Origin of the sequence: Escherichia sp. E13S3 (genome assembly GCF_004212325.1) — a bacterium.
Classification (GTDB): domain Bacteria; phylum Pseudomonadota; class Gammaproteobacteria; order Enterobacterales; family Enterobacteriaceae; genus Escherichia.
In genome coordinates, this window is record NZ_RHJR01000009.1 from 230,043 (window position 1) to 280,607 (window position 50,565).

46 protein-coding genes and 1 pseudogene (1 of these 47 cut by a window edge) are annotated in these 50,565 nt (G+C 50.0%); 18 read left to right on the forward strand and 29 right to left on the reverse strand.

Annotated features, from left to right (window positions below; all coding sequences use genetic code 11):
• From mnmE to yieF, 8 genes and pseudogenes are all read left to right on the forward strand, one after another.
• Positions 1-546 carry the 3' end of a tRNA uridine-5-carboxymethylaminomethyl(34) synthesis GTPase MnmE gene (gene mnmE / locus D9597_RS11355; protein WP_130222507.1) on the forward strand. It extends 819 nt beyond the left edge of the window, so 546 of the gene's 1,365 nt are visible here — the last part of the coding sequence; its start codon lies off the left edge, out of view; its stop codon occupies positions 544-546.
• Positions 547-789: 243 nt separating this feature from the next.
• Positions 790-864, forward strand: a complete 75-nt coding sequence (gene tnaC / locus D9597_RS11360; RefSeq protein ID WP_127447239.1) for a tryptophanase leader peptide — start codon at positions 790-792, stop codon at positions 862-864.
• A 222-nt stretch (positions 865-1,086) separates the two neighbouring features.
• Positions 1,087-2,502, forward strand: coding sequence for a tryptophanase (gene tnaA, locus D9597_RS11365; protein ID WP_130206804.1), 1,416 nt, complete (start codon positions 1,087-1,089; stop codon positions 2,500-2,502).
• A 91-nt stretch (positions 2,503-2,593) separates the two neighbouring features.
• On the forward strand, positions 2,594-3,841 hold the full coding sequence (tnaB, locus tag D9597_RS11370) for a low affinity tryptophan permease TnaB (RefSeq protein ID WP_130215102.1): 1,248 nt from the start codon (positions 2,594-2,596) through the stop codon (positions 3,839-3,841).
• Positions 3,842-3,975: 134 nt separating this feature from the next.
• Positions 3,976-5,145 (forward strand): annotated as a pseudogene (locus D9597_RS11375) (MFS transporter); the annotation flags it as partial.
• Positions 5,126-6,085 (forward strand): HTH-type transcriptional regulator YidZ, encoded by a 960-nt coding sequence (gene yidZ / locus D9597_RS11380; RefSeq protein WP_130222509.1) that lies wholly within the window; start codon positions 5,126-5,128, stop codon positions 6,083-6,085. The pseudogene D9597_RS11375 and the gene yidZ, both read left to right, overlap by 20 nt.
• Positions 6,086-6,240: 155 nt before the next feature.
• Positions 6,241-6,990 carry a 4'-phosphopantetheinyl transferase superfamily protein gene (locus D9597_RS11385; protein WP_130222511.1) on the forward strand — a complete coding sequence of 250 codons (750 nt, stop codon included), beginning with the start codon at positions 6,241-6,243 and terminating at the stop codon, positions 6,988-6,990.
• 21 nt (positions 6,991-7,011) lie between these two features.
• Complete coding sequence (yieF, locus tag D9597_RS11390) at positions 7,012-7,578, forward strand: class I chromate reductase YieF (protein WP_130215096.1); 567 nt, start codon at positions 7,012-7,014, stop codon at positions 7,576-7,578.
• 53 nt (positions 7,579-7,631) lie between these two features.
• On the opposite strand, the gene adeP is transcribed toward yieF, so the two are convergent.
• Positions 7,632-8,969: an adenine permease AdeP gene (gene adeP, locus D9597_RS11395; protein ID WP_064525932.1), complete on the reverse strand. Its 1,338-nt coding sequence runs from the start codon at positions 8,967-8,969 to the stop codon at positions 7,632-7,634.
• A 166-nt stretch (positions 8,970-9,135) separates the two neighbouring features.
• On the opposite strand from adeP, the gene yieH reads away from it, so the two are divergent.
• Both yieH and cbrC read left to right on the forward strand, forming a co-directional pair.
• Positions 9,136-9,801 carry a 6-phosphogluconate phosphatase gene (gene yieH / locus D9597_RS11400; protein ID WP_130222513.1) on the forward strand — a complete coding sequence of 222 codons (666 nt, stop codon included), beginning with the start codon at positions 9,136-9,138 and terminating at the stop codon, positions 9,799-9,801.
• Between the two features lie 196 nt (positions 9,802-9,997).
• Positions 9,998-10,585 carry a PF03691 family colicin E2 tolerance protein CbrC gene (cbrC, locus tag D9597_RS11405; protein WP_130222515.1) on the forward strand — a complete coding sequence of 196 codons (588 nt, stop codon included), beginning with the start codon at positions 9,998-10,000 and terminating at the stop codon, positions 10,583-10,585.
• Positions 10,586-10,644: 59 nt separating this feature from the next.
• Here cbrC and phoU read toward each other — a convergent pair whose 3' ends face one another.
• The 24 genes from phoU to asnC form a co-directional block, all read right to left on the reverse strand.
• Positions 10,645-11,370 (reverse strand): phosphate signaling complex protein PhoU, encoded by a 726-nt coding sequence (gene phoU, locus D9597_RS11410; protein ID WP_130206818.1) that lies wholly within the window; start codon positions 11,368-11,370, stop codon positions 10,645-10,647.
• A 14-nt stretch (positions 11,371-11,384) separates the two neighbouring features.
• Complete coding sequence (pstB, locus tag D9597_RS11415; RefSeq protein WP_000063126.1) at positions 11,385-12,158, reverse strand: phosphate ABC transporter ATP-binding protein PstB; 774 nt, start codon at positions 12,156-12,158, stop codon at positions 11,385-11,387.
• Positions 12,159-12,248: 90 nt separating this feature from the next.
• Entirely contained in the window at positions 12,249-13,139 is an 891-nt protein-coding gene (gene pstA, locus D9597_RS11420; protein ID WP_001251991.1) for a phosphate ABC transporter permease PstA, read from the reverse strand.
• On the reverse strand, positions 13,139-14,098 hold the full coding sequence (gene pstC, locus D9597_RS11425) for a phosphate ABC transporter permease PstC (RefSeq protein WP_000741620.1): 960 nt from the start codon (positions 14,096-14,098) through the stop codon (positions 13,139-13,141). The genes pstA and pstC overlap by 1 nt, the downstream gene beginning before the upstream one ends.
• Positions 14,099-14,183: 85 nt before the next feature.
• Positions 14,184-15,224, reverse strand: coding sequence for a phosphate ABC transporter substrate-binding protein PstS (gene pstS, locus D9597_RS11430; protein ID WP_000867162.1), 1,041 nt, complete (start codon positions 15,222-15,224; stop codon positions 14,184-14,186).
• Positions 15,225-15,473: 249 nt separating this feature from the next.
• On the reverse strand, positions 15,474-16,541 hold the full coding sequence (locus tag D9597_RS11435; protein ID WP_130222517.1) for a fimbrial protein: 1,068 nt from the start codon (positions 16,539-16,541) through the stop codon (positions 15,474-15,476).
• Between the two features lie 10 nt (positions 16,542-16,551).
• Positions 16,552-19,074, reverse strand: coding sequence for a long polar fimbrial usher protein LpfC-O113 (lpfC-O113, locus tag D9597_RS11440; protein ID WP_130222519.1), 2,523 nt, complete (start codon positions 19,072-19,074; stop codon positions 16,552-16,554).
• A 24-nt stretch (positions 19,075-19,098) separates the two neighbouring features.
• Positions 19,099-19,830 carry a long polar fimbrial chaperone LpfB-O113 gene (gene lpfB-O113 / locus D9597_RS11445; protein ID WP_130222521.1) on the reverse strand — a complete coding sequence of 244 codons (732 nt, stop codon included), beginning with the start codon at positions 19,828-19,830 and terminating at the stop codon, positions 19,099-19,101.
• A 47-nt stretch (positions 19,831-19,877) separates the two neighbouring features.
• A complete protein-coding gene (gene lpfA-O113, locus D9597_RS11450) occupies positions 19,878-20,450 on the reverse strand; it encodes a long polar fimbria major subunit LpfA-O113 (RefSeq protein ID WP_130222523.1) in 573 nt (190 codons plus the stop codon).
• Between the two features lie 311 nt (positions 20,451-20,761).
• Entirely contained in the window at positions 20,762-22,591 is a 1,830-nt protein-coding gene (glmS, locus tag D9597_RS11455) for a glutamine--fructose-6-phosphate transaminase (isomerizing) (protein WP_130215082.1), read from the reverse strand.
• 162 nt (positions 22,592-22,753) lie between these two features.
• Positions 22,754-24,124 (reverse strand): bifunctional UDP-N-acetylglucosamine diphosphorylase/glucosamine-1-phosphate N-acetyltransferase GlmU, encoded by a 1,371-nt coding sequence (gene glmU, locus D9597_RS11460; RefSeq protein ID WP_130222525.1) that lies wholly within the window; start codon positions 24,122-24,124, stop codon positions 22,754-22,756.
• Positions 24,125-24,511: 387 nt separating this feature from the next.
• Positions 24,512-24,931, reverse strand: coding sequence for a F0F1 ATP synthase subunit epsilon (locus tag D9597_RS11465; RefSeq protein ID WP_001251965.1), 420 nt, complete (start codon positions 24,929-24,931; stop codon positions 24,512-24,514).
• A 20-nt stretch (positions 24,932-24,951) separates the two neighbouring features.
• Positions 24,952-26,334, reverse strand: a complete 1,383-nt coding sequence (atpD, locus tag D9597_RS11470) for a F0F1 ATP synthase subunit beta (protein ID WP_000190506.1) — start codon at positions 26,332-26,334, stop codon at positions 24,952-24,954.
• Between the two features lie 26 nt (positions 26,335-26,360).
• A complete protein-coding gene (gene atpG / locus D9597_RS11475; RefSeq protein ID WP_130215078.1) occupies positions 26,361-27,224 on the reverse strand; it encodes a F0F1 ATP synthase subunit gamma in 864 nt (287 codons plus the stop codon).
• A gap of 50 nt (positions 27,225-27,274) precedes the next feature.
• Positions 27,275-28,816 (reverse strand): F0F1 ATP synthase subunit alpha, encoded by a 1,542-nt coding sequence (gene atpA / locus D9597_RS11480; RefSeq protein WP_001176745.1) that lies wholly within the window; start codon positions 28,814-28,816, stop codon positions 27,275-27,277.
• 12 nt (positions 28,817-28,828) lie between these two features.
• Positions 28,829-29,362: a F0F1 ATP synthase subunit delta gene (gene atpH / locus D9597_RS11485; protein WP_001288587.1), complete on the reverse strand. Its 534-nt coding sequence runs from the start codon at positions 29,360-29,362 to the stop codon at positions 28,829-28,831.
• Between the two features lie 14 nt (positions 29,363-29,376).
• A complete protein-coding gene (gene atpF, locus D9597_RS11490) occupies positions 29,377-29,847 on the reverse strand; it encodes a F0F1 ATP synthase subunit B (RefSeq protein ID WP_001052219.1) in 471 nt (156 codons plus the stop codon).
• A 61-nt stretch (positions 29,848-29,908) separates the two neighbouring features.
• On the reverse strand, positions 29,909-30,148 hold the full coding sequence (gene atpE / locus D9597_RS11495; protein WP_000429386.1) for a F0F1 ATP synthase subunit C: 240 nt from the start codon (positions 30,146-30,148) through the stop codon (positions 29,909-29,911).
• A 46-nt stretch (positions 30,149-30,194) separates the two neighbouring features.
• Positions 30,195-31,010: a F0F1 ATP synthase subunit A gene (atpB, locus tag D9597_RS11500; protein ID WP_000135618.1), complete on the reverse strand. Its 816-nt coding sequence runs from the start codon at positions 31,008-31,010 to the stop codon at positions 30,195-30,197.
• An 8-nt stretch (positions 31,011-31,018) separates the two neighbouring features.
• Entirely contained in the window at positions 31,019-31,399 is a 381-nt protein-coding gene (gene atpI, locus D9597_RS11505; RefSeq protein ID WP_130206826.1) for a F0F1 ATP synthase subunit I, read from the reverse strand.
• 616 nt (positions 31,400-32,015) lie between these two features.
• Positions 32,016-32,639: a 16S rRNA (guanine(527)-N(7))-methyltransferase RsmG gene (rsmG, locus tag D9597_RS11510; protein WP_033804388.1), complete on the reverse strand. Its 624-nt coding sequence runs from the start codon at positions 32,637-32,639 to the stop codon at positions 32,016-32,018.
• A gap of 63 nt (positions 32,640-32,702) precedes the next feature.
• Positions 32,703-34,592 (reverse strand): tRNA uridine-5-carboxymethylaminomethyl(34) synthesis enzyme MnmG, encoded by a 1,890-nt coding sequence (gene mnmG / locus D9597_RS11515; protein ID WP_130206830.1) that lies wholly within the window; start codon positions 34,590-34,592, stop codon positions 32,703-32,705.
• Between the two features lie 378 nt (positions 34,593-34,970).
• Positions 34,971-35,414: an FMN-binding protein MioC gene (mioC, locus tag D9597_RS11520; RefSeq protein ID WP_130206832.1), complete on the reverse strand. Its 444-nt coding sequence runs from the start codon at positions 35,412-35,414 to the stop codon at positions 34,971-34,973.
• Between the two features lie 89 nt (positions 35,415-35,503).
• Positions 35,504-35,962, reverse strand: coding sequence for a transcriptional regulator AsnC (gene asnC / locus D9597_RS11525; protein WP_000432970.1), 459 nt, complete (start codon positions 35,960-35,962; stop codon positions 35,504-35,506).
• Positions 35,963-36,113: 151 nt separating this feature from the next.
• Here asnC and asnA point away from each other — a divergent pair, with 151 nt between their 5' ends.
• On the forward strand, positions 36,114-37,106 hold the full coding sequence (gene asnA / locus D9597_RS11530; RefSeq protein ID WP_130222527.1) for an aspartate--ammonia ligase: 993 nt from the start codon (positions 36,114-36,116) through the stop codon (positions 37,104-37,106).
• 4 nt (positions 37,107-37,110) lie between these two features.
• Here asnA and viaA read toward each other — a convergent pair whose 3' ends face one another.
• On the reverse strand, positions 37,111-38,562 hold the full coding sequence (gene viaA, locus D9597_RS11535) for an ATPase RavA stimulator ViaA (RefSeq protein WP_130215076.1): 1,452 nt from the start codon (positions 38,560-38,562) through the stop codon (positions 37,111-37,113).
• On the reverse strand, positions 38,556-40,052 hold the full coding sequence (ravA, locus tag D9597_RS11540; RefSeq protein ID WP_130222529.1) for an ATPase RavA: 1,497 nt from the start codon (positions 40,050-40,052) through the stop codon (positions 38,556-38,558). Before ravA ends, viaA begins: the two co-directional genes overlap by 7 nt.
• A gap of 222 nt (positions 40,053-40,274) precedes the next feature.
• Here ravA and kup point away from each other — a divergent pair, with 222 nt between their 5' ends.
• The 7 genes from kup (at position 40,275) to rbsR (ending at position 48,180) form a co-directional block, all read left to right on the forward strand.
• Positions 40,275-42,143, forward strand: a complete 1,869-nt coding sequence (gene kup / locus D9597_RS11545) for a low affinity potassium transporter Kup (protein WP_000102319.1) — start codon at positions 40,275-40,277, stop codon at positions 42,141-42,143.
• A 168-nt stretch (positions 42,144-42,311) separates the two neighbouring features.
• Positions 42,312-42,731 carry a D-ribose pyranase gene (gene rbsD, locus D9597_RS11550; protein WP_130206840.1) on the forward strand — a complete coding sequence of 140 codons (420 nt, stop codon included), beginning with the start codon at positions 42,312-42,314 and terminating at the stop codon, positions 42,729-42,731.
• A 7-nt stretch (positions 42,732-42,738) separates the two neighbouring features.
• Complete coding sequence (gene rbsA, locus D9597_RS11555; protein WP_130222531.1) at positions 42,739-44,244, forward strand: ribose ABC transporter ATP-binding protein RbsA; 1,506 nt, start codon at positions 42,739-42,741, stop codon at positions 44,242-44,244.
• 4 nt (positions 44,245-44,248) lie between these two features.
• Positions 44,249-45,214 carry a ribose ABC transporter permease gene (rbsC, locus tag D9597_RS11560; protein WP_130222533.1) on the forward strand — a complete coding sequence of 322 codons (966 nt, stop codon included), beginning with the start codon at positions 44,249-44,251 and terminating at the stop codon, positions 45,212-45,214.
• Positions 45,215-45,238: 24 nt separating this feature from the next.
• Positions 45,239-46,129 carry a ribose ABC transporter substrate-binding protein RbsB gene (gene rbsB, locus D9597_RS11565; protein WP_001056273.1) on the forward strand — a complete coding sequence of 297 codons (891 nt, stop codon included), beginning with the start codon at positions 45,239-45,241 and terminating at the stop codon, positions 46,127-46,129.
• 125 nt (positions 46,130-46,254) lie between these two features.
• The gene (gene rbsK / locus D9597_RS11570; RefSeq protein WP_130222550.1) at positions 46,255-47,184 is read left to right on the forward strand and encodes a ribokinase; all 930 of its coding nucleotides are present in this window, start codon (positions 46,255-46,257) and stop codon (positions 47,182-47,184) included.
• A gap of 3 nt (positions 47,185-47,187) precedes the next feature.
• Positions 47,188-48,180 carry a ribose operon transcriptional repressor RbsR gene (gene rbsR / locus D9597_RS11575; RefSeq protein WP_130215068.1) on the forward strand — a complete coding sequence of 331 codons (993 nt, stop codon included), beginning with the start codon at positions 47,188-47,190 and terminating at the stop codon, positions 48,178-48,180.
• Here the strand turns inward: rbsR and mdtD are convergent.
• Entirely contained in the window at positions 48,146-49,573 is a 1,428-nt protein-coding gene (gene mdtD / locus D9597_RS11580) for a multidrug transporter subunit MdtD (RefSeq protein WP_130222535.1), read from the reverse strand. The genes rbsR and mdtD overlap by 35 nt on opposite strands.
• Positions 49,574-49,598: 25 nt before the next feature.
• Positions 49,599-50,291, reverse strand: coding sequence for a FadR/GntR family transcriptional regulator (locus D9597_RS11585; RefSeq protein ID WP_130222537.1), 693 nt, complete (start codon positions 50,289-50,291; stop codon positions 49,599-49,601).
• Between the last annotated feature and the right edge of the window lie 274 nt (positions 50,292-50,565).

The following is a 50,565-nucleotide window of genomic DNA, read 5'->3' on the forward strand; positions in this document are numbered from 1 at the left end:
CTACGTGAAGCCAGTGACGAAGTGGAACGTATTGGTATCGAGCGCGCGTGGCAGGAAATTGAACAGGCCGACCGCGTGCTGTTTATGGTCGATGGCACCACGACAGACGCTGTTGATCCGGCAGAGATCTGGCCGGAATTTATCGCCCGTCTGCCTGCGAAACTACCGATCACCGTGGTGCGCAATAAAGCCGATATCACCGGCGAAACGCTGGGAATGAGCGAAGTGAACGGTCATGCGTTGATTCGTCTCTCTGCAAGAACTGGCGAAGGCGTGGACGTGCTGCGTAACCATCTCAAACAGAGCATGGGCTTTGACACCAACATGGAAGGCGGCTTCCTGGCGCGCCGTCGTCACCTACAGGCGCTGGAACAGGCGGCGGAGCATTTGCAGCAAGGTAAAGCACAGCTGTTGGGCGCATGGGCGGGCGAATTGCTGGCGGAAGAGCTACGCCTGGCGCAGCAGAACTTGAGCGAGATTACCGGGGAGTTTACCTCTGACGACCTACTGGGGCGGATTTTCTCCAGCTTCTGTATCGGTAAGTAACCGCACTTACGAAGCCGCATCTGGTAATCAGGATGCGGCTTTGTTTTCCTGTTTGCATACTTTTTATTAATCAATTCATCTTATAAACATTAAAATTTTAATGCAGCGTATTTTTCTGAAAAAAAACATTTAATAATGCATCTCGAACGATTGTGATTCGATTCACATTTAATAAACTTAGGAATAGATATAAAAATCTTAATGTAATAGTGTAGCAACATGTCTTTCGAGGATAAGTGCATTATGAATATCTTACATATATGTGTGACCTCAAAGTGGTTCAATATTGACAACAGGATTGTCGATCACCGCCCTTAATTTGCCCTTCTGTAGCCATCACCAGAGTCAAACCAATTAGATTCAATGTGATCTATTAGTTTGCCATGCCTTAATTTTACCTTTTAGACAAGCCATTATTGCTTTATCTATTTGCTCGTCTAAATAAATGTACTCGTATACATAATTATGGTGAATTAATGGTTATTGCAGACGCAATATTCACAGGGATCACTGTAATTAAAATAAATGAAGGATTATGCAATGGAAAACTTTAAACATCTCCCTGAACCGTTCCGCATTCGTGTTATTGAGCCAGTAAAACGTACGACTCGCGCTTACCGTGAAGAAGCGATTATTAAATCTGGTATGAACCCGTTCCTGCTGGATAGCGAAGATGTGTTTATCGATTTACTGACCGACAGCGGCACCGGGGCGGTAACCCAAAGTATGCAGGCAGCGATGATGCGCGGCGACGAAGCCTACAGTGGCAGCCGCAGCTACTATGCGTTAGCCGAGTCAGTAAAAAATATCTTTGGTTATCAATACACTATTCCGACTCACCAGGGCCGTGGCGCAGAGCAAATCTATATTCCAGTACTGATTAAAAAACGCGAGCAGGAAAAAGGTCTGGATCGCAGCAAAATGGTGGCGTTCTCTAACTATTTCTTCGATACCACGCAGGGCCATAGCCAGATTAACGGCTGTACCGTGCGTAACGTCTATATCAAAGAAGCCTTCGATACTGGCGTACGTTACGACTTTAAAGGCAACTTTGACCTCGAAGGTTTAGAACGCGGTATTGAAGAAGTTGGCCCGAATAACGTGCCGTATATCGTTGCGACCATTACCAGCAACTCCGCAGGTGGCCAGCCGGTTTCACTGGCAAATATGAAAGCGATGTACAGCATTGCGAAGAAATACGATATTCCGGTAGTGATGGACTCCGCGCGCTTTGCCGAAAACGCCTATTTCATCAAACAGCGTGAAGCGGAATATAAAGACTGGACTATCGAGCAGATCACTCGCGAAACCTATAAATATGCCGATATGCTGGCGATGTCCGCCAAGAAAGATGCGATGGTGCCGATGGGCGGCCTGCTGTGCGTGAAAGACGACAGCTTCTTCGATGTCTACACCGAATGCAGAACGCTGTGCGTAGTGCAGGAAGGCTTCCCGACTTATGGTGGTCTGGAAGGCGGTGCGATGGAGCGTCTGGCGGTGGGTCTGTATGACGGCATGAACCATGACTGGCTGGCTTATCGTATTGCGCAGGTGCAGTATCTGGTCGATGGTCTGGAAGAGATTGGCGTAGTATGCCAGCAGGCGGGCGGTCATGCGGCGTTCGTTGATGCCGGTAAACTGTTGCCACATATCCCGGCAGATCAATTCCCGGCACAGGCACTGGCTTGCGAATTGTATAAAGTTGCCGGTATCCGTGCGGTAGAAATTGGTTCCTTCCTGTTAGGTCGCGATCCGAAAACCGGTAAACAACTGCCTTGCCCGGCAGAACTGCTGCGTTTAACCATTCCACGCGCAACATATACCCAAACACATATGGACTTCATTATTGAAGCCTTCAAACATGTGAAAGAGAACGCGACAAATATTAAAGGATTAACCTTTACCTACGAACCAAAAGTATTGCGTCACTTCACCGCAAAACTGAAAGAAGTTTAATTAACACTACAGAGTGGCTATAAGGATGTTAGCCACTCTATTTCCCCTACATCCTCAATAACAAAAATAGCCTTCCTCTAAAGGTGGCATCATGACTGATCAATCAGAAAAAAAGCACTCTGCATTTTGGGGTGTTATGGTTATAGCCGGTACAGTAATTGGCGGTGGGATGTTTGCTTTACCAGTTGACCTTGCCGGTGCCTGGTTTTTTTGGGGCGCTTTTATTCTTATTATCGCCTGGTTTTCAATGTTACATTCAGGCCTATTATTATTAGAAGCGAACTTAAATTACCCCGTCGGCTCCAGTTTTAACACCATCACCAAAGATTTAATTGGCAACACCTGGAACATTATTAGCGGTATTACCGTTGCCTTCGTTCTCTATATTCTCACTTATGCTTATATCTCTGCTAACGGCGCAATCATTAGCGAAACGATATCGATGAATTTGGGCTATCACGCTAATCCACGCATTGTCGGGATCTGTACGGCCATTTTCGTTGCCAGCGTATTGTGGATAAGCTCTTTAGCCGCCAGTCGTATTACCTCGTTGTTCCTCGGGCTGAAGATTATCTCCTTTGTGATCGTGTTTGGTTCTTTCTTCTTCCAGGTCGATTATTCCATTCTGCGCGATTCCACCAGCACGACTGCGGGGACGTCTTACTTCCCGTATATCTTTATGGCTTTGCCGGTGTGTCTGGCGTCATTTGGTTTCCACGGCAATATTCCCAGTCTGATTATTTGCTATGGCAAAAAGAAAGATAAACTAATCAAAAGCGTAGTTTTCGGCTCGCTGCTGGCACTGGTGATTTATCTCTTCTGGCTTTATTGCACGATGGGGAATATCTCGCGAGAAAGTTTTAAAGCGATTATCTCCTCGGGCGGCAACGTTGATTCACTGGTAAAAACGTTCCTCGGCACCAAACAGCATGGCATTATCGAATTTTGCCTGCTGGTGTTCTCCAACTTAGCTGTCGCCAGTTCGTTCTTTGGCGTCACGCTTGGGCTGTTCGATTACCTGGCGGATCTGTTTAAGATTGATAACTCCCACGGCGGACGTTTCAAAACCGTGCTGTTAACCTTCCTGCCACCCGCTTTGTTGTATCTCGTCTTCCCGAATGGCTTTATTTACGGGATTGGCGGTGCCGGACTGTGCGCCACCATCTGGGCGGTCATTATCCCCGCGGTACTGGCAATCAAAGCCCGCAAGAAGTTTCCCAATCAGATATTCACGGTCTGGGGCGGCAATCTTATTCCGGCGATTGTCATTCTCTTTGGTATCACCGTGATTTTGTGCTGGTTCGGCAACGTCTTTAACGTGTTACCTAAATTTGGCTAATCCCTTAAAGAAGCCAGCGGTCATTCGCTGGCTTCTTGCCTGAAAGGAAATCTCTTTTGTCCAAATGGCAACTCGCCTGATTCTCCTTCACCACGTATGCTTTGCGTCACCTTCCCGTCAGGACGCTTTATCCCATGTCCCGCTTTTTAATTTGTAGTTTTGCTCTGGTTTTACTCTATCCCGCAGGTATTGATATGTACCTGGTCGGCTTACCGCGCATCGCCGCCGATCTCAATGCCAGCGAAGCGCAGTTGCATATTGCGTTCTCCGTTTACCTTGCGGGGATGGCGGCAGCAATGTTATTTGCCGGTAAAGTGGCCGACCGTTCAGGGAGAAAACCTGTCGCCATCCCCGGCGCGGCGCTATTTATTATCGCCTCTGTGCTCTGTTCACTGGCTGAAACCAGCGCGTTATTTCTTGCAGGACGCTTTCTGCAAGGACTCGGCGCGGGCTGTTGTTACGTGGTGGCATTCGCGATTTTACGCGACACGCTGGACGATCGACGTCGGGCAAAAGTGCTGTCATTACTCAACGGCATTACCTGCATCATTCCGGTGTTAGCGCCAGTGCTTGGCCATCTGATTATGCTTAAGTTCCCGTGGCAGAGCCTGTTCTGGGTAATGGCGCTGATGGGTGTCGCGGTACTCATGTTGTCATTGTTTATTTTAAAAGAAACCCGCCCTGCGGCACCTGCCGTTTCGGGCAAAACACGAGAAAATACCGAGTCTTTGCTTAACCGCTTTTTCCTCAGCCGAGTGCTTATCACCACCCTCAGCGTCTCAGTCATACTTACCTTCGTGAATACGTCGCCAGTATTGATGATGGAAATCATGGGCTTTGCGCGCGGAGAATATGCCACCATTATGGCGTTGACCGCAGGTGTTAGCATGACCGTATCATTCTCCACGCCATTTGCGTTGGGGATTTTTAAGCCACGTACGTTGATGATCACCTCGCAGGTGTTATTTCTGGCGGCGGGAATCATTCTTGCGTTTTCGCCTTCCCATGCAGTTTCGCTGTTTGGCATCACGTTGATTTGCGCTGGTTTTTCAGTGGGATTCGGCGTGGCAATGAGTCAGGCGTTAGGGCCGTTTTCATTACGCGCGGGCGTAGCCAGTTCGACATTAGGCATTGCACAGGTTTGCGGTTCATCACTGTGGATTTGGCTAGCGGCGGTAGTCGGCGTAGGCGCATGGAATATGCTGATCGGGATTCTGATTGCCTGTAGCATAGTGAGCCTGTTGCTGATTATGCTCGTCGCGCCTGGACGCCCCGTTACCGCTCATGAAGAAATCCATCACCACACTTGCTCTGAATTTGCTGCTCTGCCTGCAATTGCTGATGCAGGAGCGCAGCGTGACCAAAGCGGCGAAGCGGATGAACGTGACGCCTTCGGCGGTGAGCAAATCTCTGGCAAAGCTTCGGATATGGTTTGATGACCTGCTCTTTGTGAACTCACCGCTGGGCCTGACGCCAACGCCGCTGATGGTCAGCATGGAGCAAAATCTGGCGGAGTGGATGCAAATGAGCAATCTGCTGCTGGATAAACCGCACCACCAAACGCCACGTGGTCTGAAGTTTGAGCTGGCAGCAGAATCGCCGCTGATGATGATTATGTTTAATACGCTGTCGAAACATATTTACCAGCGTTACCCACAGGCGACGATTAAACTGCGCAACTGGGATTATGACTCGTTGGATGCAATTATTCGTGGCGAAGTGGATATCGGTTTTACCGGACGAGAAAGCCACCCTCGCTCGCGAGAACAGCTTAGTCTTCTGCCGTTGTCTATTGATTATGACGTATTATTTACAGACTTACCGTGCGTCTGGTTGCGCAAAGATCATCCGGCGCTGCGTGAAGAATGGGATCTGGATACTTTTTTACGTTATCCACATATCAGCATTTGCTGGGAACAGAGCGATACCTGGGCGCTGGACAATGTGTTGCAGGAATCAGGACGCGAACGCACGATTGCCATGAGTCTGCCGGAATTCGAGCAGTCACTGTTTATGGCGGCGCAGCCCGACAATTTGCTACTGGCGACCGCACCGCGCTACTGTCAGTACTACAACCAACTCCACCAGCTTCCACTGGTTGCACTCCCTCTCCCGTTTGACGAAATCCAGCAAAAAAAGCTGGAAGTGCCGTTTACTCTGCTGTGGCACAAACGGAACAGCCATAACCCGAAGATCGTCTGGTTACGGGAAACCATTAAAAATCTTTACGCCTCGATGACATAATTAAATCGTATAAAACGCGACCATATTTCGCGATAAAATGTAAAAAACATGTAATAAATTTGTCTGAATCGAACTTTTCGCCGCTTTAGTCTGTCCATAATTTCAGTAAATGATTACTCTGTATTCATAATGGACCATTAAGCATGGAGCGAAAAATGGCGACTCACTTTGCCCGAGGGATTTTAACGGAAGGACACCTGATATCTGTTCGTCTACCCTCCCAGTGTCATCAAGAAGCCCTAAATCTTCCCCCTCATCGTCAAAGTCGTTTCCTGGCGTCCAGAGGTTTACTCGCAGAACTGATGTTCTTGCTGTACGGCATTAGTGAATTGCCGGAAATCGTCACCCAGGCTAAAGGAAAGCCGGTTTTCCACGATAGAAATTTACCATCATTTTCAATAGCCTATGCCGGAAACATGGTCGGAGTGGCGTTAACAACTGAAGGTGAATGTGGCCTCGATATGGAACTACAGCGCGCGACTCGTGGGTTTCATAGCCCTCACGCGCCCGATAACCATGCTTTTTCCAGCAATGAATCACTATGGATCAGTAAGCAAAACGATCCTAACGAAGCGCGAGCGCAGCTCATCACGCTGCGCCGAAGCGTGCTAAAACTTACCGGTGATGTTTTGAATGACGACCCGCGAAATCTGCAGTTGATGCCCATTGCGGGACGCCTGAAATGTGCCCATGTAAATCATATAGAAGCGATATGCGACGCAGAGGAAGTGCTGGTATGGTCCGTGGCGGTCAGCCCAGCGATTGAAAAGCTCAATGTCTGGGAGTTTGATGGCAAGCAAGGCTGGAAAAGCCTGCCGGATATTCACAGCCGCGCCAATAATCCTACCAGCCGGATGATGCGTTTTGCCCAGCTCTCTACCGTGAAGTCATTTTTGCCAAATTGATAGACAACCACAGGAGTCATCATGTCTGAAAAATTGAAGGTGGTTACGTTATTGGGAAGCCTGCGCAAAGGTTCATTTAATGGCATGGTTGCACGTACCCTGCCGAAAATTGCCCCAGCGGGTATGGAAGTTAACGCGTTGCCATCTATTGCTGACATTCCCTTATATGACGCAGACGTACAGCAGGAAGACGGTTTTCCAGCAACGGTTGAAGCTCTGGCGGAACAGATTCGTCAGGCGGATGGTGTGGTGATCGTGACGCCGGAATATAACTACTCGGTGCCGGGTGGACTGAAAAATGCCATCGACTGGCTTTCCCGCCTGCCCGATCAGCCATTGGCCGGTAAACCGGTGTTGATTCAGACCAGCTCAATGGGCGTAATTGGCGGCGCACGCTGTCAGTATCATCTGCGCCAGATTCTGGTCTTCCTGGATGCAATGGTAATGAACAAACCAGAGTTTATGGGCGGCGTGATTCAGAACAAAGTCGATCCACAGACTGGAGAAGTGATTGATCCGGGAACGCTGGACCACCTGACCGGGCAGTTGACCGCATTTGGCGAGTTTATTCAACGCGTTAAGATCTAAATAAAAAACCCGCCAGCAATCATGCATGGCGGGTTTTTAACGCGCTATCGATTTTAGTGGGCGTCGATAAAGACAATTTTCAGCACAAACAGCAGCGCCACGATAATCACGCACGGGCTAAGGTCGCGCAGACGGCCTGTACCGATTTTCATCACGCAGTAGGAGATAAAGCCCAGCGCAATACCTTCGGTAATCGAGAAGCTAAACGGCATCATCACGGCAGTAATAAACGCCGGAACGGATTCGGTGAGATCCTGCCATTTCACACGCGCAAGACTTGAGGTCATCAGTACGCCAACGTAAATGAGCGCGCCAGCCGCGGCGTAGCCAGGTACCATCCCCGCCAGCGGCGACAGGAAGATAACCAGCAGGAACAGCAAACCAACAACCACTGCCGTCAGACCAGTACGCCCACCAACGGAAACACCGGAGGAGGACTCAATATACGCCGTAACAGAAGAAGTACCGATAAACGAACCGGTCACGGAAGAGATACTGTCGACATACAGCGCCTGCTTCATGCGCGGGAATTTACCTTTCTCATCCGCCAGACCTGCTTTATCAGTCACGCCAATCAGCGTACCGGAGGAGTCAAACAGGTTAACCAGCATGAAAGAGAAAATCACGCCAGCCAGTCCGAGGTTGAATGAACCAGCTAAATCCACATGCCCCACCACGGTCATCACGCTCGGCGGCGCGGAGACAATGCCGTTGTAGTGCACATCACCCAACATCCAGCCCAGCAGCGTTGTCACCACGATAGAAACCAGCACCGCTGCGTGAATGTTACGTGAAGCCAGAATGGCGATGATGAAGAAGCCGAGGATACCCAGCAGCACACTGTGAGAAGTCAGATTACCGATACTCACCAGCGTTTCCGGATTAGCGACAATCACACCTGCGTTTTTCAGCCCCATCATGCCGATGAACAGGCCGATACCGCTGGTGATCCCCACACGCAGACTCACCGGAATGTTGGCAATCATCCAGTAGCGAACGCGGAAGATTGTCAGTAACAGCAGACCAATAGCGCCCCAGAAGATTGCGCCCATCCCGACCTGCCACGGCAAGCCCATCGCCTGCACAACGACAAAGGCGAAGAATGCGTTCAGGCCCATAGCTGGTGCTAGCGCAACTGGAAGATTAGCAAACAGCCCCATAAGAATACTGCCGAACGCAGCAATCAGACAGGTGGTGACGAAGACGGCGCTGGTGTCCATGCCAGCAACGCCGAGAATTTGCGGGTTAACAAAAACGATATAAACCATCGTCAGGAAGGTGGTAAAACCGGCGATCACTTCGGTCCGTGCCGTCGTGCCATGTTCGCGCAGTTTAAACACGCGTTCCAGCATCCCCTGGCCAGAAGCCTGGGTTGTGTGTTGTTGACTCATTATCTATTTCCGAACAAGGAGGGAAAATACGTCGCTATCGTATACCAAAATGAGACAATATGGACGGCTGAAGATAACTTTTTTTCATTGTATTTGCTTATACGGCAACGATTGCGTCATGCGAATATGCCTGACGAAAACGTTAAACTAACGATAAAGGAAAGACATGTCCCAGATAGAAGCGGTATTTTTCGACTGCGACGGTACGCTGGTCGACAGTGAGGTTATTTGCTCTCGAGCCTATGTCACGATGTTCAGGGAATTTGGCATTAACGTTGACCTTGAAGAAATTTTTACCCGCTTTAAAGGCGTAAAACTCTACGAAATCATCGACATCATTAGCAAAGAACAGGGCGTAGAAATGGTCCGTGCCGATGCCGAACACGTTTACCGTGCGGAAGTGGCGCGCCTGTTTGATAGCGAGCTTGAGGTGATTGCAGGAGCGAACGAATTGCTGGCTTGTGTGAAAGTGCCGATGTGCGTCGTCTCTAACGGCCCGGTCAGCAAGATGCAGCATTCGCTTGGTAAGCTCAACATGCTGCACTATTTCCCGGAAAAACTGTTCAGCGGTTACGACATTCAGCGTTGGAAGCCCGACCCGGCATTAATGTTCCATGCGGCAAAAGCGATGAATGTGAACGTTGAAAACTGCATTCTGGTCGATGACTCCAGCGCCGGTGCGCAGTCAGGAATCGATGCCGGTATGGAAGTGTTTTACTTCTGCGCTGCCCCGCACAATAAGCCGATCGTTCATCCGAAAGTCACCACCTTTACCGAGTTGGCGCAGTTACCTGCGCTCTGGAAGGCACGAGGCTGGAATATTACGGCATAACGCTTCAAACTCCCTTCACTTACCCCGCCCGGCAAGGCGCTCAAAGGTAAGCAAAGGGAGTTTGATATGTCAGTTCAACGTCGGGTAATGCATCACGCGTCTACCAGGATTCGGTATTTAATATCCTGAAACAGACTCTTTACGCTAAGCGGGATGCTTTATCTTTAAGCTACTCAAAAGCAGACAGGATGTTTCTATGACTCAAAATATCAGGCCGTTACCCCTATTCAAATATCATCCAAAACCACTGGAAACAGGCGCATTTAAGCAGGATAAAACCGTAGAGTGCGATTGCTGTGAACAACCGACGTCAGTTTATTACTCTGGTCCTTTTTATTGTGTTGATGAAGTTGAATATCTCTGTCCGTGGTGCATTGCGGACGGTTCTGCGGCAGAAAAGTTTGCAGGTAGTTTTCAGGATGATACAAACATTGAAGGCGTTGAATTTGAGTATGATGAAGAGGACGAATTTGCCGGTGTTAAGAACACATATCCTGACGAAATGCTGAAAGAGTTGGTTGAACGCACGCCAGGTTATCATGGATGGCAGCAGGAATTCTGGCTCGCACATTGTGGCGATTTCTGTGCTTTTATCGGCTATGTGGGCTGGAATGAGATAAAAGATCGCCTCGATGAATTTGCCAATCTTGAAGAAGATTGTGAAAATTTCGGTATTAAAAATTCTGATCTAGCTAAATGTTTGCAAAACGGCGGTGATTGTCAGGGTTATCTGTTCCGCTGTCTCCACTGCGGTAAGCTGAGACTGTGGGGCGATTTTTCGTAATGCTACTCTGCCCGGTAAGTTTTACCGGGCAGAGAGCCAGGTGCAGCGCACGCTTAGCGTTACGCTTTCGAATCTTTCTCTGCCAGCAATTTATCCAGCTCATCGCCGCCGACGTGACGGAAATCCTGCCCTTTCACGTAGTAGAAGATGTATTCACAGATATTCTGGCAGCGGTCACCTATACGTTCGATTGAACGTGCGCAAAACAGCGCGGTAAGTACGCTCGGAATGGTGCGCGAATCTTCCATCATGTAAGTCATCAGCTGGCGCACGATACCTTCGTACTCCTGATCGACTTTTTTATCTTCACGATAAATACGCACCGCTTCGTCAATATCCATGCGCGCAAACGCGTCCAGCACATCATGCAGCATCTGGATAGTGTGACGCCCCAGTGATTCCAGGCTTACCAGCAACGGCTGATGCTGCTGGGAGAATTTCTCCAGTGCAGTGCGACAGATTTTATCCGCCACGTCGCCAATACGCTCCAGCTCGGAAATGGTTTTACTGATAACCATAACCAGACGCAGGTCGCTCGCCGTCGGCTGACGTTTGGCAATAATGCGCACGCAGGCTTCATCGATTGCCACTTCCATCATGTTGACGTTCTTGTCGCCTTCGATCACGCGTTTTGCCAGATCGCTGTCCTGGTTGTGCATCGCGGTGATTGCATCAGAAAGCTGCTGCTCCACCATGCCGCCCATGGTCATCACCTGCGTGCGGATGCTTTCCAGTTCGGCGTTGAACTGGCCGGAAATATGTTTATTAAGATTGAGACTGTCCATAACGCACTCCTGAATCAACCGTAACGACCGGTGATGTAGTCTTCTGTTTGTTTCTTCGCTGGCTTGGTGAACAGATCGTCCGTGTTGCTGAACTCAATCAATTCGCCCAGATACATAAACGCCGTGTGGTCGGAACAACGCGCAGCCTGCTGCATGTTGTGGGTGACGATCACCACGGTGTAATCCTGCTTCAGTTCGGTGATCAGCTCTTCAATACGCCCGGTAGAGATGGGGTCGAGCGCCGAACACGGTTCGTCGAGCAGCAGCACTTCCGGGCGAATGGCGATACCACGCGCAATACACAGACGCTGTTGCTGACCGCCAGAGAGAGAGTAACCGCTCTGGTGCAATTTATCTTTGGTTTCGTTCCACAATGCAGCTTTGGTCAATGCCCACTGCACTCGCTCGTCCATGTCAGCACGGGAGAGCTTCTCAAACAGACGCACGCCAAAAGCGATGTTGTCGTAAATGGACATCGGGAACGGCGTCGGTTTCTGAAACACCATGCCCACTTTCGCACGCAGCAGAGCGATATCCTGAGTGTTGGTCAGAATGTTGTCGCCATCGAGCAGAATTTCACCTTCCGCGCGCTGCTCTGGATACAGTTCAAACATTTTGTTGAAGGTACGCAGCAGCGTCGATTTACCGCAGCCGGACGGCCCGATAAACGCCGTAACCTGGTTTTTAGCGATATCCAGGTTGATGTTTTTCAGGGCATGGAATTTGCCGTAGTAGAAGTTCAAATTACGAACCTGAATTTTACTCGGGGCAGTTTCAACCATACTCATTGCAATCTTTTCCTCATCGTGCCTGATGCACTTCGCGAATCAGGCTTACCGTAGGCCGGATAAGGCGTTCACGCCGCATCCGGCAAAGTGTTAACCGTGTTTATTCTTCGCAAAAACAACGCGCGCCAGAATGTTCAGCAGCAGTACGCACAGGGTAATGATCAACACCCCGGCCCAGGCCAGTTGCTGCCATTCCGCAAACGGACTCATCGCAAACTTAAAGATCGTCACCGGCAGGTTGGCGATCGGTTGCATCATGTCCGTGCTCCAGAACTGGTTGGAGAGCGCGGTAAACAGCAGCGGCGCGGTTTCACCAGCAATACGGGCAATCGCCAGCAGGATACCGGTCATAATCCCGGACACCGACGCTTTCAGCGTAATCGCGGAGATCATCTTCCACTTCGGCGTACCCAGCGCATAAGCCGCTTCACGCAGGCTGTCCGGCACCAGTTTCAGCATGTTCTCGGTGGTGCGGATAACAATCGGCACCTGTAACAGCGCCAGCGCAATCACACCCGCCCAGCCGGAGAAGTGCTCCATCTGCGCCACCACGATGGTGTAAACAAACAGACCAACCACAATAGACGGCGCGGAGAGCAGAATGTCGTTAATGAAGCGAATCACTTCTGCCAGCCAGGATTTACGACCATATTCCGCCAGATAAATCCCCGCCATAATGCCCAGCGGCGTACCGAATACCGTGGCCCACAAAATTAACAGCCCGCTACCCGCCAGGGCGTTCGCCAGACCACCGCCTTCCGTATTGGGCGGCGGCGTCATTTCAGTGAACAGCGCCAGCGACATACCATCTATACCGCGAGTGATGGTGGACATTAAAATCCAGATCAGCCAGAACAGACCGAAGGCCATCGTCGCCATCGAGAGCGTCAGTGCAATACGGTTTTTGAGGCGGCGACGCGCCTGCATTTTGCGGCGGGATTCCGCCAGCGCCGCAGTGGTTTGCATTTCAACCATAGCCATTAGCGTGCCCCCTCATTCTTAGCCAGGCGCATAATCATAAACTTCGATGCGGCGAGGACGATGAAGGTAATCACAAACAGGATCAGGCCCAGTTCCATCAGTGCGGCAACGTGCAGACCGGATTCCGCTTCGGCAAATTCGTTGGCCAGTGCAGAGGTGATACTGTTGCCCGGCATGTACAGCGAGGCGCTGTCGAGCTGGTAGGTGTTACCGATGATAAAGGTCACCGCCATCGTTTCACCGAGCGCGCGCCCCAGACCCAGCATAATGCCGCCGATTACCCCATTTTTGGTGAACGGAAGAACAATACGCCAGATAACTTCCCAGGTGGTGCAGCCAATACCGTAGGCCGACTCTTTCATCATCACCGGGGTTTGTTCGAACACATCGCGCATTACCGCCGCAATGTACGGAATGATCATGATGGCGAGGATCACGCCTGCCGCGAGGATACCGATACCAAAGGCCGGGCCGGAGAACAGCGCGCCGACAATCGGGATATTCGACATGATATTGCCGACCGGCTCCTGGAAGTAAACGGCGAACAGCGGCGCAAAGATAAACAGGCCCCACATGCCGTAAACGATACTTGGAATGGCTGCCAGCAGCTCAATGGCGATACCCAGCGGGCGCTTCAGCCAGCCAGGCGCAAGCTCGGTCAGGAACAGGGCGATACCGAAACTCACCGGGACGGCGATCAGCAGCGCGATAAACGAAGTTACCAACGTACCGTAGATCGGCACCAGCGCCCCGTAGATATCGTTCGGTGCATCCCACTCTTTGGTCCACAGGAAAGCCAGACCAAATTTCTGAATGCTCGGCCAGGAGGAGATGATCAGAGAGACAATAATGCCACCCAACATCAATAGCACAATCAGCGCCGCCAGTTTTACCAGCACGCTGAAAATTATGTCGCCCTTTTTACCCGGTGGGTTAAAAGCAGGCTTGGTTGCAGCCATAAGTTACTCTTCAGTTAAACGCGTTTACAAAGTCATTTTGTAATGCCGGATGCTGCGTTAACGCCTCATCCGGCCTGGAGTTTTATTAGTACAGCGGCTTACCGCTACTGTCTTTAATATTGGTCTTCCACGCAGCGCGAACCTGTTCAACTACGCTATCCGGCAGACTGGCATAATCCAGGTCGTTCGCCTGTTTAGCCCCGGTTTTGTACGCCCAGTCGAAGAACTTCAGCACTTCTGTGCCTTGTTCTGGTTTCTTCTGATCTTTGTGGATCAGAATGAACGTGGTAGAGGTAATAGGCCACGCATCTTCGCCTTTCTGGTTGGTCAGATCCTGAGCGAATGTTTTGCTCCAGTCTGCACCTTTTGCTGCATTAGCGAAGTTTTCTTCGGTCGGACTAACCGGTTTACCGTCAGCGGAGATCAGTTTGGTGTACGCCAAGTTGTTCTGCTTCGCGTAAGCATATTCAACGTAACCAATTGCACCCGGCAGACGCTGAACGAACGCGGCGATACCGTCGTTACCTTTACCGCCCAGACCAATCGGCCATTTTACGGTAGAGCCAGTACCAACGTTGTTTTTCCACTCTTCGTTCACTTTCGCCAGGTAGCTGGTGAAGACGAAGGAAGTCCCGGAGCCATCTGCACGGCGCACTACAGCGATATTCTGTGAAGGCAGTTTCAGACCCGGATTCAATTTGGCGATGGCTTCATCATCCCACTTTTTAATTTTGCCCAGGTAGATGTCGCCGAGAGTTTTACCGTCCAGCACCAGTTCGCCAGACTTAAGCCCCGGCAGGTTAACCGCCAGTACCACGCCGCCAATTACGGTCGGGAACTGGAACAGGCCTTCCTGAGCCAGTTTTTCGTCAGACAGCGGCGCGTCAGAAGCACCGAAATCAACGGTGTTAGCGATAATCTGTTTTACGCCGCCGGAAGAACCGATACCCTGGTAGTTAACTTTATTACCGGTTTCTTTTTGGTAAGTGTCAGCCCATTTGGCATACACCGGCGCAGGAAAGGTTGCACCTGCACCTGTCAGGCTTGCTTCTGCAAACACAGAGAAAGCGCTCATCGATAAGGTCGCGGCGACAACAGTTGCGACGGTGGTACGCATAACTTTCATAATGTCTCCTGGGAGGATTCATAAAGCATTGTTTGTTGGCTACGAGAAGCAAAATAGGACAAACAGGTGACAGTTATATGTATGGAATATGACAGTTTTATGACAAAGCAAGTTTATTGATTAACTTATTGATTTTCATGGCCAACAAAAAGAAAAACGATGTCATCTTTTTGTCATGTCATGTTAAAGAATAGCGGGAAAAATGCGTAAGATGGCAACGGCGAGTGGAAGCGCCGTTGTCCAGTTAGTTTAGCGAACAATCTCAACCGTTATCGTTGCAGTAGCGGTAAATGTTCCTGGTGCGGGGCGAGCCCCCGTGAGGCTTGCAGGAGCAGCAGAAAAAGTGACGCTACCGTCTTTTTCACCAAGGACGGTTGATTTACCCATATCTGTCGGCAGTTCACCACCGTTAACGTTGATTTCCTTATTATTTTTATCATAAATTTTTATCCCAACGTTCGGGTTTGATGTCACGACCATTGAGTTGTCAGTACTGGGTTCGGTAGCATAAAAAGAGGTACTGATATCATCAGTATTCAATACGCCTAAATTTTCACATTCAATAGTGACCGTTTTAGTAATTTTATGCGTTGTTACTGTACTCCCGACAACAGATGAAAAATCTGCTGCTGGAATTTCTCTAAAATCAAAATTAATCGTCTGTAAGTTATTAATTTCACAACTCTGCGGCGCGGTGATATCACCACGAATATAAATATCAGCCATCGGTTGCGAATAGTCAACCGGCGTATCATTACTTATAGTTCCGTACAATTTCGCCACAAGCGTTTGAGGAACAATCAATTTTCCCGCAAATGTTTTCTTGACATAAAAATAAATTCTCGCTTTTGCCCCGCTGGAAGCATTTAATGGTTCAGTGCGATCACATTTGTATTTACCGGAAGGCCTGTTGGCCTGATATTCAAAAGGGGCGTTAATATACCCTACACCAAGAATGTCTATTGATATCCCTACATCAAGGTTAGGATTCAGGTCATAGTATTTTACATTAGAGTGAACCCCCGCATAACTTAAGGCATCGTTTATTCTTGCTGTATAATATATATAAGGAAACTCTCCCACTGTTCCTGTATCACAATGACAATGTGCAGGATAAGAGTCTCCGTTTGTCACTACGGTATTAAATGTCGTTCCGACTCTGTTCTCGTTTGCCGTAATCAGAAAACCTGAAAAATCAAGTAAACTATGAAATACACCATTATCAGGGGTACAAATACCTTTCGGGGCTGCAAGTGCCACGCCACTAAAGGAGAAGATAAAGACAGCAAAGCACCACTGTATAATATACTTATTCATAAAAATCCTTTTAATGACATGTCACACCTTGTTCAATTAAGCCGCTCTCACTTTCTGGTATTGAAAGGGAATAATCGAAGGTGCATTTAGTGACGGCATTTTCACCCCAGGAGAGCATCACCTGCCCCTTTTCAGGAAGGCCCGAGAGATAAAGTTCTCCCTGGTCACCGACAATTCCTGAATCAGCGGAGCTTGTATTTTGTACAGAAGCAATAGCGCCAAAAGGTGCTGGCTTACCTTTTGCATTCATTACTCTGAAAAGAACGCGATAGCCCACGTGGGTAACAAATTCTGCTTTAACCACCGCGCCACGGGTGGGAACCATCGTAACGACGGTATTATCAAGTTCTATATTCGACTTCGAGAAATAGTTATCGCTGATTGCTACCCGGTTTTCATCATAAGGGTTTAGCTGTGTCTTGACCGTATAGCCACGCCAGTCCGTTGCTGCACCACGCATATTATCGATTTCCAAACCGGCGGCCCCTGGCGCTTTAACGAGAGCGATTGTTTCACCCAATTCCTGGCTTAACGTTACTCCTTCACTGTGCGCCAGAATGCCTCCCCTGATACCATAATTAAGTCGCTGGGAATTTTGGCTGTAGTTATAACTGCCGTTCACTGTGCCGTAAGTTCCGTCATAGGTCAGTGACATATTACCGCCGACTTCATCATCACGGCTGTTATAGGACTGCATTAAATTCCAGGAAAGATTATTTCTCTCCAGAGCCGTACCACTGAGTCCAAGTTGATGTGAGCTACCGGAATTATCGTTTTGTGAAACAGAATAGGTGGCGTAACTATTTCCCCACCAGCCCGATAAAGGAACAGATAAAGAGAGCATGTAGATCTGCTCACTGGTGTTATCACTGGCATGGTTGTTACCCGTCCCCTGCCGGGCAGTATTGGAATAACTCCAGGAGACGTTCCACGAGAGACGCTTCCAGCTACTGCTGTAGCCAAATTGCATTAATCGTTCAACATCATCGGTATGCCAGTACTGTTGGCGACTTAATGTCAGATATAAGTTGCCATAATCTCTGCCCAGTGATTGCGTTAGCGTTCCTTCCACACGGCTGCGGCGGTTACCGGTTTCCCAAAAATCTTCAGGATTATTACGCCGGGACGCCCATTCATTGAGGGTATAATAGCCTTCGGTGGAGTAACGATAGCCAACCAGGCGCAAGCTGGTATCCGTATCATCAAAACGTTTCGAATACAGAAAGCGATAAGACTGACCGGTTTCCGTATCATCATGACTAAATTTCGCGCGGGCATGTGTCACATCAAAAGAAATTGCGCCCAGAGAACCTAGATCTTTACCCACGCCCAGAGCGGCAGAACCATAATTTTCAGCAGCCTGTATGCCACCATACAATGTAAAACCATGGGGAAAACCATGAAGGATCTGTGCCTGAAGAACATCAGGGGTAAAGCCATCTTCATCGCGCAATTCCCCCACACTGACATCAACATCAGTCTGACCTTCACGCTTGAGGATCGCCAAAGAGGCATAAGGTTGGGTGAATCGTTGTTCGCTACCATCTTCTTCTTTGATAGTCACGTCCAGATCGCCACCTGTGCTGGCAGTGTTGAGGTCGGTGATTTCAAAGGCACCTTGTGGAACGGCAGATTGATAAATCACGTAGCCATTCTGGCGAATGATGACAGTGGCATTGGATTTTGCAATTCCCCGAACTACTGGCGCAAACCCATTCTGGCTGGCAGGTAACATGTCGTTGTCGGTATACAGGCGTGCTCCGCGGATTTGTGTACTGTCAAAAATATCGCTCGCCGTCCACGTATCGCCGATCATAATCTGGCTTCTTAATGCCGCAATATCACGCTGTATCCAGGTGCTGATAGAGTTGTATTCCGCCCGACCATCAGTGGTGTTTAAGGTACTGTAATTACGTAGCCGCCATGACCCAATATTCAGCCCGTTGCGCAAATTGAGATAACTGGTATCTGTCTCCTCAGAACCATAATCCGAACGCAGGGTATGTGAACCAGAAAAATCGTAGTTGATAGTGAGCGCGTTAATCCCCTCATCCCAACGCGTGGGGCTTATGTAATCAAAAGCCATCGCGTCCATGTAGATTTGGGGAATGGATATATTCAGTTGTAATTTATCACTGTCGAACTGCCAGGATGAGCCTTCAATACGTGGCGCAGGATCAAGGCAGGTCGTTTCATCCACGTTATTGAGCGACTTCAAGGCATCAACTTTTACGCCAAAAGAGGCCAGCGTTTTTTTAATGGCAATAAAGCAGGCGTGTAGATCGGCATCGGGGTTATCCTGAACAAAAGTAACATCCTGACGTTCAAACATTTTCCCATTAATAAAAATATCAACGCTATAAACGCCAGGAGGCATCATATTTGCCCGGTTAAACTGACGAATATCGACTTCGGATTTATGGTCGATTTCCAGAAGCGCCGGATTGAATACACTGACCTCGGCCATCAGGCTTTGCGAGAAAATCAGACACGTCCCTGCCGTGAGGCCAACCACTATTCTGGTCGTCATCATAATACGCCTATCCTTATCCCTTGCTTACAGCATCATTTTTATCGGGTCACTGACTGCGCCGTAATCATTAATAAATCGCCAGGTCATTTGGCCTCCCGCAGAATTAGCAGGTAAAGGTAACGTGAGCGTTTCAAAAGGACGGATCATGTTGAGAGGCACATCATGACCATCAACGATGACATCCATCACACTGATATGAATTGGGTTGGGATTCTCTGCTATGAGATTTCGCCCTTCCCGGCGCCACTTCACCTTCGGTGCAGCCTCTTCGGGAATAAGGCGGATATTTGCTGGTCGCCAGAACAGCTTGATACGCGTTTTGACTGCGATTTCTAGCGAGTTCGCCGCTTTGTTGCTCGCAGAGGGCGGAATATTTTTAATATTCAGCCAGAAGACTGACTCGCGATCATCAGGCAATGACACACCTTTGGTGTGAATAATGCGTAATACTTTTTCTTGCGCGGGTTCTAATCGTGATACCGGAGGAATAACGGTAAACGGCGCTTTACTTTTATCCTCTTTATTAAACGGATCTACCCAAGCCTGGATGAGGTAAGGTATTTTTTCTTCTTTGCTAAATACAGAAATAGATTTATCGGCATTATTACTTAAGTAAACTACCCGCGTACCGCCAATGACAACACCTGCATAGGTTAATGCTGACTGGCCTAGAAAAAGGCTTAGTATAATAGCGATAAATAACTTACATGAAACTGTTGTTTTAAAGAGCCTGATTAAACAACTTTTTCTGGACATAACGACTCCCTGGCCAAAGCCAACTGAATAAAAAGGCCCTTGATAAATTATTTCTTATATTCGACGGTAAATTGTGAATCAGCGTTCGCCGTACCCGCCGTTACGGTCACATTGGTTGCCACATAGCGTGCAATAAACTTCATTTCAGCGGTGCCATCAGCTTCGATAGCGGTATAGGCGGAGTCGTTATAGAGTTTAACCTGAGAATTATCGGACTGGTTAAAAATACGGATACCTACGCCAGTAGCAACTATTGCAGCGCCAGTGCCAGTATAATCACCCGGATCGCTCGCAGTAATTGGTGTACCTACTTTCAGGTCACCGTCTCCGCCAGGCGCTTCGGTACCATCAAAACGAACGGCTGCCTGAGTATAGGTTGCCGGACATTTTTCCAGTTTAATACTAAATTGTTGTGGTGATGCCAGACTTCCTACACCAGAAAATGCGCTTTTGCTGACCTTACCGAGTGGGACTGTTTGATCGGCTGTATCGGAGGTAACTTCACAAGTAGTGTCGACAATTTCACCGACAAAATGAACAACACCATCCTCTGCCAGTGCATGCCCGGCCAACATTAAAGAAGCCAGAGTGAGTGCACTACCTATAATATTACGTTTCATAGAAACTCCATTGATATAATATATCCTTTAACCTGAATCATCACTTATATTAATAAGTGTGTTTATGATTCGCGGACATACTACATCAACGAAATAAAATTAGCTAAAAATAATATTAATTATTTGAATTTGAATATAAATTTATTATTTAAATATTATAAAAAATGTATAAAATCAAGTGTGCAATCAGACATTAAAAACAAATCAGAATATATTCATATTGCCTAATATATAAATCATAATTTTATTAATGTTATTTATGAAAAAAAAGGGCCGCCAGATGGCAACCCTTTCATTATGCGTGTTCTGTTTTACTCAACCGTTACCGATTTTGCCAGGTTACGCGGCTGGTCAACGTCGGTACCTTTGATCAGCGCGACATGATAAGCCAGCAACTGCAGCGGAACGGTGTAGAAGATCGGTGCAATAACCTCTTCCACATGCGGCATCTCGATGATGTGCATGTTATCGCTACCGACAAAACCAGCATCCTGATCGGCGAAGACGTACAACTGACCGCCACGCGCACGAACTTCTTCAATGTTGGATTTCAGTTTTTCCAGCAGTTCGTTGTTCGGTGCAACGACGATAACCGGCATATCGGCATCAATCAGCGCCAGCGGACCGTGTTTCAGTTCGCCTGCAGCGTAGGCTTCAGCGTGAATGTAAGAGATTTCTTTCAGCTTCAATGCGCCTTCCAGCGCGATTGGGTACTGATCGCCACGTCCCAGGAACAGCGCGTGATGTTTGTCAGAGAAATCTTCTGCCAGGGCTTCAATGCGTTTGTCCTGAGACAGCATCTGCTCAATACGGTTCGGCAGCGCCTGCAGACCATGCACGATATCATGCTCAATGGAGGCATCCAGACCTTTCAGGCGAGACAGTTTCGCCACCAGCATCAACAACACGGTTAACTGAGTGGTGAAGGCTTTGGTGGACGCCACGCCGATTTCAGTACCGGCATTAGTCATCAGCGCCAGATCGGATTCACGTACCAGAGAAGAACCCGGAACGTTACAGATTGCCAGCGAGCCCAAATATCCCAGCTCTTTCGACAGACGCAGGCCCGCCAGGGTATCCGCGGTTTCGCCAGACTGCGACAGGGTGATCATCAAGCTGTTACGGCGCACGGCAGATTTGCGATAGCGGAATTCAGAAGCGATTTCGACGTCGCACGGAATACCTGCCAGCGATTCAAACCAGTAACGGGAAACCATACCGGAGTTGTAAGAAGTACCACAGGCGAGGATCTGAATATGCTCAACCTTCGACAGCAGTTCGTCGGCGTTCGGCCCCAGCTCGCTTAAATCCACCTGGCCGTGGCTGATGCGCCCGGTAAGGGTGTTTTTGATCGCGTTCGGCTGTTCGTAGATCTCTTTCTGCATGTAGTGACGGTAAATACCTTTATCGCCCGCGTCATATTGCAGATTGGATTCGATATCCTGACGTTTCACTTCCGCGCCTGATTTATCGAAGATAGTTACCGAACGGCGGGTCACTTCGGCAATATCGCCCTCTTCGAGGAAGATAAAGCGACGAGTCACTGGCAGCAGAGCCAACTGGTCAGAAGCGATAAAGTTTTCGCCCATACCGAGGCCAATCACCAACGGACTACCAGAACGTGCCGCCAGCAGGGTATCCGGGTGACGGGTGTCCATAATTACCGTGCCATAAGCGCCACGCAGCTGTGGAATAGCACGCAGAACAGCTTCACGCAGAGTGCCGCCCTGTTTCAGTTCCCAGTTCACCAGGTGCGCAATCACTTCGGTGTCGGTTTCAGAAACGAAGGTATAGCCACGGGCTTTTAACTCTTCACGCAGCGGTTCATGGTTTTCGATGATGCCGTTATGCACCACCACAATGTGTTCAGAAACATGCGGATGCGCATTCACTTCTGAAGGTTCGCCGTGCGTCGCCCAGCGAGTATGAGCAATACCCGTACCGCCATGCAGAGGATGTTCTTCCGCTGCCTGAGCCAGCATCTGGACTTTACCGAGACGACGCAGGCGGGTCATATGACCTTCCGCATCAACAACGGCCAGACCGGCAGAGTCATATCCGCGGTATTCCAGACGACGTAAACCTTCAAGAAGGATTTCTGCTACATCACGTTGCGCGATCGCGCCAACAATTCCACACATAGTTTTTGATTCCGGTTTATATCGTTGTCGGTCAACCTGTATGCCCGTTTTTTCGGGCGCCCCGAGCCTTGTAGAGAGTGGGGTTATTTTTATAGTTACTGCTTGTAGGAGGGAGATTATGTTATCTCCTCATCCCAGGAGGCCGGATTTACCCAGCCAGAATTACTTTTTCTTTGCCGGACGACGCCAGCCTTCTTTTTGCGACTGCGGCACGCGGCTGATAGCTAATGCGTTTTCGCCAACATTACGCGTCACAGTTGTACCGGCAGCAATCGTCGCACCTTTACCCACCGTTACTGGAGCCACCAGCTGGGTGTCGGAACCGACAAATACATCATCGCCGATAATGGTTTTGAATTTATTCGCTCCATCATAGTTGCAGGTAATGGTTCCCGCACCGATGTTAACGTTATCGCCGATCTCCGCATCGCCCAGGTAAGTCAGATGACCGGCTTTCGAACCTTTACCCAGACGCGCTTTTTTCATCTCAACGAAGTTACCGACGTGTGCGCCTTCCAGCAACTCAGCACCGGGGCGCAAGCGGGCAAACGGGCCGATGGTACAGGCCGCTGCCAGATTAGCATCTTCCACTACGGTATACGGGCTAATTTCGCAATCATCGCCAATCACGCTGTTTTTAATCACGCATCCGGTGCCGATTTTCACGCGATTACCGAGAGTAACGTTGCCCTCGATGATAACGTTAGTATCAATTTCAACATCGCGCCCGTGAGTTAGCGTACCGCGCAGATCAAAACGGGCTGGATCGCGCAACATAACGCCTGCTAACAACAGTTTTTCAGCCTGTTCGGACTGGTAAACGCGCTCCAGACGAGAGAGTTGCAGGCGGTTATTCACGCCTTCAACTTCGCTTAAACGTTGCGGGTGAACGGCAACGATTTCACGTCCTTCCTGATACGCCAGCGAAATAATATCGGTGATGTAGTATTCGCCCTGAGCGTTATTGTTGGTCAGCTTCGCCAACCAGCGTTTCATATCTGCGCCGTTGGCGATCAGAATGCCAGTGTTGATTTCCTGAATTTGACGCTGCTCGTCAGTGGCATCTTTATGCTCAACAATGCCAGTAACTTTGCCGTTTTCGCGGGTAATACGACCATAACCGGTCGGATCATCCAGTTTCACTGTCAGCAGGCCAATGCCGCCCTGCGGTTTAGCATCACGCAGGCGCTGGAGTGTTTCAACAGAGATCAGCGGCACGTCGCCATAGAGCATTAAAATGTCTTCATCATCGGCAAAGAAAGGTGCGGCCTGCTGCATTGCATGACCCGTACCCAGCTGTTCTGCCTGAAGCACCCAGTTAAGGTTGTCATCTTTCAGCGCCTGTTTAAGCAGATCGCCGCCGTGGCCGTAAACCAGGTGAACGTGCGCTGCACCTAATTCATTTGCAGCATCAATGACATGCTGAACCATCGCTTTCCCGGCAAGGGTATGCAGCACTTTCGGAAGATCGGAATACATGCGAGTGCCTTTGCCTGCTGCAAGGATCACTACGCTCATAGCATTATTCAACATACGCGTCCTGACTGTAATTTGAGAACGAATTTAAACCGCTTCACATTGAAAAAACTACATTTTTTTCATCGTGAAATGGACAGGGGATAAATTGCTCAATAACGGATTATCCCCGCTGGCGAAAGAGCCATTTTCGACCATCGTCACGCCTTTTGTCTTCATAAATGTAAGACACCACCTTCATTTAAGCGTCAGGCTGATGTTTTTGCTCTTATTTCGATCAATGAATAAACAGGAAAATCAGCGAAGGATTTCGCGTAATTATAAAAATGAGTTTAATTGCGGGATATAAAAATGCGCAGGATATAGCAGAACCAATCTCGCTGCGGCGCGCGAAAAAAAAGCCAGCCTGTTTCCAGACTGGCTTTTGTGCTTTTCAAGCCGGTGTTACATCGCTTTTTTGGTCAACTCGATAACGCGCAGCTGCGCGATCGCTTTGGCCAGTTCCGCAGACGCCTGAGCGTAATCTACGTCGCCGTGAGAGCTGCTAATGTGCTCTTCAGCCTTACGTTTCGCTTCCATGGCTCGCGCTTCGTCGAGATCCTGTCCGCGAATTGCGGTGTCGGCCAGAACGGTCACGTTGCCAGGCTGCACTTCAAGAATGCCGCCAGACAGATAGATAAACTCTTCGTGACCGTGCTGTTTCACGATGCGAATCATACCAGGCTTAATGGCGGTGAGCAGCGGTGCGTGGCCCGGGTAAATTCCCAGTTCACCTTCGCTACCCGTTACCTGGATTTTCTCGACCAGACCAGAGAACATTTGTTGCTCTGCGCTGACGACGTCCAGGTGGTAAGTCATTGCCATATCACCCTCCGATTAAGGCGTTAAAGTTTTTTGGCTTTTTCCACAGCTTCTTCGATGGAACCGACCATGTAGAACGCCTGCTCCGGCAGGTGATCGTATTCGCCTTCCATGATGCCTTTAAAGCCACGGATGGTGTCTTTCAGGGAGACGTATTTACCCGGAGAACCGGTGAATACTTCTGCCACGAAGAACGGCTGGGACAGGAAGCGCTGGATCTTACGAGCACGCGCTACCACCAGTTTGTCTTCTTCAGACAGTTCATCCATACCCAGGATGGCGATGATGTCTTTCAGTTCCTGATAACGTTGCAGGATGGACTGAACGCCACGCGCGGTGTCGTAGTGTTCCTGACCAACCACCAGCGGGTCCAGCTGACGGCTGGTGGAGTCCAGCGGGTCAACGGCCGGGTAGATACCCAGAGACGCGATCTGACGGCTCAGTACCACGGTTGCGTCAAGGTGCGCAAAGGTGGTTGCCGGAGACGGGTCAGTCAAGTCATCCGCAGGTACGTATACTGCCTGTACGGAGGTGATAGAACCGGTTTTGGTGGAGGTGATACGTTCCTGCAGAACGCCCATCTCTTCCGCCAGGGTCGGCTGATAACCTACCGCTGAAGGCATACGGCCCAGCAGTGCGGATACTTCCGTACCGGCCAGGGTGTAACGATAGATGTTGTCAACGAACAGCAGAACGTCACGACCTTCGTCACGGAATTTCTCAGCCATGGTCAGACCGGTCAGAGCAACGCGCAGACGGTTTCCCGGCGGCTCGTTCATCTGGCCATACACCAGGGATACTTTGTCGATAACGTTGGAGTCGGTCATTTCGTGGTAGAAGTCGTTACCCTCACGAGTACGTTCACCTACGCCCGCAAACACAGAGTAACCGGAGTGCTCGATCGCGATGTTACGAATAAGCTCCATCATGTTTACGGTTTTACCTACACCCGCACCACCGAACAGACCAACTTTACCGCCCTTAGCGAACGGACACATCAGGTCGATAACTTTGATACCGGTTTCCAGCAGTTCCTGAGAGTTTGACAGCTCTTCGTAGGAAGGTGCTGCGCGGTGAATCGCCCAACGCTCTTCTTCACCGATCTCGCCTTTCATGTCGACCGGTTCACCCAGTACGTTCATGATACGGCCCAGAGTCGCTTTACCTACCGGGACTTCGATCGGGTGTTCGAGGTCTTTTACATCCAGACCGCGACGCAGACCGTCGGAGGAACCCATTGCGATGGTACGCACGATACCGCCGCCGAGCTGCTGCTGAACTTCCAGCACCAGACGCTCATTACCATTTTGCACCTCAAGAGCATCGTACACGCGCGGTACGGCATCCTGAGGGAATTCGACGTCAACTACGGCGCCGATTACCTGGACAATCTTTCCAGTAGCCATCTTAAATCCTCTACGAAATAACCTGTTTAAACCGCGGCGGCCCCCGAGACGATCTCGGTGAGTTCCTGAGTAATGCTGGCCTGACGAGCTTTGTTGTATACCAACTGCAGCTCTTTAATCAGGCTGCCGCCATTGTCGGTCGCGGCTTTCATCGCCACCATACGGGCGGCCTGCTCGCTGGCCAGGTTTTCTACCACGCCCTGATAAACCTGAGATTCGACATAACGACGCAGCAGGGTATCCAGCAACGCCTTCGGATCGGGTTCGTACAGGTAATCCCAGGATTTATGTTTCAGATCATCATCATCTGATGCCGGTAACGGCAGCAGCTGGCTGATGGTCGGAACCTGAGACATGGTGTTAATAAATTTGTTGCTGACAATGTAAAGCTTGTCCAGACGGCCTTCGTCGTAGGCCTGCAACATCACTTTTACCGGACCGATCAGTTCGGACAGGGAAGGGTTATCCCCCATGCCTGTAACCTGGGCAACAACATTGCCGCCCACGGAACTGAAGAACGACACACCTTTCGAGCCGATCATTGCGAGGTCGCATTGAACGCCTTTGTCGGTCCAGGTCTTCATTTCCGCCAGCAGTTTTTTGAACAGGTTAATGTTCAAACCACCGCACAAACCACGGTCGGTCGACACCACCAGGTAGCCCACGCGTTTAACGTCGCGTTCTTCCAGGTATGGGTGCTTATATTCCAGATTACCGTGCGCAAGGTGACCAATCACTTTGCGCATGGTTTCTGCATAAGGACGGCTGGCCGCCATGCGATCCTGCGATTTACGCATTTTGGAAGCGGCGACCATCTCCATCGCTTTAGTGATCTTTTGCGTGTTCTGGACGCTTGCGATCTTACTACGTATCTCTTTTGCGCCGGCCATGAGCTTCTCCTCAATGCCTTGCGGCCTGCCCTAAGGCAAGCCGCCAGACGTTACCAGGATTGGGTTGCTTTGAAGGAATCGAGGATGCCTTTCAGCTTGCCTTCGATTTCGTCGTTGTAGCCACCGGTCTGGTTGATCTCTTGCATCAACGGAGCGTGATCACGGTCGACGTAAGCCAACAGAGCGGCTTCGAAGCTGCCGATTTTCGACAGTTCAACATCCGCCAGGTAACCACGTTCTGCTGCGAACAGAACCAGAGACTGTTGCGCAACAGACATCGGCGCATACTGTTTCTGTTTCAGCAGTTCGGTCACTTTCTGACCGTGGTCAAGCTGCTTACGAGTTGCATCGTCAAGGTCGGATGCAAACTGAGAGAACGCTGCCAGTTCACGATACTGTGCCAGAGCGGTACGGATACCACCGGACAGTTTTTTCATGATCTTGGTCTGTGCTGCACCACCAACACGGGATACGGAAATACCCGGGTTAACCGCAGGACGAATACCGGCGTTGAACAGGTTGGTTTCCAGGAAGATCTGACCATCGGTAATGGAGATTACGTTGGTCGGAACGAACGCAGAAACGTCACCCGCCTGAGTTTCGATAATCGGCAGCGCAGTCAGAGAACCGGTTTTCCCTTTCACTTCACCTTTGGTGAAGGCTTCAACGTATTCGGCGTTAACACGCGCAGCACGCTCCAGCAGACGAGAGTGGAGGTAGAATACGTCGCCCGGGAATGCTTCACGTCCTGGCGGACGACGGAGCAGCAGGGAGATCTGACGGTAAGCAACAGCCTGTTTAGACAGGTCATCGTAAATGATCAGCGCATCTTCACCGCGGTCACGGAAGTATTCGCCCATTGCGCAACCGGCATATGGCGCCAGGTATTGCAGTGCAGCGGATTCAGACGCGGTTGCTACCACAACGATGGTGTTAGCCAGTGCGCCGTGCTCTTCCAGTTTACGTACCACGTTAGAAATGGTGGACGCTTTCTGGCCGATAGCGACATAGATACATTTGATACCGGAATCGCGCTGGTTGATGATGGCATCGATAGCCAGTGCGGTTTTACCGGTCTGACGGTCACCGATGATCAATTCACGCTGACCACGACCGATTGGGATCATGGAGTCAACGGCTTTATAACCGGTCTGTACCGGCTGATCTACGGACTGACGTTCGATAACGCCTGGAGCGATTGCTTCTACAGCAGAGAAGCCGTCGTGATCCAGCGGACCTTTACCGTCGATTGGTGCACCCAGAGTGTTAACCACACGACCCAGCAGGCCACGGCCAACCGGAACTTCCAGGATACGGCCAGTACACTTAACTTTCATGCCTTCGGCAAGGTCAGCGTACGGCCCCATAACAACCGCACCTACAGAGTCGCGCTCGAGGTTCAGTGCGATAGCGTAACGGTTACCCGGCAGGGAGATCATTTCACCCTGCATACAATCGGCCAGGCCGTGAATGCGGATAACACCGTCACTTACAGAAACAATAGTACCTTCGTTGTGAGCTTCACTCACAACATTGAACTGAGCAATGCGCTGCTTGATCAGTTCGCTGATTTCGGTGGAATTCAGTTGCATGCTCCAGTCCCCTTAAGACTGCAAGACGTCTGCAAGGCGCTCAAGACGACCGCGTACGCTGCCATCAATGACCATATCACCCGCTCGGATGATAACGCCTGCCATTACAGACTTATCGATTTTGCAATTCAGCTTAACTTTGCGTGACAGACGTTTTTCCATCGCAGCAGAAATTTTCGCGAGCTGTTGTTCACTCAATGCAGCAGCGGAAATGACGTCTACCTCAGCGGTAGCCTCACTCACGGCACGCAGGTGAATAAACTGCTCCAGAACATCCGGGAGCGCGTTAAGACGACCATTTTCAGCCATAACCCGAATCAGGTTCTGACCGTTTTCGTCCAGTTGCTCACCACAAACTGCGATAAACGACTCGGCGAGCGTTTCTGGCGCCAGTGCACCAGAGAGAAGCTCTGCCATCTGTTCGTTTTTGGTTACCTCGGCGGCAAACGCCAGCATGTCCTGCCAGCGTTCTACACTTTGGTGTTCGACGGCAAAGTCAAAAGCTGCTTTGGCGTAGGGGCGAGCTACCGTAATAAATTCAGACATCAGCCCCTCCCTCCTTACAGTTCAGCGACAAGTTTATCCACGATGTCGCTGTTAGCAGCTTCATCCACGGAACGTTCGATGATCTTCTCGGCGCCAGCAACAGCCAGGATAGCAACTTGCTTACGCAGCTCTTCACGGGCACGTTTACGCTCGGCTTCAATTTCCGCCTGCGCCTGGGCCACGATTTTAGTACGTTCCTGTTCTGCCTCAGCTTTCGCTTCGTCCAGAATCTGCGAGCGGCGTTTGTTCGCCTGCTCGATGATTACCTGGGCTTCCGCTTTCGCTTTTTTCAGCTGGTCGGTCGCGCTGGCCTTTGCAAGGTCAAGGTCCTTATGTGCTCGTTCTGCAGAAGCAAGGCCGTCAGCAATTTCTTTTTGACGTTTTTCGATGGCTGCCATTAATGGCGGCCATACGTACTTCATGCAGAACAGAACGAACAGGACAAACGCGATGGCCTGGCCGAGGATTGTTGCGTTAAGATTCACAGCACAATGCCTCTATTTAGTTAACGTTCTGATATTGCTCTTTAAATAAAAGCAACGCTTACTACGCGACAGCGAACATCACGTACAGACCCAGACCTACAGCGATCATCGGGATAGCATCCACCAGACCCATAACGATAAAGAACTGAGTACGCAGCAGAGGAATCAGATCAGGTTGACGCGCTGCGCCTTCCAGGAATTTACCCCCGAGGATGCCGATACCGATCGCAGCACCGATTGCCGCCAGACCCATCATCACAGCGGCAGCCATGTACAGCAGATCCATATTCAGGTTTTCCATGACAGTCTCCAGTTTGTTTCAGTTAAAACGTAGTAGTGTTGGTAAATTAATGTTCTTCAGACGCCATCGACAGATAGACGATCGTCAGAACCATGAAGATGAAGGCTTGCAGCGTAATGATCAGGATGTGGAAAATGGCCCACGGCACATTCAGGATCCACTGTGACCACCACGGCAACAGACCAGCAATCAGAATGAAAATCAGCTCACCGGCATACATGTTACCGAACAGTCGCAAACCGAGTGAAACTGGTTTGGACAGCAGGCTTACCCCTTCAAGGATTAAGTTGACAGGAATGAACGCCCAGTGATTGAACGGCTGCAGCGTCAACTCTTTCGTGAAGCCGCCGATGCCTTTCATTTTGATGCTGTAGAACAGAATCAGGATAAATACGCCCAGTGCCATAGACAGCGTTACGTTCACGTCCGCAGACGGAACCACACGCAGTGCAGGCAGACCCAGTACATGTTCAGCAATGTACGGCAGCAGGTCGATAGGCAGTAAATCCATCAGGTTCATCAGGAATACCCAGACGAAGATCGTCAGGGCCAGCGGAGCAATCAGCTTGCTTTTGCCATGGTACATGTCTTTCACGCTACCATTAACAAAGCCGATCACCAGCTCAATCGCGGTCTGAAACTTACCTGGCACGCCGCTGGTTGCCTTTTTGGCTACGCTACGGAATAAAACCAGGAACAACAGACCCAGCACCACCGAGAAGAACATGGAGTCAATATTAATTGTCCAGAAGGTGGCTGGGGGGTTATGCGGATCCACCAGCGAGAATGTACGCAGGTCCAGCTGAAGGTTATTCAGGTGGTGTCCTATGTAATCCTGCGGCGTCATATTTTCTGAAGCCATGATGCCTTTTACCCTTTGTTGTTAATTACAGCCGGTGCCAGTATCTGAACCACCAGCACCAAAACCCACGTAACGATCAGCGGCAAGAATACCGCCTTTAAAACAGCCAACGCCACCACCAGTAACACCAACATCGCCAGAACTTTGAAAGCTTCGCCAAATGCGAACGTCCAGGCCACCCGGCCTTTCGCTGGTGTATGCGCCTGGTGACGCCAGGCAAATATCATAAAAAAAACGTTAGGCAGAAAGACTGCCAGGCCTCCACTTAACGCAGAGACGCCCCAGAAGGGGTCTTTGAGGCTGAACAGCAATCCACTTGCTATCACCACCAGTAACTGAACGAGCAGAAGCTTCCGAGCAACGTTTCGACTCAAGAGCGACACAGACATCACGTTTTTCACTCCTGCTCCCTTCGAGGTATGCCGCGTGTCGTATAAAACTTTCTTTAAGGCTTAGAGTCAAGCATCAAAAAGCGGTCAAATTATACGGTGCGCCCCCGTGATTTCAAACAATAAGTAGCCAAAAGGTGAATAAATGTTTAAATATTTTTCCAGTGCATACAATTGCGACTTTTCTGCTAACCGTGGTGGATCATGAAAAACTGTAAATAACGCGTAAACACTAGTGGTAAAGCGTGCTTCAGATCACATATCGAGCATGTTCACCCGTAGCATATTTATTTACTTGGCAAATGATGCCTTTGCAAGCTTCTGATATTTCAGTCTAAAAACAGATACTCTTTTCACAAATAGCATTTACACAACAAAAACCACCCATTGACATTCTTAATAAAACTTTAACAGACAATTATGGTTCTTAGCGCCAATTTTTAGCAGCCTGATATTTTCACTAATGACTTATTTTCTGCTTACCAAAAAAAGCCACGTTACTTTGTTGATGCAAAATGGTGAACGTGGCGTTAAATGTAACCAGTTATATCAGTAGAAAACCTGGTTGTTGTTAACAGTCTAACCGGTCAATTTTTTATTATTTTTTTGATAAAAATTAAATTTTATTTGCTTTAATCACCACCAGATGACGTTCGCCATCCAGGGCGGGAACCTGAAGTTTAACCACTGATTCGACCTGATATTCTTCGGGCAACAAAGCGATTTCATCTTCCGGCATTTGACCTTTCAACGCATAAAAACGGCCTTGCTCACCAGGAAGATGATGGCACCAGCTCACCATATCGTTCAAAGACGCAAAAGCGCGGCTAATTACGCCATCAAACGGCGGCTCTGACGGAAACTCTTCTACCCTGCTCTGTACTGGTTCAATGTTTTCCAGTTTCAGTTCATGTTGCACCTGACGGAGGAAACGCACGCGTTTACCAAGGCTATCCAGCAGCGTGAAATGGGCTTCAGGACGCACGATGGAAAGCGGTATGCCAGGCAACCCCGGTCCGGTTCCCACATCGATAAAACGCTCACCTTGCAAATATGGAGCAACGACAATGCTGTCGAGAATATGGCGTACCAGCATCTCGTTAGGATCGCGGACCGAGGTCAGGTTGTACGCCTTATTCCATTTATGCAGCATATTTACGTAGGCAATAAGCTGATTTTTCTGGTGATCGGTAAGCGAAATTCCTGCGTCTTTCAGCAGTGAAGAGAGTTTGTTGAGCACGGTGATTACCTGTTCTTGATGCGTTGCCAGGTAAGCGGGTGCTTACCTGGCATTTTTAATGCGTTATGCGCTACGACGCAGCATACCCTGTTTTTTCAGCCACACCAGCAGAATGGAGATGGCCGCAGGTGTGACGCCAGAAATACGCGAAGCCTGACCGATAGAGGCCGGTTTGTGATCGTTAAGTTTGGCGATCACTTCGTTAGACAGACCGGATACCTGGCGGTAATCCAGCGTCGCAGGCAGCAGCGTGTTCTCGTTACGCTGTTGCTTTTCGATCTCATCTTGCTGGCGCGCAATATAACCTTCGTATTTAACCTGAATCTCAACCTGTTCCGCCGCCTGTTCGTCTGTCAAAGCAGGGGAAAACGGCGTCAGCGTGGTTAATTTTTCATACGTCATTTCCGGACGACGCAGCAGATCTTCACCGCTGGCTTCACGGGAAAGCGGCGCAGTCAGGTGAGCATTCACTTCGGCTGCCGCTTCCGCCGACGGGGTTACCCAGGTCGATTTCAGACGCTGACGCTCACGCTCGATGTTCTCAAGCTTCTCGTTAAAGCGCGCCCAGCGTTCGTCATCTACCAGACCCAGTTCACGACCGATTTCAGTCAAACGCAGATCCGCGTTATCTTCGCGCAGCATCAGACGATATTCTGCGCGGGAGGTAAACATACGGTACGGTTCTTTGGTACCCAGCGTGCAGAGGTCGTCCACCAGCACACCAAGATAAGCCTGAGAACGCGCAGGCGCCCAACCTTCTTTGTCTGCGGACAGACGGGCAGCGTTAAGACCGGCCAGCAAACCTTGCGCAGCGGCTTCTTCATAACCGGTAGTGCCGTTAATCTGACCAGCAAAGAACAGCCCCTGGATAAACTTACTCTCCAGCGTTGGTTTCAGGTCACGCGGATCGAAGAAGTCATATTCGATGGCATAACCAGGACGCACGATCTTCGCATTTTCCATCCCCTGCATGGAGCGGACGATTTGCATCTGCACATCGAACGGCAGGCTGGTGGAGATACCGTTCGGATAAATTTCGTTAGAGGTCAACCCTTCCGGTTCAAGGAAGATCTGATGCTGATTTCTGTCGGCAAAGCGCATGACTTTGTCTTCGATCGACGGGCAGTAGCGTGGGCCGACACCTTCGATCACCCCTGCGTACATTGGGCTACGATCGAGGTTACTGCGGATCACATCATGGGTTTTCTCGTTGGTATGGGTGATATAACACGGCACCTGCTGGGGGTGCTGGGCCGCATTGCCCATGAACGAGAATACCGGCATTGGGTTATCGCCATGCTGTTGCGCCAGCACGCTGAAGTCGATAGTGCGCGCATCGATACGCGGCGGCGTCCCGGTTTTCAGACGACCAACGCGCAGCGGCAGTTCACGCAGACGGCGAGAAAGCGGAATGGATGGCGGATCACCAGCACGGCCACCGCTGTAATTATCCAGACCGATATGAATTTTACCGTCGAGGAACGTCCCAACGGTGAGCACGACGGCTTTGGCACGGAATTTCAGTCCCATTTGGGTGACAGCACCGACCACGCGATCGTTTTCGACAATAAGATCCTCAACTGCCTGCTGGAAGATCATCAGATTCGGTTGGTTCTCCAGCGCCGTGCGTACCGCCTGACGATAGAGCACACGATCCGCCTGAGCGCGAGTAGCGCGAACCGCCGGCCCTTTGCTGGCGTTTAGTATCCTAAACTGGATACCTGCCTGATCGATCGCTTTCGCCATCAGACCGCCGAGTGCATCCACTTCTTTTACCAGATGTCCCTTCCCAATACCGCCGATCGCCGGGTTGCAGCTCATCTGCCCCAGAGTGTCGATATTGTGTGTCAAAAGCAGAGTCTGTTGACCCATACGCGCCGCGGCCATCGCAGCCTCGGTGCCTGCATGACCCCCGCCAATGATGATGACGTCAAAAGGATCCGGATAAAACATGGTGATTGCCTCGCATAACGCGGTATGAAAATGGATTGAAGCCCGGGCCGTGGATTCTACTCAACTTTGTCGGCTTGAGAAAGCCCCGGGATCCTGGGTATTAAAAAGAAGATCTATTTATTTAGAGATCTGTTCTATTGTGATCTCTTATTAGGATCGCACTGCCCTGTGGATAACAAGGATCCGGCTTTTAAGATCAACAACCTGGAAAGGATCATTAACTGTGAATGATCGGTGATCCTGGACAGTATAAGCTGGGATCAGAATGAGGGGTTATGCACAACTCAAAAACTGAACAACAGTTGTTCTTTGGATAACTACCGGTTGATCCAAGCTTCCTGACAGAGTTATCCACAGTAGATCGCACGATCTGTATACTTATTTGAGTAAATTAATCCACGATCCCAGCCATTCTTCTGCCGGATCTTCCGGAATGTCGTGATCAAGGATGTTGATCTTCAGTGTTTCACCAATCTGTTTTGCACCGGAATTTTTGAGTTCTGCCTCGAGTTTATCGATGGCCCCACAAAAAGTGTCGTATTCACGACTGCCAATACCGATTGCGCCAAAGCGCACCGCAGAAAGATCGGGCTTTTGTTCCTGCAATGCTTCATAGAAAGGAGAAAGGTTGTCCGGAATGTCTCCGGCACCGTGGGTTGAGCTGATAACCAGCCAGATCCCAGAGGCAGATAAATCTTCTAACAGCGGACCGTGCAGCGTTTCGGTGGTAAAACCCGCCTCTTCCAGCTTTTCAGCCAGGTGTTCTGCTACATATTCGGCACCGCCCAGGGTGCTGCCGCTGATAAGAGTGATATCTGCCATAAACCGCCACCTTTATTAAGAGTGGCGTATTGTACGCTGTGAACGCGCTGGGATCTACCTGTGGAAAAGTATGGGATTAAAAAAGCTGATCAGGGCTTAATGGTACGCATGATCGGGTTCTGCAGGACGATCAATGTCTCGGTGGACTGAATTTCATCAATTGTTTGGATCTTGTTGATAAGTACATGCTGGAGGGCGTCGATCGAACGGCACATCACTTTTATAAAGATGCTGTAGTGGCCGGTGGTGTAGTAGGCTTCGGTGACTTCGTCGAGACTTTCCAGCTTTGCCAGCGCGGAAGGATAGTCTTTTGCGCTCTTCAGGATAATGCCGATAAAACAGCCTACGTCATAACCGAGCTGTTTTGGGCTGACGTCGATACGGGCGCCGGTAATGATCCCCGCTTGCTTCATTTTCTCTACACGAACGTGAATCGTCCCCGGGCTTACGCCAAATTGTTTCGCCAGTTCGGCGTAAGCGGTGCGTGCATTGCCCATTAACGCTTCCAGGATGCCGCGGTCCAGATTGTCGATCAGATAATTTTCCATAGGATTTTCTTATGTGTATTGATGATTTATTCTATTTTAGTCTTCTTTTTTAACGAATCAAAAGTGAGTTAGGCTTTTTATTGAATGATTATTGCATGTGTGTCGGTTTTTGTTGCTTAATCATAAGCAACAGGACGCAGGAGTATAAAAAATGAAAACCGCTTACATTGCCAAACAACGTCAAATTAGCTTCGTGAAATCTCACTTTTCTCGTCAACTGGAAGAACGCTTAGGGCTGATTGAAGTCCAGGCGCCGATTCTTAGCCGTGTGGGGGATGGCACGCAGGATAACTTGTCGGGCTGTGAAAAAGCGGTACAGGTAAAAGTGAAAGCTCTGCCTGATGCCCAGTTCGAAGTGGTTCATTCACTGGCGAAGTGGAAACGTCAGACATTAGGGCAACACGACTTCAGCGTGGGCGAAGGGCTGTACACGCACATGAAAGCCCTTCGCCCCGATGAAGACCGTCTTTCCCCGCTGCACTCGGTCTATGTTGACCAGTGGGACTGGGAACGTGTAATGGGCGACGGTGAGCGTCAATTCTCCACTCTGAAAAGCACAGTAGAGGCGATCTGGGCGGGAATTAAAGCAACCGAAGCTGCTGTTAGCGAAGAGTTTGGTCTGGCAGCGTTCCTGCCGGATCAGATCCACTTCGTACACAGCCAGGAGTTACTGGCTCGTTATCCGGATCTCGATGCCAAAGGGCGTGAGCGGGCGATTGCGAAAGATCTTGGCGCGGTATTCCTCGTCGGGATTGGTGGCAAGCTGAGTGATGGTCATCGCCACGACGTGCGCGCACCGGATTATGATGACTGGAGCACCCCGTCAGAGCTGGGCCATGCGGGTCTGAACGGCGATATTCTGGTATGGAACCCGGTACTGGAAGATGCGTTTGAGCTTTCTTCCATGGGGATCCGCGTGGATGCCGACACACTGAAGCATCAACTGGCGCTGACCGGTGATGAAGATCGTCTGCAGCTGGAATGGCATCAGGCGCTGCTGCGTGGTGAAATGCCGCAGACCATCGGCGGCGGTATCGGCCAGTCTCGTTTGACTATGCTGCTGCTGCAACTGCCGCATATCGGCCAGGTTCAGTGTGGTGTATGGCCGGCAGCTGTTCGCGAGAGCGTCCCTTCTCTGCTGTAATCGTTTATCGCCGCCAGCGTCTGAGCAGGCGGCTTCGCATCCCGGTATCAAAGCGCCAGATATGATCGAAAATGCGCATGATGCCGGGTTTGCCGTGTGCCGACATCGCCACGGCATGAAAGCGATGTTGATGTACCCGCTGCAACTCTTTCACTTTACTCGTCACATCGTCAGGCAACCGCTGGGCGATAAAATCAGAAATCACCACCGCATCAGCGTCAAACCATTCCCGACTTTGTAAGCGTTCCATAATGGCGCGAAAACAACTGGCCAGATCGGTGCCGCCACGAAACTGCTGACTTAAAAAGCGGATCGCTTGTTCAAGACCTTGTGGGCCTGAAAGCTCGTAACGGACGATCTCGGTGGAAAATAACATAATATAGCAGCGTCGATTTTCAGCGAGGGCTATGCGCATCAAGGCCAGGCAGAACGCTTTCGCACACTGCTCATTAAAACCGCCCATTGAGCCGGAAGTATCTACGCAGACAATAAACGGTCCACGCGGTTGTTCGTCGTAATCTTTATGTACCACCGGGCGTTCGATCACTTTTTCACGCCATGATTCACCGTGCAGACGATAGGTGAGCAACTGTTTTTCCACCAGCCGACGATAAAATTCATATTCCAGTTCAGTGATGCCCAGTGTCGCCAGTTCCGGCGGCAGAAGGCGTAAAATATCATCGCTTTGTTGCAGGCCATCAACCTGCTCAGGAACGGTTGCTGGTTCGCGCACCATGGTGCGGAAGGTTTCCATCTGCGCATCGTTGCGGGGTATTGATTTAGCCTCCCGCGAACGTCCCAGCTGTTCCGCCAGACGTTTCAGTTCCGGCTGTTCGTTAAGAAATTCCCCGTATTTCACAATCAACTGATAGTCGCCGCGTTTAAGCTGACCGGCGCTCATATCCCACAGACGACCGGCTGCGGTGTTGTTATCTGCCAGAACAGGTTCGAGCTGCCCGCTTAATGTCATGCGTTCCTGAACTTCGCTCAACAGTTGTTCGCGTTCTTCTTCTAATAACTGCTGATTCAGGGTCGTCGCTTGCACAATCAGGCTTAAGCGCCAACGCTGGAGAAAAAGCGTATGCAATGACGGAGTGATAGTGCTGTTAGCATCAACCAGCTGTCGGGCTTGTTCGGCCCACGGGGAATTCAGACGATGCAGTAAGTCCAGAATCTGGGGTAGCTGCACAATAAACTGCGGCGTGGAGAGAAGCTGGCTTTGCTGATAGCACATGACCTCTTCAGTGAGTTCCGGCGGGACACGCGCATCTTTCAGGCGGCTATGCAGCACCTCACGCCAGCGGGGAATATCATCGGTGATTGCCGCCTTGAGGCGCGGGAATTTTTCAAAGAATACCGCCAGCTGCGGTGAGGCCAGCAGCGCGATGATCATCTCTTCGATCAATCCCTCTTCGCTGACGGCCAGCATCACATTGAGCGTATCCAGTGTTAGCATTGTTGCGCCTGGCGAATCTGGGCGCCGACATCCTGTAGGCTGGCTTCAATGCGACCTAACCAGTCGCCAGGGATAAACAGACATTTTTGCTGTTCGCTGAATAAAACGTGTTGCTTACGCCAGTCGCTTTCAAGCTCTTCCAGCTGTTGTTTTATTTCACCTGGTAGACCTTCAGCCGATGAACCGGGGAGCGCCAGCATACTGCCTTGTAAACTTACATCGCGTACAACCAGATGTTGGGCGCTATCAACCTCCAGATTCAGTTTCTGGGCAAAGCCGATACCGTTCAGTTTGCCACGAATTTCACCACCTTTGCTCAGCCACTGTTCCAGCGCGCTACGCTCAAAGGAGATATGAACTACTTCCATATCATGCAGTTTTAACGGTTTTTGCAGCAGCAGAGTCAGATTGGAATCAGTAACGTTGACAGGAAGCTGATACTGCTGACGACGGCTGAAAATGCCGCCCAGACGAATTACCGTTAAGGCTGTTTTATCGCTTTGTTGCTGCTGGAGTTGCAGACGACGTTGCACAATCGCGCCCAGGCGGGTCAACATCCCTTGCTGTTGCCAGGCATGACCGGTCATCAATAAATCAATTTGTTGTTGAATCAAATTCAGGCTTTGCGCGTCATACCACAGGCAATCTTTCAGCAAGATAAGATCAACCGGGGCAACAGCACTGCGGCCACTAAAAAAAGCGCTGGCCTGCAATAAGCGGATCGCTTTTTTCCAGCGACGATCGGAGACGTAAGGCGCATCCGGTAATTTATCCAGTTGCTGGCGCAGCATAAAAATCAGCTCAAATACATGATCGGGCAGCGTAATTTCACTAATCTCTTTCTGCCAGCGTTCATATTCTTCATCAGTGACCTGCAAGGCGGCAGGAACCGGATTGTTATTTTCATCTTGTTGGCTGGTCAGCATGGAGCGGAAATTTGCTTTATCCTGCACTTTATCTAACCACAGACGAATCAGCATGCGGTCATATAACGCTTCCAGACTGCTGTCTGCTTCCGGCAGTTCGTTGGAGGCCGCCACGAGCAAGCGCATCGGGATTTTTTCGACATGAGCACCGTTACGGAATTGACGTTCGTTAATAGCGGTTAGCAGGGTATTAAGAATTGCCGGGCCAGCTTTCCAGATTTCATCCAGAAAGACGATTTCTGCTTCCGGCAGGTAACCGCTGGTTAAGCGTTCATAGCGTCCCTCATCTTTTAACGCCTGAATGGAAAGGGGGCCAAAAACTTCTTCCGGGGTGGAGAAGCGGGTCATCAGATATTCAAAATCGCGCGCATTCTGGAAGGCGAATTTTAAGCGACGGGCGATCAGACTTTTAGCAATACCTGGGGGGCCAAGCAGGAAAACGCTTTCACCACTTAATGCCGCTAACAAACACAGGCGGATGGCGTGGCTACGTTCATAAAGCCCCTTTTCCAGCGCGCTGCTCAGGCGGGAAATTCTTTCCGCTAATAAATGAGGGTGAGCCATAATGAAGTGGCGTCCTTTCGTCAAAAGTTCTGCGTAAATTGCGAGTATAGACGTTTCTTGCTGGTGGCAAAAATAGTCTCAAAGAAGGGATATTTTTCTTTGAGCCAGGTTAATGTGGCCGCATTTAGGAGTACGATTTTGCCGTTAATCGTGCATACTGAGCGCTTTTTTGTGGGCCAAGGGACTACGCACACATTTCATATTTCAACGAAAGACTAGTCTATGAGCACTGATAATAAGCAATCGTTGCCCGCGATAACCCTCGCGGCGATTGGAGTTGTCTACGGCGATATTGGTACCAGCCCGTTATATACACTTCGTGAATGTTTGTCCGGCCAGTTTGGTTTTGGCGTTGAACGCGATGCCGTGTTTGGCTTTTTATCGCTGATCTTCTGGCTGCTAATCTTTGTGGTTTCCATCAAATATCTTACCTTCGTGATGCGCGCGGATAACGCCGGAGAAGGGGGTATTCTGACGTTGATGTCGCTTGCCGGGCGTAATACGTCGGCTCGAACGACTTCAATGTTAGTGATTATGGGGCTAATCGGTGGCAGCTTTTTCTATGGTGAAGTCGTCATTACTCCCGCCATTTCGGTGATGTCTGCCATTGAAGGTCTGGAAATCGTCGCCCCGCAACTGGATACCTGGATAGTTCCCCTCTCAATCATCGTTCTTACTTTACTGTTTATGATTCAAAAACATGGCACGGCTATGGTCGGTAAGCTGTTTGCGCCGATCATGCTGACCTGGTTTTTGATTCTGGCAGGGCTGGGGTTACGTAGCATTATTGCTAACCCGGAAGTGCTGCATGCACTGAATCCGATGTGGGCGGTGCATTTCTTCCTTGAATACAAAACGGTTTCTTTTATTGCATTAGGGGCGGTGGTGCTGTCGATTACCGGAGTCGAGGCGCTGTATGCCGATATGGGGCATTTTGGTAAGTTCCCGATTCGCCTGGCGTGGTTCACTGTCGTCTTGCCTTCCTTAACCCTTAATTACTTCGGCCAGGGAGCGCTGTTGTTAAAGAACCCGGAAGCGATTAAGAACCCGTTCTTCCTGTTAGCACCGGATTGGGCGCTGATCCCGCTGCTGATCATCGCTGCACTGGCAACGGTGATTGCCTCGCAGGCAGTTATCTCTGGCGTTTTCTCATTGACGCGTCAGGCGGTACGTCTGGGATATCTTTCGCCGATGCGCATTATTCACACCTCCGAAATGGAGTCAGGGCAAATCTATATTCCGTTTGTGAACTGGATGCTCTATGTCGCGGTCGTGATTGTGATTGTCAGCTTTGAGCACTCCAGTAACCTGGCGGCGGCGTATGGGATTGCGGTAACCGGAACCATGGTGCTGACGTCTATTCTTTCGACTACCGTGGCGCGTCAGAACTGGCACTGGAATAAGTATTTTGTTGCGCTGATCCTGATAGCCTTCCTTTGTGTCGATATTCCATTGTTCACCGCTAACCTCGATAAACTGCTCTCCGGCGGCTGGTTGCCATTGAGCCTCGGTACGGTGATGTTTATCGTGATGACCACCTGGAAGAGCGAGCGTTTCCGCCTGCTGCGACGGATGCATGAACATGGTAATTCTCTGGAAGCGATGATTGCTTCGCTGGAGAAATCACCGCCTGTTCGCGTTCCCGGAACCGCGGTGTATATGTCGCGTGCAATCAACGTCATTCCCTTTGCGCTGATGCATAACCTGAAACATAACAAGGTATTGCATGAGCGGGTGATTCTGTTAACTCTGCGTACCGAAGACGCGCCATATGTCCATAACGTCCGTCGGGTACAGATTGAACAACTGTCGCCCACTTTCTGGCGCGTGGTGGCAAGTTACGGCTGGCGAGAAACGCCAAACGTGGAAGAAGTTTTCCACCGCTGTGGCCTGGAAGGGTTAAGTTGCCGGATGATGGAAACCTCCTTCTTTATGTCCCATGAGTCGTTGATCCTCGGCAAACGCCCGTGGTACTTACGTTTGCGTGGCAAACTGTACTTGCTGTTGCAGCGTAATGCACTGCGTGCACCAGATCAGTTTGAAATCCCACCAAACCGGGTTATTGAACTGGGTACTCAGGTCGAAATCTAACGCCAGACGCCTCCTTTCTCCATAAAGGGGGCGTTTTTGTTTTTCATGCTTAATCACGATGTAAAACGTTTCGATGTTGATCACATTTCAGTAACGTTGCGATGGTTTTCTCTGTTCAGTCAGGATTAAACTGCTGGTCAGCGAAACGTTTCGCTGATGGAGAAAAAAATGAAAAAAGGCACCGTTCTTAATTCTGATATTTCGTCGGTGATCTCCCGTCTGGGGCATACCGATACGCTGGTGGTGTGTGATGCGGGTTTACCCATCCCAAAAAGTACAACGCGTATCGATGTGGCATTAACCCAGGGCGTACCTTCTTTTATGCAGGTACTGGGAGTTGTTACGAGTGAAATGCAGGTTGAGGCAGCCATTATCGCGGAAGAGATCAAACAACATAATCCGCAACTCCACGAAACGTTGCTCACTCACCTTGAGCAGCTGCAACAACACCAGGGAAATACCATTGAAATTCGTTACACCACGCATGAACAATTCAAACAACTAACCGCAGAAAGTCAGGCGGTAATTCGCAGCGGAGAATGTTCTCCGTATGCGAATATCATTCTCTGTGCTGGCGTGACGTTCTGAGGTCGTCATGGAAGCATTACTACAGCTTAAAGGCATTGATAAAGCCTTTCCGGGCGTAAAAGCCCTCTCGGGCGCCGCGTTAAATGTCTATCCGGGCCGCGTGATGGCGCTGGTAGGCGAAAACGGCGCGGGTAAATCCACCATGATGAAAGTGCTTACCGGTATCTATACTCGCGATGCCGGTACGCTTTTATGGCTGGGGAAAGAAACGACATTTACCGGGCCGAAATCTTCCCAGGAAGCCGGGATTGGGATTATCCACCAGGAGCTGAACCTGATCCCGCAGTTGACCATTGCCGAAAACATTTTCCTCGGCCGTGAGTTTGTTAATCGCTTTGGCAAAATTGACTGGAAAACCATGTATGCCGAAGCGGATAAATTGCTGGCTAAACTTAACCTGCGCTTTAAAAGCGACAAGCTGGTGGGCGATCTTTCCATCGGTGACCAGCAAATGGTTGAAATCGCCAAAGTGCTGAGCTTTGAGTCGAAAGTCATCATTATGGATGAACCGACTGATGCGCTGACTGATACCGAAACCGAATCCCTGTTCCGCGTCATCCGCGAGCTGAAATCGCAAGGGCGCGGCATTGTCTATATTTCCCACCGTATGAAAGAAATCTTCGAGATTTGCGATGACGTTACCGTTTTTCGTGACGGGCAATTTATTGCCGAGCGTGAAGTGGCATCACTGACCGAAGATTCGCTGATTGAGATGATGGTGGGCCGCAAGCTGGAAGAGCAGTATCCACACCTGGACAAAGCGCCGGGAGATATCCGCCTGAAAGTCGATAATCTCTGCGGACCTGGTGTTAACAACGTCTCTTTTACCCTACGCAATGGCGAAATCCTTGGCGTCTCTGGTTTGATGGGCGCGGGGCGTACCGAATTGATGAAAGTGCTCTATGGCGCACTGCCGCGCACCAGCGGTTATGTCACGCTGGATGGGCATGAAGTTATTACTCGTTCACCGCAGGATGGCCTGGCAAACGGCATTGTGTATATCTCTGAAGACCGTAAACGCGACGGTTTAGTCTTGGGCATGTCAGTAAAAGAAAATATGTCGCTGACTGCGCTGCGCTACTTCAGCCGTACTGGCGGCAGTTTGAAGCATGCCGATGAACAACAGGCTGTGAGTGATTTTATTCGCCTGTTCAATGTGAAAACGCCGTCAATGGAACAGGCAATTGGCCTGCTCTCCGGTGGCAATCAGCAAAAAGTGGCGATTGCCCGCGGTCTGATGACGCGCCCGAAAGTACTTATCCTTGATGAACCTACCCGTGGTGTAGATGTCGGCGCGAAAAAAGAGATCTATCAACTGATTAACCAGTTCAAAGCCGATGGCTTGAGCATCATTCTGGTGTCATCAGAGATGCCAGAAGTATTAGGCATGAGCGATCGCATCATCGTCATGCATGAAGGGCATCTCAGCGGGGAATTTACTCGTGAGCAAGCCACCCAGGAAGTGTTAATGGCTGCCGCTGTGGGCAAGCTTAATCGCGTGAATCAGGAGTAAAAAAATGACAACCCAGACTGTCTCTGGTCGCCGTTATTTCACGAAAGCGTGGCTGATGGAGCAGAAATCGCTTATCGCTCTGCTGGTGCTGATCGCGATTGTCTCGACGTTAAGCCCGAACTTTTTCACCATCAATAACTTATTCAATATTCTCCAGCAAACCTCAGTGAACGCCATTATGGCGGTCGGGATGACGCTGGTGATCCTGACGTCGGGCATCGACCTGTCCGTCGGTTCTCTGCTGGCGCTGACTGGCGCAGTTGCTGCGTCTATCATCGGCATTGAAGTCAATGCGCTGGTGGCTGTCGCTGCCGCACTGGCATTAGGTGCCGCAATTGGCGCGGTAACCGGGGTGATTGTAGCGAAAGGTCGCGTCCAGGCGTTTATCGCTACGCTGGTTATGATGCTTTTACTGCGCGGCGTGACCATGGTTTATACCAACGGAAGCCCAGTGAATACCGGCTTTACTGAGAACGCCGATCTGTTTGGCTGGTTTGGTATTGGTCGTCCGCTGGGCGTACCGACGCCAGTCTGGATCATGGGGATTGTCTTCCTCGCGGCCTGGTACATGCTGCATCACACGCGTCTGGGGCGTTACATCTATGCGCTGGGCGGCAACGAAGCGGCAACGCGTCTTTCTGGTATCAACGTCAATAAAATCAAAATCATCGTCTATTCTCTTTGTGGTCTGCTGGCATCGCTGGCCGGGATCATTGAAGTGGCGCGTCTCTCCTCTGCACAACCCACGGCGGGGACTGGCTATGAGCTGGATGCTATTGCGGCAGTGGTTCTGGGCGGTACGAGCCTGGCGGGCGGAAAAGGTCGCATTGTTGGGACGTTGATCGGCGCATTAATTCTTGGCTTCCTTAATAATGGATTGAATTTGTTAGGTGTTTCCTCCTATTACCAGATGATCGTCAAAGCTGTGGTGATTTTGCTGGCGGTGCTGGTAGACAACAAAAAGCAGTAATAACGACTACAGGACATCTTGAATATGAACATGAAAAAACTGGCTACCCTGGTTTCTGCTGTTGCGCTAAGCGCCACCGTTAGTGCGAATGCAATGGCAAAAGACACCATTGCGCTGGTGGTTTCCACACTCAATAACCCGTTCTTTGTATCGCTGAAAGATGGCGCGCAGAAAGAGGCGGATAAACTCGGCTATAACCTGGTGGTGCTGGACTCCCAGAACAACCCGGCGAAAGAGCTGGCGAACGTGCAGGACTTAACCGTTCGCGGCACCAAAATTCTGCTGATTAACCCGACTGACTCCGATGCGGTGGGGAACGCCGTGAAGATGGCAAACCAGGCGAACATCCCGGTTATCACCCTTGACCGTCAGGCCACGAAAGGCGAAGTGGTGAGCCACATTGCTTCTGATAACGTACTGGGCGGCAAAATCGCCGGTGATTACATCGCGAAGAAAGCGGGCGAAGGTGCCAAAGTTATCGAGCTGCAAGGCATTGCCGGTACATCCGCAGCCCGTGAACGTGGCGAAGGCTTCCAGCAGGCTGTTGCTGCTCACAAATTTAACGTCCTTGCCAGCCAGCCGGCAGACTTCGACCGTACCAAAGGTTTGAACGTAATGCAGAACCTGTTGACCGCTCATCCGGATGTGCAGGCAGTGTTTGCGCAGAACGATGAAATGGCGCTGGGCGCACTGCGTGCGCTGCAAACTGCTGGTAAATCGGATGTGATGGTCGTCGGATTTGACGGTACACCTGATGGCGAAAAAGCAGTAAATGATGGCAAACTGGCAGCGACTATCGCTCAGTTACCCGATCAGATTGGCGCGAAAGGTGTCGAAACCGCGGACAAAGTTCTGAAAGGCGAAAAAGTTCAGGCGAAATATCCGGTTGATCTGAAACTGGTTGTTAAGCAGTAGTCTTAGTCAGGTTTTATAACCTGATAGTGGCATCAATACGTCATCGACAGATGAACGTGTAATATAAAGAAAAGCAGGGCACGCGCCGCCCTAACCCGGTGGCGCATTTTATGGACATCCCGAATATGCAAAACGCAGGCAGCCTCGTTGTTCTTGGCAGCATTAATGCTGACCATATCCTTAATCTTCAATCTTTTCCTACTCCAGGCGAAACCGTAACCGGTAACCACTATCAAGTCGCATTTGGCGGCAAAGGCGCGAATCAGGCGGTGGCAGCAGGGCGTAGCGGCGCGAATATCTCGTTTATAGCCTGCACGGGCGATGACAGTATTGGCGAGAGCGTACGTCAGCAGCTCGCTACTGATAACATTGATATTTCTCCGGTCAGTGTGATCAAAGGCGAATCAACAGGTGTGGCGCTGATTTTTGTTAATAGTGAAGGCGAGAACGTCATCGGTATTCACTCCGGCGCTAACGCTGCCCTTTCCCCTGTGCTGGTAGAAGCACAACGCGAGCGTATTGCGAATGCCTCAGCATTATTAATGCAGCTGGAATCACCACTCGAAAGTGTGATGGCAGCGGCGAAAATCGCCCATCAAAATAAGACTATCGTTGCGCTTAACCCGGCTCCGGCTCGCGAACTTCCTGACGAACTGTTGGCGCTGGTGGACATTATTACGCCAAACGAAACGGAAGCAGAAAAGCTCACCGGTATTCGTGTTGAAAGTGATGAAGATGCAGCGAAGGCGGCGCAGGTACTGCATGAAAAAGGTATCCGTACTGTACTGATTACTTTAGGAAGTCGTGGTGTATGGGCTAGCGTGAATGGTGAAGGTCAGCGCGTTCCTGGATTCCGGGTGCAGGCTGTCGATACCATTGCTGCCGGAGATACCTTTAACGGTGCGTTAATCACGGCGTTGCTGGAAGAAAAACCATTGCCAGAGGCGATTCGTTTTGCCCATGCCGCAGCTGCGATTGCCGTAACACGTAAAGGCGCACAACCTTCCGTACCGTGGCGTGAAGAGATCGACGCATTTTTAGACAGGCAGAGGTGACGTTTGGCTACAATGAAAGATGTTGCCCGCCTGGCGGGCGTTTCTACCTCAACAGTTTCTCACGTCATCAATAAAGATCGCTTCGTCAGTGAAGCGATTACCGCCAAAGTTGAAGCGGCGATTAAAGAACTCAATTACGCGCCATCAGCTCTGGCGCGTAGTCTCAAGCTTAATCAAACACATACCATTGGCATGTTGATCACCGCCAGTACTAATCCTTTCTATTCTGAACTGGTGCGTGGTGTTGAACGCAGTTGCTTCGAACGCGGCTATAGTCTTGTCCTTTGTAATACCGAAGGCGATGAGCAGCGAATGAATCGTAATCTGGAAACGTTGATGCAAAAGCGTGTTGATGGCTTGCTGTTACTGTGCACCGAAACGCATCAGCCTTCGCGTGAAATCATGCAACGTTATCCGACAGTGCCAACCGTGATGATGGACTGGGCGCCGTTCGATGGCGACAGCGATCTCATTCAGGATAACTCGTTGCTGGGCGGAGATTTAGCGACGCAATATCTGATCGACAAAGGTCATACTCGTATCGCCTGTATTACCGGACCTCTGGATAAAACGCCTGCACGTTTGCGACTGGAAGGTTATCGGGCGGCGATGAAACGTGCTGGCCTCGACATTCCTGATGGTTATGAAGTGACTGGCGATTTTGAATTTAACGGCGGGTTTGACGCTATGCGACAGCTGTTATCACATTCGCTGCGTCCTCAGGCGGTCTTTACCGGAAATGACGCAATGGCAGTGGGTGTTTACCAGGCGTTGTACCAGGCTGGATTGCATGTCCCGCAGGATATCGCGGTGATTGGTTATGACGATATTGAACTGGCACGTTATATGACGCCACCGCTCACCACTATCCATCAACCGAAAGATGAATTGGGAGAGCTGGCGATTGATGTACTCATCCATCGAATGGCGCAGCCAACCTTACAGCAACAACGATTACAACTTACTCCGATTCTGATGGCGCGCGGCTCGGCTTAGATTTTTGCTGGCGTTTAATCAAATTATTACCATCAGTTGCCTTCAGGAGCATGAACATCGCTGCTGAAGCAACCGTAATAATCCCCATCGTAATAAACGTATAGTGGAATTGTTCAACAATCGTCGTACCTTCCATCCCTTCGTAAACGCGAAGAACGGCTGCGCTAACGGCTACACCTAAACTGATCGACAACTGTTGCGTGACCGCCAGGACGCTGTTACCACTGCTGGCGTTGTCATCGGTCAGATCGGCAAGTGTTATGGTATTCATCGCGGTAAATTGCGTTGACATCGCCATCCCTAAAATAAACAACGGCAAAATTAGCATCCAGATCGCCATTGCCGGAGATTGCAATGATAACTGGGCGATCATCAAACCAATAATCACCGTAATTCCCACTAACGTATGGCGATAGCCCAGACGCCGTAAAACCTGCGTAACCATCGATTTCGCAATAATGGAGCCTAACGCTATCGGTGCCATCATGCAGCCGGCAATAAACGCCTGATAACCAAATCCTACCTGTAACATCAATGGCATAAGGAACGGTACACAGCCGGTCCCCAGACGGGTTGCAATATTGCCTACGATACCGATCGAGAAAGTGCGGGTTTTAAATAAGTTTAATGAAATTAATGGGTTTGGCGTTCGTCGCGCATGGAGAATATAGAGAAGCAGTAACACTATGCTGGCCACAATGACCGTCAAGGCAATCCAGGTTTCAACAATTTTCTCACCAAACAGCTCTATTCCACTTGAGAAGAGCACAAGGCTAAGACCAAACAGTAAGAAACCAGTGATATCAAATTTTCGACGTGCTGTGGTGAAGTTGGGCATATGTTTGCGAGCGTAAAGAAGGCCCGCAATACCAATGGGAATATTGATTAAAAAGATCCAGTGCCATGTTGCCCACGTGACTAACATGCCCCCAAGAACGGGCCCTAAAATCGGCCCTACCAGACCCGGCATGGCGACAAAATTCAGTACCGGGAGGAGTTCATTGCGTGGGTATGCGCGCAGTAACGCCAGGCGAGCGACCGGCATCATCATTGCGCCGCCTATCCCCTGAATAACACGGAAGACAACCAGTTGTGGCAGCGAGTTTGAGAGTGCGCAGGCCAGAGAACCCAACGTGAACAAGCTAACGGCAATGGTGAAAACGCGGCGTGTGCCGAAGCGATCGGCCAGCCATCCGCTGACCGGAATAAGCATCGCCACCGTCAGCGTGTAACTGATGATGGCCGATTGCATAGCGAGGGGGGAGCGATTAAGACTATGAGCGATATCGGGTAGGGCTGTATTCAGGATGGTGGCATCAAGTGCCTGCATGAAGAAAGCCATCGCCGCAATCCATGGCAAACCCGCCATACTGCGCTTCTTTTTCTCGCTCATTCAATGTCCCTTTGTCTGGTTATTATCACTTATCCGGAGTGTGTAGTAGCGCCTGACAAGCTTTAAATGCCGCGTTGCCATCGCTTTGGATAATCGCATCGACGATCGCCTGGTGCAGATCCAGCTTTATCACTGTGTCACTGGTTATTGACGTGAAGTAAGTGTGATAAACCGAATGGAATAGCGAAGCGAAAGAGGTCAAAAACGGATTGGCGCTCATTTCATAGATGTGCTCATGCCAGGCCATATCGACCTCAACCCAACGTTCTCGGCGAAAGTTATCTTTTAATGCGACCATTTCGGCCATTAGCGTGTTGAGATGCGCCTTCTGTTCTGCTGTTCCTACCGTTGCAGCCAGTAAACAGGCTTGCGGCTCCAGACAGATACGCATAACCAAAAAGTGATCAATGACCTGATGAAAGTTCTCTTCTGTCATCCACCAGGTGAGTAATTCCTGATCAAGAAAGTTCCAGTTGGATTGTGGCATGACCCGAGTACCAATTCGTGGACGCGGTAAAACCATCCCCTTTGCCGTTAACGTCTTGACCGCTTCGCGTACCGCAGTACGACTCACACCAAATTGCTCACCCAGTTCAATTTCACCCGGCAAAATGGTGCCAGGTGCGTATTCACCTTTTAAGATTCGTTGTGCCAGCTTCTCAGCCAGAACATATGAAAGGTTTTTCTGTGCAGCTAACTGTTGTGCGCTTAAAGGCATTACTTATCTTCCTTTTTCTTTTTATTCCTCTTTAGTATGCCACCTGGAAGTGTGATTGCGGTTGCAAAAACGGCAAATTGCTTGTTTTATGGCACGCTTACAGGTGTTTTGCTGAAAAAACGCGCATTCGGAAAATTATTTTAAATTTCCTCTTGTCAGCTCAGAATAACTCCCTATAATGCGCCACCACTGACACGGAACAACGGCAAACACGCCGCCGGGTCAGCGGGATTCTCCTGAGAATTCCGGCAGAGAAAAGCAAAAAAATGCTTGA

Coding starts and splice junctions, on each gene's coding strand:
- tnaA (WP_130206804.1), top strand. CDS start 1,087: ATGGAAAACTTTAAACATCTCCCTGAACCGTTCCGCATTCGTGTTATT.
- tnaB (WP_130215102.1), top strand. CDS start 2,594: ATGACTGATCAATCAGAAAAAAAGCACTCTGCATTTTGGGGTGTTATG.
- yidZ (WP_130222509.1), top strand. CDS start 5,126: ATGAAGAAATCCATCACCACACTTGCTCTGAATTTGCTGCTCTGCCTG.
- D9597_RS11385 (WP_130222511.1), top strand. CDS start 6,241: ATGGCGACTCACTTTGCCCGAGGGATTTTAACGGAAGGACACCTGATA.
- yieF (WP_130215096.1), top strand. CDS start 7,012: ATGTCTGAAAAATTGAAGGTGGTTACGTTATTGGGAAGCCTGCGCAAA.
- adeP (WP_064525932.1), bottom strand. CDS start 8,969: ATGAGTCAACAACACACAACCCAGGCTTCTGGCCAGGGGATGCTGGAA.
- yieH (WP_130222513.1), top strand. CDS start 9,136: ATGTCCCAGATAGAAGCGGTATTTTTCGACTGCGACGGTACGCTGGTC.
- cbrC (WP_130222515.1), top strand. CDS start 9,998: ATGACTCAAAATATCAGGCCGTTACCCCTATTCAAATATCATCCAAAA.
- phoU (WP_130206818.1), bottom strand. CDS start 11,370: ATGGACAGTCTCAATCTTAATAAACATATTTCCGGCCAGTTCAACGCC.
- pstB (WP_000063126.1), bottom strand. CDS start 12,158: ATGAGTATGGTTGAAACTGCCCCGAGTAAAATTCAGGTTCGTAATTTG.
- pstA (WP_001251991.1), bottom strand. CDS start 13,139: ATGGCTATGGTTGAAATGCAAACCACTGCGGCGCTGGCGGAATCCCGC.
- pstC (WP_000741620.1), bottom strand. CDS start 14,098: ATGGCTGCAACCAAGCCTGCTTTTAACCCACCGGGTAAAAAGGGCGAC.
- pstS (WP_000867162.1), bottom strand. CDS start 15,224: ATGAAAGTTATGCGTACCACCGTCGCAACTGTTGTCGCCGCGACCTTA.
- D9597_RS11435 (WP_130222517.1), bottom strand. CDS start 16,541: ATGAATAAGTATATTATACAGTGGTGCTTTGCTGTCTTTATCTTCTCC.
- lpfC-O113 (WP_130222519.1), bottom strand. CDS start 19,074: ATGATGACGACCAGAATAGTGGTTGGCCTCACGGCAGGGACGTGTCTG.
- lpfB-O113 (WP_130222521.1), bottom strand. CDS start 19,830: ATGTCCAGAAAAAGTTGTTTAATCAGGCTCTTTAAAACAACAGTTTCA.
- lpfA-O113 (WP_130222523.1), bottom strand. CDS start 20,450: ATGAAACGTAATATTATAGGTAGTGCACTCACTCTGGCTTCTTTAATG.
- glmS (WP_130215082.1), bottom strand. CDS start 22,591: ATGTGTGGAATTGTTGGCGCGATCGCGCAACGTGATGTAGCAGAAATC.
- glmU (WP_130222525.1), bottom strand. CDS start 24,124: ATGTTGAATAATGCTATGAGCGTAGTGATCCTTGCAGCAGGCAAAGGC.
- D9597_RS11465 (WP_001251965.1), bottom strand. CDS start 24,931: ATGGCAATGACTTACCACCTGGACGTCGTCAGCGCAGAGCAACAAATG.
- atpD (WP_000190506.1), bottom strand. CDS start 26,334: ATGGCTACTGGAAAGATTGTCCAGGTAATCGGCGCCGTAGTTGACGTC.
- atpG (WP_130215078.1), bottom strand. CDS start 27,224: ATGGCCGGCGCAAAAGAGATACGTAGTAAGATCGCAAGCGTCCAGAAC.
- atpA (WP_001176745.1), bottom strand. CDS start 28,816: ATGCAACTGAATTCCACCGAAATCAGCGAACTGATCAAGCAGCGCATT.
- atpH (WP_001288587.1), bottom strand. CDS start 29,362: ATGTCTGAATTTATTACGGTAGCTCGCCCCTACGCCAAAGCAGCTTTT.
- atpE (WP_000429386.1), bottom strand. CDS start 30,148: ATGGAAAACCTGAATATGGATCTGCTGTACATGGCTGCCGCTGTGATG.
- atpB (WP_000135618.1), bottom strand. CDS start 31,010: ATGGCTTCAGAAAATATGACGCCGCAGGATTACATAGGACACCACCTG.
- atpI (WP_130206826.1), bottom strand. CDS start 31,399: ATGTCTGTGTCGCTCTTGAGTCGAAACGTTGCTCGGAAGCTTCTGCTC.
- mnmG (WP_130206830.1), bottom strand. CDS start 34,592: ATGTTTTATCCGGATCCTTTTGACGTCATCATCATTGGCGGGGGTCAT.
- mioC (WP_130206832.1), bottom strand. CDS start 35,414: ATGGCAGATATCACTCTTATCAGCGGCAGCACCCTGGGCGGTGCCGAA.
- asnC (WP_000432970.1), bottom strand. CDS start 35,962: ATGGAAAATTATCTGATCGACAATCTGGACCGCGGCATCCTGGAAGCG.
- asnA (WP_130222527.1), top strand. CDS start 36,114: ATGAAAACCGCTTACATTGCCAAACAACGTCAAATTAGCTTCGTGAAA.
- viaA (WP_130215076.1), bottom strand. CDS start 38,562: ATGCTAACACTGGATACGCTCAATGTGATGCTGGCCGTCAGCGAAGAG.
- ravA (WP_130222529.1), bottom strand. CDS start 40,052: ATGGCTCACCCTCATTTATTAGCGGAAAGAATTTCCCGCCTGAGCAGC.
- kup (WP_000102319.1), top strand. CDS start 40,275: ATGAGCACTGATAATAAGCAATCGTTGCCCGCGATAACCCTCGCGGCG.
- rbsD (WP_130206840.1), top strand. CDS start 42,312: ATGAAAAAAGGCACCGTTCTTAATTCTGATATTTCGTCGGTGATCTCC.
- rbsA (WP_130222531.1), top strand. CDS start 42,739: ATGGAAGCATTACTACAGCTTAAAGGCATTGATAAAGCCTTTCCGGGC.
- rbsC (WP_130222533.1), top strand. CDS start 44,249: ATGACAACCCAGACTGTCTCTGGTCGCCGTTATTTCACGAAAGCGTGG.
- rbsB (WP_001056273.1), top strand. CDS start 45,239: ATGAACATGAAAAAACTGGCTACCCTGGTTTCTGCTGTTGCGCTAAGC.
- rbsK (WP_130222550.1), top strand. CDS start 46,255: ATGCAAAACGCAGGCAGCCTCGTTGTTCTTGGCAGCATTAATGCTGAC.
- mdtD (WP_130222535.1), bottom strand. CDS start 49,573: ATGAGCGAGAAAAAGAAGCGCAGTATGGCGGGTTTGCCATGGATTGCG.
- D9597_RS11585 (WP_130222537.1), bottom strand. CDS start 50,291: ATGCCTTTAAGCGCACAACAGTTAGCTGCACAGAAAAACCTTTCATAT.